Genomic DNA, 51,849 nt, shown 5'->3' with positions numbered 1-51,849 from the left:
TGAGACCCGATACAGCACGACCAGCCTCGGCTCGGTCAGTGCGGACAGATCCATGAAACCCTCAAGGGATCAACACCGCCTGAGCTATGCAATTACAGATCCTGACCCTAAGCTGCACGACGAGCAGCAGAAGGATTACCACGCGGAGGTCGAGAGAATCCGGAGGAAATACAAATCCCGACTCGGCAGGAGGGTCCCGGCTTAGGTTCGAAAAACCTGTGGCCGCTTCGTAAAATGGAGGGTATTGTGGCGTAAATTGTTGAAAATAAATGGATAATATGGTGGGTGATAACGGATTTGAACCGCTGACATCTTCGATGTGAACGAAGCGCTCTACCACTGAGCTAATCACCCGTGGAGGCGGGATTTAGCAGCAACTGTAGCGGGCCGCAAGACCGGAAAAATGGGACAGATTCGTGCTACCGGCCTGCAAAAGCCGGGCATGTTGCTGCCCGGCTTGCGATTTTTCAGGTCAATGCGCGATGGCACTGCCTCCGCCGATGTCCTTGTCACGTGCTGCGACCCTGGCTGCCTCGGCGGCTGCTTCCTCGGCCGCTTCGTCCCATTCGATGACATCCGGCGTTCTGACCAGCGCGTGGCCCAGCACCTCGCGCACATTACTGACCGGAATAATGGTCAGCCCGGTTTTCACGTTATCCGGAATCTCGGCCAGATCCTTTTCGTTATCTGCGGGGATCAGCACCGTCTTGATACCACCGCGCAGGGCTGCCAGCAGCTTTTCCTTCAATCCGCCAATCGCCAGCACATTGCCGCGCAGCGTGACCTCACCAGTCATGGCGACATCCTTGCGCACCGGAATACCGGTCATCACAGAGACGACCGAAGTCACCATGGCGACCCCCGCCGAAGGCCCGTCTTTGGGCGTCGCGCCTTCGGGGACGTGAACGTGAATGTCGCGCTTGTCGAATTCGGGCGGCTTGACCCCGATTTCAGGCGAGATCGAGCGGACAAAACTGGATGCTGCGTCGATCGATTCCTTCATCACGTCGCCCAGTTTGCCCGTCGTCTTCATCCGGCCTTTGCCGGGCAAACGAAGCGCTTCGATCTGAAGCAGATCGCCGCCCACCGAAGTCCAGGCCAGCCCGGTCACGACGCCGACCTGATCCTCTTTCTCGGCCAGACCATAGCGATGGCGGCGTACGCCAAGATATTCCTCGGCCTTCTCGGGCGTGATCTCGACCGATTTGACCTTGCCCTTAAGGATTTCAGTCACGGCCTTGCGCGCCAGCTTGGCGATTTCGCGTTCAAGCGAACGCACCCCGGCCTCCCGCGTGTAATAGCGGATGATATGGGTCAGCGCGTCGTCCGACACCGAAAATTCCCCCTTGCGCAACCCGTTCGCCTTGATCTGCTTCGGCAGCAGATGTTGGCGCGCGATTTCGCGTTTCTCATCCTCGGTATAGCCGGCAAGCGGAATGATCTCCATCCGGTCCAGCAGGGGCCCCGGCATGTTGTAGCTGTTAGCGGTGGTCAGGAACATGACGTTCGACAGATCGTATTCCACCTCAAGATAGTGGTCCACGAAGGTCGAATTCTGTTCCGGATCCAGCACCTCCAGCATGGCAGAGGCGGGGTCGCCACGGAAATCCTGGCCCATCTTGTCGATTTCATCCAGCAGGATCAGCGGATTGGTGGTCTTGGCTTTTTTCAGCGCCTGTATGATCTTGCCGGGCATCGAGCCGATATAGGTCCGCCGGTGTCCACGGATCTCGGATTCGTCGCGCACGCCGCCAAGGCTGATACGGATGAATTCGCGCCCCGTCGCTCTTGCGACCGAACGGCCCAGCGAGGTTTTACCCACACCCGGAGGACCGACAAGGCACAGTATCGGGCCCTTCAGCTTCTGGCTGCGGGCCTGCACGGCCAGATATTCCACGATGCGTTCCTTGACCTTTTCAAGGCCGTAGTGATCGGCATCCAGAACCGTTTCCGCGCGGTGCAGATCCTTCCGGGTGCGCGATTTCACGCCCCAAGGCAATGCCAGCAGCCAGTCCAGATAATTCCGGCTGACGGTTGCCTCGGCCGACATCGGCGACATGGATTTAAGCTTCTTCAGTTCGGCTTCGGCCTTTTCGCGGGCTTCCTTGCTGAATTTGGTACCGGCGATCTTTTCTTCAAGTTCGGCGATCTCGTTCTGACCATCCTCACCATCGCCCAGTTCCTTCTGAATGGCCTTCATCTGCTCATTCAGGTAATATTCACGCTGCGTCTTCTCCATCTGGGTTTTGACGCGCGACTTGATCTTTTTCTCGACCTGAAGAACCGACATCTCGCCCTGCATGGCGGCATAGATCTTCTCGAGGCGGGCGGCGATTTCCAGCGTATCCAGCAGATCCTGCTTGCGATCAAGATCAACCCCCAGATGCCCGGCCACCAGATCGGCAAGCTTGCCGGGATCCTGCGTCTCCGAGACAGCGGTCACTACTTCTTCGGGGATATTCTTGCGAATCTTGACATAACGCTCGAATTCGTCGGCCACGGTGCGGGTCAGGGCGGTTACCGACGCTTCGTCACCATGAGATTCAGCCATTGTCAGGGCGGCTGCCTCGAAATAGGAATCATTCGGAACGAATTCGGTGATTTGCACGCGCTCATGCCCTTCGACCAGCACTTTCACAGTGCCATCGGGCAGTTTGAGCAATTGAAGGACATTGGCCAGCACGCCTGTGCGGTAGATGCCATCTTCGGCCGGTTCGTCGACTGCGGCATCCTTTTGCGCCGATAACAGGATCGGGCTGTCATTTTCCATGACGGTTTCCAGGGCACGCACGGATTTCTCGCGGCCCACGAAAAGCGGCACGATCATATGCGGGAAAACGACGATATCCCGCAACGGCAACACCGGATAGGTCTGAGATACGAAATCATTCATGTTATACTTCCTTTCCTGCCCGAAGCCGCGGCCCCGTATTCGGCAACGCGCGGCCCCTGCGTCATGTCAACTTATGCGTCCGGTAACCGCCATTCAATACGAAGTGTGACACATGCCTAACTTAGCACGAATGGCACGAGGCCAGGCAGGCTTTCGTTTAACGATGTCCGGAACCTATCCAAGCACCCGCATCGCCTGCGTAAGCCCTTCCAGCGTCAACGGCATCATCCGGTTCTCGAATATCTGCCGGATCATGGTGATTGACTGGGTATAGCGCCAATGCGTTTCGGGAACCGGGTTCAACCAAACGTGATCCGGCCATGTCTCACAGACCCGGCGCAGCCATAATTCGCCCGGTTCCTCGTTCCAGTGCTCATTCGCGCCGCCTGGCACCGCGATTTCATAAGGAGACATCGAGGCATCGCCCACGAAAATGCATTTATAGTCGCGTCCGAAACGGTTCAATACGTCCCATGTCGGCGTCTTTTCGGTCCAGCGGCGGCGGTTGTCTTTCCAGACTCCTTCGTAAAGGCAGTTATGGAAGTAGAAATGTTCCAGATGCCTGAACTCGGATCGTGCGGCTGAAAACAACTCGTCCATCAGCCGGGCGTGATCGTCCATGCTGCCGCCCACATCCAGAAACAGCAGGACTTTCACTGCATTGCGCCGCTCGGGGCGGGTTTTCACATCAATATAACCATGATCCGCAGTGGCCCGGATGGTCGCAGGCAGATCAAGCTCTTCATGGGCGCCGTGCCGTGCCCATTGCCGCAGGCGTTTGAGCGCCACCTTGATATTGCGGGTGCCCAGTTCGACGCCATCGTCGAAATCCCGGAATTCGCGCTTGTCCCAGACCTTGACGGCGCGGCGATGGCGGCTTTCGTGCTGACCGATGCGGATACCTTCGGGATTGTAGCCATAAGCCCCGAAAGGCGAGGTTCCGGCCGTGCCGATCCATTTATTGCCGCCCTGATGACGGGCTTGCTGCTCGGCCAGCCTTTCGCGCAGTTTCTTCATCAGTTCCTCGAAACTGCCGCTGCCCGCGATTTGCGCCTTTTCCTCGTCGCTCAACAGTTTTTCTGCCAGTTTTTCCAGCCATTCCTTTGGAATGGACTGTTCATGCACCAGGGCTTCGACGGGAACATTCTCAAGTCCTGCGAAGGCCTCGCCGAAGGCACGGTCGAAACGGTCGATATGGCGCTCGTCCTTGACCAGGCAGGCGCGTGCGAAATGATAGAAGCCATCCACCGACCATCCGGTAACGCCGGCCTGCATTCCTCCCATCAGATCCAACCATTCCCGCAGGCTGACCGGAACTCCCTGACGGCGCAGATTGTCGAGGAAGGGAATGAACATCACGTCATCCGGTCAAGGAAGATCGTGGCGAACAGCCCAAGAACCGCAAAGGCCAGCGCGTAGCCGGCGGCATATTGGGCGCGGTCGCGCCGATTCCCGCCAAGTTTCGCGGCGCGGCGCCAGCCCAGAAAAGCGCCGATGACGATGGCGGCAATGACAATCATGATAGCCTCGGTTGATCTTTTATCTCAGCAGATAGACTTTGCGCCAATCATACGCAACTGCGGGCCGATTCGGGCAGGTAGCTGCGACGTCTTGCCGCCGGGAGGGTATCAAATGAGCCGCGTTGACGACATCCGCCAGACGATCCGTGAATTGCATCTGGGCGATGAGACGGAACTGATTGCTGATCTGGTGCAGGCTTTCGCCCCTGACGATCAGGCGCGGGGCAGGATCGCGGCAGAGGCCGCCGATCTGGTGCGCGCGATCCGTTCGGACAGCAAACCCGGCCTGATGGAGGTGTTTCTGGCAGAGTACGGGCTTTCCACCGACGAGGGTGTGGCCCTGATGTGTCTGGCGGAAGCCCTGCTGCGGGTGCCTGATGCCGAGACGATGGATGACCTGATCGAGGACAAAATCGCGCCTTCCGAATGGGGGCAGCATATGGGCAAATCCTCGTCGTCGCTGGTCAATGCCTCGACCTGGGCCTTGATGCTGACCGGCAAGGTATTGCGGGATGATCAGCAGCCGGGGATTGCAGGCCATTTGCGAAACGCCATCCGCCGGCTGGGTGAACCGGTAATCCGCACCGCCGTTCATCGCGCCATGCGCGAGATGGGGCAGCAATTCGTCCTGGGCGAGACGGTCAAGGATGCGATCCGGCGTGGACGTGACCGCGTGCGCGAGGGCTATAGCTACAGCTATGACATGCTGGGCGAAGCGGCGCGTACACAGGCGGATGCGGATTCCTATCTGGCAGCCTATGAAGGGGCGATCCGCGCCTTGGCTGGTGAGGCGCGGGCCAGCGATATCCGCGACAATCCCGGCATCTCGATCAAGCTTTCCGCGCTGCATCCGCGATACGAGGAACCGCAGCGCGACCGGGTCATGGCGGAACTCGTTCCCGTCGTTCTGCGTCTGTGCCGTCAGGCGAAGGATGCGAATATGGGCCTGAATATCGATGCGGAAGAGGCCGACCGGCTGGAGCTTTCTCTGGATGTGATTCAGGCTGTGCTTTCAGATCCCGCATTGACGGGCTGGGACGGATTCGGCGTGGTCGTGCAGGCTTACGGCAAACGCGCCGCGCCGTTTCTGGACTGGCTTGAGGCTTTGGCGGAAAGTCTTGACCGGCGCGTCATGGTGCGGCTGGTCAAGGGGGCCTATTGGGATACCGAGATCAAGCGTTATCAGGTCGAGGGGCTGGACGATTTTCCGGTCTGGACCCATAAATCCGCAACCGATGTGGCATGGATCTGCTGTGCCCGGAAACTGCTGGCCAGTCCGCGCATCTATCCGCAATTCGCCACCCATAACGCCCATTCCGTCGCCGCCATCCTGCATCTGGCGGGCGAGGACCGCGATTTCGAATTTCAGCGTCTGCACGGCATGGGCGAGGCGCTGCACGAGATCGTCAGGGCGAAACACCAGACCCGCTGCCGGATTTACGCGCCGGTCGGAGCGCATGAGGATCTGTTGGCCTATCTGGTGCGGCGATTGCTGGAGAATGGCGCGAATTCCAGTTTCGTGAACCGGATCGTGGACGAGGATATCGCGCCCGAAGACGTCGCGCCCGATCCATTTGCCGAATACGACGCCGTCGCGGGTAAGCCTGCTCCCGGCGTCACGCGCCCCGCCGAGTTGTTTGCCCCCGGGCGGGCGAACGCTCGGGGGTTCGATCTGCGCGATCCGGTTGAACAGGCGCGGGTCGAGGCGGCGCGTGCGCCCTGGCAGGGGCATCGCTGGCAGGGCGGGCCTTTGCTGGCCGCGACGGGTAAAAGCGAGCGTCATCGGGAAGAGATCGTCAACCCGGCTCAGGGCAACGACCGGGTGGGGGTCGTGGAATGGGCCGGGGGTAGCGATATCGCGGCTGCGCTGGATGCCGCGCAGATCTGGGACGCCTCACCGGACGAGCGGGCAGAGATTTTGCGGCGCGCCGCTGATCTGTACGAGGAAAATTTCGGCGAATTATTTGCCCTGATTGCCCGCGAGGCAGGGAAATCGCAATTCGATGCTGTGGCGGAGTTGCGCGAAGCCGTGGATTTCCTGCACTATTATGCCGGTTTTGTATCCGGGGACGCGCCGCGCGGTATCTTCACCTGCATCTCGCCCTGGAATTTTCCCTTGGCGATTTTCACCGGTCAGATCGCAGCGGCCCTGGCGGCAGGCAATGGTGTGCTGGCCAAACCCGCGGAAACCACCAGCCTGATCGCATGGCGGGCCGCGCAGCTTCTGCACGAGGCCGGAGTGCCCGTTCACGCGCTGCAGTTGCTGCCGGGCGAAGGGCGCAAGGTCGGTACCGCGCTTTGCAGCGATCCGCGCGTTTCGGGGGTCTGCTTTACCGGTTCCCTGCCGACGGCGCAGGCAATCAACCGGGCGATGGCGGCACATCTGTCGCCCGATGCGCCGCTGATCGCGGAAACCGGCGGGTTGAACGCGATGATCGTGGATTCGACCGCATTGCCGGAACAGGCCGTGCGCGACATCCTTGCCAGTGCGTTCCAATCGGCGGGGCAACGCTGCTCGGCGCTTCGGGTGCTGTATGTTCAGAAGGATGTCGAGGACAAGTTGCTGAAAATGCTGCACGGCGCGATGGATGAACTGCATATCGGCGATCCGTGGTATCTGGATAGCGATGTCGGCCCGGTGATCTCGACGGACGCGAAGAAGGGGATCGAGACACATATCGCCAAGGCGCGCAGCGATGGAAGAATCCTGCATCGACTCAAGACGCCGGGGCGCGGGCATTACGTTGCCCCGGTCACGATCCGGGTCGGCGGGATCGAGGATATCGAACGCGAAATCTTCGGCCCGGTCCTGCATGTCGCGAACTTCGAGGCGCGTGAACTGGATCAGGTGATCGAGGCGGTGAACAGATCAGGATACGGGCTGACCTTTGGTCTGCATACCCGGATCGACGATCGGGTGCAGCATATCGACAGCCTTGTGAGTGCCGGCAATCTCTATGTGAACCGAAATCAGATCGGCGCAATTGTCGGAAGTCAGCCCTTTGGCGGTGAAGGTCTTTCCGGCACCGGACCGAAGGCGGGCGGGCCACATTATGTTCCGCGTTTCCGTGCCGTGACTATAGAGCGCATGTCGGCGGATGAAGAAGCGGCCGCCGATCCGGCGCAGGTTCAGACGGCTTTGGATGCTGCCCATACCGATACGGCGACCGCACGGGAAACCACGCTGATGCCCGGACCGACGGGGGAATCGAACCGCCTGACAACGCATGCGCGTGGGACGGTGCTGTGTCTCGGCCCGGATTGCGCGGCGCAGGCGGCGGTTGCAAGGGCGCAGGGCTGTGCCGCAGTCGAGGTCAAAGGGACGCTGCCTGCCGAAGCATTGACCTTGCTGAACGGGATTGCCGTCGTAGCCTATGACGGTCCCGAGGACAAAGCGCGCGAGTATCGGATCGCACTGGCCGCACGCGACGGCGCGATCGTGCCGCTTGTGACATCGGCGGAACTGGCTGATTACGCGGTTCTCGAACGGCATCTTTGCATTGATACGACGGCCTCGGGCGGGAATGCTTCGCTGCTTGCTGCCGCGGGATAGGATCGGCACCGGGCTGACAGTGTTTGTATCCCGCGCCGGCCGGGGGCTCTGCCCGTCGCCGACTGGTCTCTTGAACCAGCGGCGCACCTGTTGGCGTCACCCGGGATATTTGAGTGAAGAAGAATCCGCGTGATGGGAAGGCCGGGCGCCTTTGATCGGGTTCCATATATAATAAGGCCCGCCTTGCAGAGGCAGGGCGGGCCTTTTGCCGGCTTGGCGGAACTTACTCTGCCGTCAGCAGTGGCGTTTTTGACTTGCCGATGCGTGGGGCGTCGGGGCCGGTGATATCGAAGGCGGGCTTGCCGTCCTTGATCTTGACGCGGACCACGCCGCCTTTCTGCAACCGGCCGAACAGAAGTTCTTCGGCCAGAGGCTTCTTGATATGCTCCTGGATGATCCGGGCAAGCGGACGTGCGCCCATCTTGTCGTCGTAACCCTTTTCGGCAAGCCAGTCGGCGGCCTGCGGGGTCAGTTCGATATGGACATTGCGGTCCATCAGCTGCGCTTCGAGTTGCAGCACGAATTTCTCGACCACATGCACCACCACCTTGCGTGACAGCGGGGCGAAGCTGATGACCGCGTCCAGCCGGTTGCGGAATTCTGGCGTGAAGGTGCGTTCGATTGCCTCGGTATCTTCACCCTCACGGCGGTCGCGGGCGAAGCCGATGGCGGCCTTGGCCAGATCCGTCGCGCCGGCATTCGAGGTCATGATCAGGATCACGTTGCGGAAATCCACCTGACGGCCGTTATGGTCGGTCAGCTTGCCGTGATCCATGACCTGCAACAGGATGTTGTAGACGTCGGGATGCGCCTTCTCGATTTCGTCCAGAAGCAGGACGCAGTGCGGATGCTGATCCACGCCGTCGGTCAGCAGCCCGCCCTGATCGAACCCGACATAACCCGGAGGCGCACCGATCAGGCGGCTGACGGCGTGTTTCTCCATATATTCCGACATGTCGAAGCGCAGCAGTTCCACGCCCAGAGTGGACGCGAGTTGCTTGGCCACCTCGGTCTTGCCCACACCGGTCGGCCCGGCGAACAGGTAGTTGCCGATGGGCTTTTCGGGTTCCCGCAACCCGGCCCGCGCCAGTTTGATCGCCGATGAGAGCGATACGATGGCCGCGTCCTGTCCGAACACCACGCGCTTGAGCGTCTTTTCCAGATCGCGCAGCACCTCGGCGTCATCTTTGCTGACGCTTTTGGGCGGGATGCGGGCGATCTTGGCCACCACGGCTTCGATCTCCTTGGGCGAGATGGTCTTGCGTCGCTTGCTTTCGGCCACCAGATGCTGTGCCGCTCCGGCCTCGTCGATCACGTCGATGGCGCTGTCCGGCAGTTTGCGGTCGTTGATATAGCGCGAGGCCAGTTCCACGGCGGTTTTGATGGCGTCATTGGTATAGCGCAGATCGTGATGCTTTTCGAAATGCGGCTTCAGTCCCATCAGGATCTTGATGGAATCCGGCACCGTGGGTTCGTTCACATCGATTTTCTGGAACCGGCGGCTCAGCGCCCGGTCCTTCTCGAAATGCTGACGGAATTCCTTGTAGGTGGTGGACCCCATGCAGCGCAGCTTGCCGCCCGCCAGGGCAGGTTTCAGCAGGTTCGAGGCGTCCATCGCACCGCCGGAAGTCGCGCCCGCGCCGATGACGGTATGAATCTCGTCGATGAACAGGATCGCATCGTCATGGTTTTCCAACTCCTTGACGATGGCCTTCAGACGTTCTTCGAAATCGCCCCGATAGCGGGTGCCGGCCAGCAGCGCCCCCATATCCAGCGAAAAGATGGTTGCGCCGGATAGTACCTCGGGCGTCTGGCCCTCGACGATCTTCTTGGCCAGACCCTCGGCGATGGCGGTCTTACCCACACCGGGATCGCCCACCAGCAGCGGATTGTTCTTGCGGCGACGGCACAGCACCTGAATGCAGCGCTCCACCTCGTGTTCGCGGCCGATCAGCGGATCCACATCGCCCTTTTCGGATTTGGCGTTCAGATTGACGCAATATTTCGAAAGGGCGGTTTCCTCTTTCGCCTCCTGCACGGGTTCGGCCTGTTTCGCCTCTTCCGGTTCTTCGGCGCCGATGACCTTGCGCGGTTCGCTGAAGGATGGATTCTTGGCCACACCATGCGCGATGAAATTCACCGCGTCGTAACGGGTCATGTCCATTTCCTGCAGGAAGAAGGCGGCATTCGATTCCCGCTCGGCGAAGATCGCGACCAGCACATTCGCCCCGGTCACCTCTTGCCGGCCCGAGCTTTGTACATGGATCGCTGCACGTTGAATCACCCGCTGGAAGGCGGCGGTCGGTACAGCTTCGGAGCCTTCGACATCGGTGATCAGCGTCGAAAGGTCGTCTTCGATAAAATCGATCAGAAGTTTACGCAATTCTTCCAGATCGACATTGCATGCCCGCATCACCTTGACGGCTTCGGGTTCGTCGGTCAGGGCCAGCAGCAAATGCTCCAGCGTGGCCAGTTCATGTCGATGTTCATTCGCCAGGGCAAGCGCCTGGTGAATGGCCTGTTCCAGGGAGGTCGAGAAACTTGGCACGGTCGTCTCCTGTCAGTCGGCTGGCGGTATGGGCGAGGTGCCCACCTGACCAGACTGTCATGGTAGTTTTAAGATTTGGTGGAATCGGCCCGGCTTCAAGCTGTTTTTTGAGTTTGCCCGGGTTTTTTGCCACGGTTGAGGCAAATGTGATATCACAATGGGCGGTTTTCAAGATGCGCCAGATCATGGACAGCGTGGATCGATGCCCTGATATGACATCAGAAATTGTCCTTCATGCTTCGCAACCGTGCGAATATTTCGGCTTCGGAGGCATTTTCCATACCCAGGGCGCGACATAATTCGTGAACGCGCAGGAACGGGTTCGTTGCGCGTTCTTCGGCCAGAGTGGCAGGAGAGCAGGGCAGGCGGCCTTCCGCCGTTCCGGCCATCCGCTTTTTCAGGGCGTCGTTATCCGGATCGACCGAAAGCGCGAAGGCGCCGTTGCTGGCGCAGTAATCATGCCCCGAGCAGATCAGGGTCTCTGGCGGCAGGGCGTTCAGGCGGCAGAGACTGTCCCACATCATTGCTGGATCGCCCTCGAACAGTCGCCCGCATCCCATTGCCATCAGGCTGTCTGCGGTGAAGGCAAAGCCCGATTCCGGGAAATGAAAGGCGACATGCCCCACGGTATGTCCCGATACGTCGATGACCTGAACCGTCTCACCCAGAATATCCAGCGTTTCCCCGGCCGCGGTTGCCGTGTCCAGAGGCGGCAGGCGGTGCGCATCGGCTTTGGCGCCGATCACGCGGGCGGCGGTTTGCCGGGTCAGGTCGGGCACGGCGTCGATATGATCTCCGTGATGATGGGTCAGCAGGATTGCGTCCAGCTTCCAGTCCCGGCGCTTCAGCTCTGTCAGGATCGGTGCGGCCTCGGGCGCGTCGATCAGCACGGTTCCGGCTTCGCCATGGAGAAGATAGGCGTAATTGTCCTTCAGGCAGCGGATGGTGACGAGTTCCAGCGGCATTGCAAAATCCTCTCCGTATGATCAGGTTGAACCTGACAAAACCACGCCCGGGACGCAATGCATCACGATATAGAGAATCTGCGGCGATTCTATTACCAGCAGGCGTTGGGCCGCGTGGTGCAGCGAATCCTGCGCGACCGGCTGACCGGACGCTGGCGGCCTGACGGTTGCACGGGAATGAATGTAGCCGGGTTCGGCTTTGCCGCGCCGATGCTGCGGCCTTATCTTGTCCGGGCGCGTCGGGTCACTGCACTGATGCCGGGGCTGCAGGGGGGCATGGCCTGGCCGGCGGGGCAGCCCAATCACAGCGTCCTGTGCGATGAAACCGCATGGCCGATCGAGACAGGCAGTATTGACCGGCTGGTATTGCTGCATGCGCTGGAGACAAGCGATCACCCTGCAGCGCTTCTGGACGAGGCGTGGCGGGCGCTGGGTCCCGGCGGCCGGATGATCGTGATGGTGCCGAACCGCGCGGGGCTGTGGGCCGCCTCGGATCGTACGCCTTTCGGATTGGGGCGCAGCTATACCGCCGGACAGCTTGAAGGGCAGATGCTCAAGGCGGGCTTCGTGCCTGAATGGCATGGATCGGCCGTCTATATCCCTCCATCGGCGCGGCGCTTCTGGCTGCGTAGCGCGCAGATGTGGGAGCGGACCGGAATAAAGATCAGCCGCGTCCTGATTGCCGGGGTCGTGTTGATGGAGGTCTCGAAACAGGTGCGCGGCCAGATCGGGCCGGGGGTGCGTGTGCAGGTACCCGGGCCGCTGGATATTCTTGACGGGGTCCGCTTGCCGGGACGAAATCGGCCGGTGGTGAAGGGTCGATTGATCGGCAGATCGCTCGACATGACGGAAAAGGACGAGTAGCGGGCCAGAGGCAATGATGGCCCGATGGTCTGCTGCCCAACTGGTGGGGGCGTTTTTTCTTGCGGGGGACCGGGTTCTGTATCGACAGAATCATAGGGAAGGCAATGTCAGGCCAGACGGTTCGGGATCCGGCTTTTTTCGCTTCTGAAACCCGAGATTCACACGCCCTGCGACAGCCTGTCGCAGGCAATGACGGCGGGCTATTGCCGGTCAAATTCCCAAACCCGCATTTTAATTCCTTCATTGGTCGCAACGGCTCTCATTTCCGTGTCCTAAGTGGTTGCCGGTCGGTAAACGACCTGCTAGAGACTGCGCAGAAAATCGGGCGGCCCTCCATAAGCTGCCGGAATGCGACCCGCACCCCGCGACAGACCGGACCTGGCTCCGGCCCGCCTGCGGGGTTGCGCAAAGGTAAAGGATGACCGTGGCCAACTCTGTTTCCATGTCCCAGAGCATTGCCGGGCGCTATGCGCAGGCCGTCTTCGACATAATCAAGGAAGAGGGGGGGCTGGACGATCTGGCCCGCCAGACCGACGATCTTCAGAACGCATTGGATGAAAGCAGCGAATTTCGCGACCTGATCGCTTCGCCGCTGTATTCCCGTGCCCAGCAAGGCGGCGTCATTTCGGAAATTGCCGGGAAAATGGGCCTTTCGGTCACGTTGACCAATACGCTGAAATTGATGTCGCAGAACCGTCGGCTTTTCGTTTTGCCCCAATTGATCAGCCGCCTGCGCGAACTGATCGCCGATGCGCGGGGCGAGGTGACGGCGGATGTCACAAGTGCCGTCGCCCTGACGGATGAGCAGCAAAAGCGCCTGACGCAAACGCTGGCCGAGAAATCGGGCAAGAAAGTCAAATTGAATACCCGCGTCGATGAAGGGCTCATCGGCGGTATGATTGTCAAGCTGGGCTCGCAGATGATCGATTCGTCGGTCCGCTCGAAGCTCGCCTCCCTGCAGAATGCTATGAAAGAGGTCGGATAATGGGAATCCAGGCAGCCGAGATTTCGGCGATCCTCAAGGATCAGATCAAGAATTTCGGACAAGACGCCGAGGTGGCCGAAGTTGGTCAGGTGCTGTCGGTCGGTGACGGTATCGCCCGCGTTTACGGGCTGGACAAGGTGCAGGCCGGCGAAATGGTCGAGTTCCCCGGCGGTATCCGGGGCATGGTGCTGAACCTAGAAACCGATAACGTGGGTATCGTTATCTTCGGTGACGACCGTTCGATCAAGGAAGGCGACACCGTCAAGCGGACCCGTTCGATCGTGGACGTGCCGGTCGGCAAGGCCTTGCTGGGCCGCGTCGTGGACGGTCTGGGCAATCCCATCGACGGCAAGGGCCCCATTGAGACGACCGAGCGCCGGGTGGCCGATGTCAAGGCGCCGGGCATCATGCCGCGCAAATCGGTGCATGAGCCGATGGCGACCGGCCTGAAATCCGTTGACGCCATGATCCCGATCGGCCGCGGCCAGCGCGAGCTGATCATCGGCGACCGGCAAACAGGCAAGACCGCTATTGCTCTGGACACCATCCTGAACCAGCAGAACTATAACGGCCGTGAAAGCGATGGCATGAAGACGCTGCATTGCGTTTATGTCGCCGTTGGCCAGAAACGTTCGACCGTTGCGCAGCTTGTGAAGAAGCTGGAAGAGACGGGCGCCATGGCCTACACGACCATCGTCGCCGCGACTGCCTCGGACCCCGCGCCGATGCAGTTCCTCGCGCCTTATTCCGGGACCGCTATCGGCGAGTATTTCCGTGACAACGGCATGGACGCGCTGATCATCTATGATGACTTGTCCAAACAGGCCGTTGCCTATCGTCAGATGTCGCTGCTGCTGCGCCGTCCGCCCGGACGCGAAGCCTATCCCGGTGACGTTTTCTACCTGCACTCCCGCTTGCTGGAGCGTTCGGCCAAGCTGAACGAAGCCAATGGCTCCGGTTCGCTGACCGCCCTGCCGATTATCGAAACGCAGGCAGGCGACGTGTCCGCCTATATTCCGACCAACGTGATCTCGATCACCGACGGTCAGATCTTCCTCGAAACGGATCTGTTCTTCCAGGGTATCCGCCCGGCTGTGAATACCGGTCTGTCGGTGTCCCGGGTTGGTTCCGCCGCTCAGACCAAGGCGATGAAATCCGTCGCTGGCCCGGTCAAGCTGGAACTGGCGCAGTATCGTGAGATGGCGGCATTCGCGCAGTTCGGTTCCGATCTTGATGCCGCGACGCAGCGCCTGCTGAACCGCGGTGCGCGTCTGACCGAGCTGATGAAGCAGCCGCAGTACCGGCCGCTGACCAACGCTGAAATCGTCATCGTCATCTATGCCGGGACCAAAGGCTATATCGACGATGTGCCGGTGCGCGAAGTCGTCACCTGGGAAGAGGGGCTGATCCAGTTCCTGCGGAACCAGAAGAAAGCCCTGCTGGACGATCTCACCACAAACGACCGCAAGGTTGCCGGTGATCTCGAAGATGCGATCAAGGCGGCGCTGGACGAATACAACAAGACCCGCGCCTGAGAGGGGGAATAGATGCCCAGCCTCAAGGATCTCAAGAACCGGATCGAAAGCGTCAAATCGACGCGGAAGATCACCAAGGCGATGCAGATGGTCGCGGCGGCGAAGCTTCGCCGCGCACAGGAAGCTGCCGAAGCCGCCCGTCCCTACGCCGAGCGTATGACAGCCGTCATGGCCGGCCTGACGGCAGCGGCCTCCGGGTCGGACAACGCGCCCCGGCTTTTATCGGGAACCGGCAGTGATCAGCGGCATCTGCTGGTCGTGATGACCTCGGAACGCGGGCTTGCCGGGGGCTTCAACAGCTCTATCGTCAAGCTGGCCCGCAACCGTGCAGAGAAGCTTCTGGCCGAGGGCAAGCAGGTCAGTATCCTGACTGTCGGCAAGAAGGGGCGCGAGCAGCTCAAGCGTGATTACGGCGATTCCTTCGTGCATCATGTCGATCTGTCCGAGGTCAAGCGGATCGGTTACGACAACGCCCGTGGCGTGGCTGATGAGGTTCTGGACCGGTTCGAGAATGGCGATTTCGATATCGCCACGATCTTCTACAACCGCTTCGAATCCGTGATCAGCCAGGTGCCGACCGCGCGTCAGGTCATCCCTGCGGAAATGCCCGAAGAAGCCGAGGCGCCTTCTGCGGTCTATGAATACGAACCGGACGAAGAGGCCATTCTGGCCGAATTGCTGCCGCGTTCCGTGGCGACGCAGATTTTTGCGGCGCTTCTGGAAAACGCTGCGTCCGAACAGGGCGCAAGGATGAGCGCTATGGATAACGCCACGCGCAATGCTGGTGACATGATCGACCGCCTGACCACTGAATATAACCGTTCGCGTCAGGCCGCGATCACCAAGGAACTCATCGAAATCATTTCGGGCGCCGAGGCGCTCTGACCGTAACGTAGAGGTGATAACATGGCAGATGCCAAAGGAAAGATTACCCAGGTTATCGGCGCCGTTGTGGACGTGCAGTTCGACGGAGAACTGCCGGCGATCCTGAACGCGCTGAATACCGAGAATAATGGCAAGAAACTGGTGCTGGAAGTTGCGCAGCATCTTGGTGAGAATACCGTTCGCGCCATCGCGATGGACTCGACCGAAGGTCTGGTTCGGGGCGAGCCGGTAACCGATACCGGCGCACCGATCTCGATCCCGGTGGGCGATGCGACCCTGGGCCGGATCATCAATGTGGTGGGTGAACCCGTTGACGAAGGCGGCCCGGTCGAGTCATCGGAAACCCGCGCCATCCACCAGCCCGCGCCGGATTTCGCCGCCCAGGCGACCAGCTCGGAAATTCTGGTTACGGGGATCAAGGTTATCGATCTGCTTGCGCCTTATTCCAAGGGCGGCAAGATCGGCCTGTTCGGCGGTGCCGGTGTCGGCAAGACCGTTCTGATCATGGAACTGATCAACAACATCGCCAAGGTGCACTCGGGTTATTCCGTGTTCGCCGGCGTGGGCGAGCGGACCCGTGAGGGGAACGACCTGTATCACGAGATGGTCGAATCCGGCGTTATCAAGCCGGACAATCTGCCCGAGTCGCAAGTGGCCCTTGTTTACGGCCAGATGAACGAGCCTCCGGGCGCGCGTATGCGGGTTGCTCTGACCGGTCTGACCCTGGCCGAACAATTCCGGGATCAATCGGGAACGGACGTTTTGTTCTTCGTCGACAACATCTTCCGCTTTACGCAGGCGGGCTCCGAGGTGTCGGCGCTTCTGGGTCGTATTCCTTCCGCCGTGGGCTATCAGCCGACCCTGGCTACGGATATGGGCCAGTTGCAAGAGCGGATCACATCAACCAAGGCGGGCTCGATCACGTCGGTGCAGGCCATCTACGTTCCGGCCGACGACCTGACCGACCCGGCGCCTGCGACCTCCTTCGCCCACCTTGATGCGACCACGGTTCTGTCGCGCGCAATCTCGGAACTCGGGATTTATCCGGCGGTGGACCCGCTGGATTCGACCTCGCGTATTCTCGATCCGGCGGTTGTCGGGGAAGAGCATTATCAGGTGGCCCGCGATGTTCAGGGTATCCTTCAGCGTTACAAATCGCTGCAGGACATTATCGCCATTCTGGGCATGGACGAATTGTCGGAAGAGGATAAGCTGACCGTGGCACGTGCCCGGAAAATCCAGCGCTTCCTGTCCCAGCCCTTCGACGTTGCGAAGGTCTTTACCGGTTCGGACGGGGTTCAGGTTCCGCTGGAGCAGACCATTGCTTCCTTCAAGGCCGTGGTGGCGGGCGAATACGACCACCTGCCGGAAGCCGCCTTCTACATGGTTGGCGATATCGAAGAGGCAAAGGCCAAGGCCGAGCGTCTTGCCGCCGAAGCCGCATAAGGGGGCATCATGGCCGATACCATGCAGTTCGACCTTGTCTCACCAGAGCGGAAATTGCTTTCGCTTCAGGTGCGCGAGGTACGCCTGCCGGGCTCTGAAGGTGATCTGACAGCGATGCCCGGCCACGCGCCGGTCATCGTCACCCTGCGGCCCGGTCTGGTGATTGCTGTCGGTGACGATGGCAATAACCATGAATTCGCCGTCACCGGCGGATTTGTGGAGATCAACGGCGAATCGGTCACTCTGCTGGCCGAGCGTGGACATCAGCGGGCCGAGATGACGCAGGAAATCTTTAACGAGATGATGCGCGAAGCCCATGTGAAACGCCAGGCAGTCGAAAAGCGGGCAAGCAGCCCCGGTGAAGAGATCGTTGCCGCCGCCGTTAAATTGCTGGCGGATATGGAAGCGCTTGGCACTCATATCGGATTGGATCCCAAACAGGCTTCCGCTCCTGAGTGATTCCTTGCTCATCCGGGCATTCTGAAGCTCCGGTTAATAACCGGGGCTTTTTTCTTGCCGCTATTAGCTTATACATGGCTGGAAAAAGAGTTCGGTGCATGCAGAAATTCGGATTTTCGGCCGTTGGTGTTCTACAGGGCTCCGTCCAGATGTTCTCGGCATTCGAGGATAACGGGATCATGTGGACCGGGCATGGCCCTCGCCGTGAGACGCGACGGATAGATTTCTCGGAACCGTTTCAAACGGTCCCGGTTATTCATGTTTCGATAAGCATGTGGGATATCGAAAGCAGCGCGAATCAGCGTGCGGATATCGCGACGCAGAACATTACAGCCGAGGGCTTCGATATCGTGTTCCGGACCTGGGGCGATACGCGGGTTGCGCGTATCCGCGCCGATTGGCTGGCGATCGGCGCGGTTCGGCATGATGATGATTTCGATCTATAGACCACCCTGTCCGGTCATATCAGGGTTTCACGTTTTCTCTTCCGGGAACGCTTTCTTGCATGCCTGCACATAGGCGTTCGCCGTGCCTTCCAATTCCGCCTTACGCTCTGCCAGCCCGTCGCGTTTGCGTTGTTCGGCCGCCGGGTCGATAGGAACGCGATAGCGCTCGATATCCACGTAATCGCGCCAGCATGGCCGGATGGTCGTCTGGACATTTCCTTTCCGGTCACGGTAGAGATCCCGGCAATGCGTCAGACGGTCACGTACCACCTGACGTTCTTCCCATGCATATCCACGTTCGAGATTGGCCTCGACCTCCTGCAACAGGTTGCTGACATTGCGGTATTCGCGGGTATGCTTGCTGATGCAGCGTTCCTGAGGCGTGCCACAGGCGGCAACAAGCAGCGGCAGGATGGCAAGGGTGGCGAGTGCAGTGTTACGGGGCATGGTCGGTCTCACTACTACGGGTTGGATATATGCTAACCGGCCTGATACAGGCTTGGCAATTCACGATAGGGGATGACATGGACGATCAACGCCGCCTTGCCGCAGACTGGTTTCGTGAATTACGCGACCGGATCACGCAGGCATTCGAGGCATTGGAAGATCGCGGACCCACGGACCGGCCCGCTGCGCGTTTTGCTGTGACGCCGACTGAACGCGCCGATAACGGCGGCGGCGGGCTGATGTCGGTCATGCGGAACGGCCGGGTATTCGAAAAGGTTGGCGTGAACTGGTCCGAGGTTCACGGAACCCTGTCATCCAAGGCCCGGGCGGCCATGGCCGCGCGGGGCGTTCCGGGACTGGAAAAGGATCCGCGTTTCTGGGCCAGCGGGATCAGCCTTGTCGCGCATATGCAGAACCCGCATGCGCCGGCGGTACACATGAATACCCGCATGTTCTGGACCCCGGAGGCCTGGTGGTTCGGAGGCGGCGCCGATCTTAATCCCTGCATCGAATACCCGGAAGACACCGGGCATTTTCATGATACCCTGCGTGCTGCCTGTACCCCGCATGGGGCGGATTATTATGAACGCTTCAAGTCATGGGCCGATGAGTATTTCTTTATCCCGCATCGAGGCCGCGCCCGTGGGGTCGGTGGTATTTTCTATGACGACCTGAACAGCGGTGACTGGCAGGCGGATTTCGCCTTTACCAAATCCGTGGGCGAGGCTTTTCTGCCCGCCTTCCTGCCTTTGGCCAAGGCCCGCATGACGCAGGATTGGACGGATGCGGATCGCGAGACCCAATTGATTCATCGTGGCCTTTATGCCGAATATAACCTTGTCTACGACAGGGGAACGAAATTCGGACTTGAAACCGGCCATGATCCCGATGCCGTCTTGATGAGCCTGCCGCCGCTGGTGAAATGGCCATAGGCTAGGCGCGCTCATCCTTGGGGCTGTCCATCACGACATGAGTGGTCATGGTGGCAATCCACGGGAAATTGCCCAGAACATCGGCGTGAAACTGTTTATAGGCGGCAAGATCCACAAGCTCGACCCGCAGCAGATATTCCACCGTGCCGGTGATATTGTGGCATTCGCGCACGGCGGGGGCGGCGATGCAAAGCCGTTCGAACGCCTTTTGCGCCTCGGTCGAGTGTCTGGACAGGCCGACCGTGACATAGGCAGTAAAACCCGCTCCCCGGGCCTGGGGGCTGATTACCGCCCGATAACCCATGATAATCCCTCGCCGCTCGAGTTCCTGCACCCGCCGGAGGCAGGCGGAAGGTGAAAGCCCGACCCGCGCCGCTAGTTCGGTATTGGGCAGGCGGCCGTCGCGGCGGAGTTCTTGCAATATTTTGTCATTGATACGATTAAATTGGGTCATTAATTGCAATAATAATGATAAAACGATGCTATTGGCAAGATGGTTGCGAGTAATAAGCGTTATTGTTGCGATATCTGATAGGATGGCGCAATGAATACCGATCTGTTTCTTGCTCTTGCCGGTTTTGCCTTTGTGACCTCGGTCACGCCGGGGCCGAATAACATGATGCTGATGGCCTCGGGCGCGAATTTCGGCGTCCGGCGGACGATTCCGCATATGCTGGGCGTTGCATGGGGTTTTGCCCTGATGATTGTGGTGATCGGACTGGGCGTGGATCGGCTGCTGGCCGCCAATCCGGCGATCGAAACTACGCTGAAATGGGCCAGTCTCGCCTATATGCTGTGGCTGGCATGGAAGGTTGCCAATGCGGCGCCGCCCCGGCAGTCGCCGGAGACCTCGCGGGCACGCCCGTTTACCTTTCTGGAAGCCGCCGCATTCCAATGGGTCAACCCGAAGGCGTGGGCCATGGCTTTGGGGGCGTTATCGGCCTATGCCGCGGGGGTTGGCGGCGCGCTGGTCGTGGGCGTGGTCTTTGCCGTCATCAACCTGTCCAGCGTTTCGATCTGGGCAATTTCGGGGCAGGGATTGCGCCGCCTGCTGACGACGCCCGTGCGGTTGCGCCTGTTCAATACAACCATGGCAATCCTGTTGGTGGTGTCCATGCTGCCCGTGCTGTTCGGCATGAGCTGAGCGGTCGGTATAAGAAATTATCCGCTGCTGAAGGACGACGGCAGGACTGTTTCTTCCAAACCTGACAAAACCGAATGTCTAACGTCGCAAGGCGTGCGCCGCGCCGTGCTGATCCCATTCCGCATTCGGGACGATCACCAGCTTGCCCAGAAAATCCGTGCCGCGCTCTACGAAAAGCCGCTCTGCTTCATGCAGTTCCGACAGTTTCATCGTGCCCGCAAGAACCGGGCGCAGCCGATCCGCGCGTATCCAGTCGATCAATTGCTGCGCCTCGGCTTGCGTTCCATGCGAGACGCCAAAAATCTGCACCTGATTGAGATAAATCTGTGTCCACAGGATTGGCGTGACATTTCCCGCAGACGCTCCGGCGATGGACAATCGCGGAGGCGTCCGGCGCGTTCCCAGATCGCGGCACATCGCATCGATCAGTCCCGGCGTGATATCGCCGCCGACCAAATCCATGACCGCGTCGATCTCATGCCCGCCCACCGCCTGCGCGATATCCCTGGCCCAATCGGTCACCGCCATGCGGTCGATTACCGTCTCGGCTCCCAAATCGCGCAAGACCTTGTCCTTGCCGGGACCCGAGATCGCATGCGGCACTGCCCCGATCACCCGGCAAAGCTGAATCAGCGCCGAGCCCACCCCGCCCGAGGCGCCGGTGATCAGCACATGCTCGCCCCTGCTTACGCTGGCCGAGGTCAGCATATGATATCCCGTCTGCCACGAGCACATGCCAAGGCTGGCGAGTTCGGCATCCGACAGGTTGTCATTCGGGACGTGATGAAACTGCGCAGAGGGGAAAACTCCGTATTCGGCAAAGCCGCCATCCGCGCCATGTCCGTAATAATCCGGCGTCAGGTTCAGATGTGGCTCCTTGCTGCGGTAGATGTTGAAGTCCAGCAGGCCGCGTTGTCCGATCCGGCGAGGGTCGACGCCATCTCCCACGGCAACCACACGCCCGACCACATCCGCTCCCTGAATGCGCGGAAAGCGCAGCGTGTCGCCCGCCATCTGGAAGCTGGTCGCCTCACCGGTGTCATGAGTGGCATAAAGGCCCTCGCGCACCTTGCGATCGGTATTGTTCTTGGCAGTGGCGGTGATGCGGACCAGAACCTCTCCGGCTTTCGGCTGGGGTACCGGATAATCGGTCCGCCATTCCAGCGCGTCGATCCCGCCGTGACGGGTCAGAACCATCGCTTGCATTTGTGAAGGAATCATCGCTAGGCTCCTTTGATATCCAGTGATGGTGAATATGCGGGAAACGCCCCTATGAAAGAACCCCGCGCGACACAACCCACAAACAGGATTGCGGGCAAAATCCAGCCTGTCTCGACCATGCGCGCCTGCATGATCCTGACGCTTGCTCTGCTGATCGTCATATCGATTCCGCTGATCTTTTTCTGGTATATGTCGCCGCTAGGGATGGGGTTTCATCAATGGCCCGAAGATCGTGAAAAAGCAAATCAAGCGCGGTCACTCTATCTGATATCGCTGAATGGCGGCATTCCTTTGCTGATCTTCGGGCAGCTGACAGCTACCGCACTGGCTTTCTATGGCAGGGTAAGGATGGCGTTGGCATTGTCTGCGATCAGTTTGACGGTCTTTCTGACACTGATCGGTTATGTCTTGTGGTTGATATAAGATTCATCGCGTCAATACCCGCGCCGCAGAACTCTTAGCCGGTCGTCGGCGCGGACCACGCCATCCTGTGTGATCGCGCAGAGGATGCCGCGCAATCTCAAATGCGGGTGGCCTTCTGCTCTGACCCAGCGCAAGGCATCCTCGCCATAGCGCTTCCGCCATTTGACGCAGGCGTCGTTGAAGACTGCCGAGACCTGCAAGACCGCGTCGCCTGCGCCGATTAGGCTGCCGGTGGGAAGATTGTCCAGACTGGTCTCGAGATCGGCGACGATGGAATCGCCGGGATGGGGAGAGACATCGCCCGGCTGCCAGACCAGATCGCAGACCCGCGCGGGCAGGATCGAGACCTGAATCGCCGGGTCGGGGCTGCCGTCGGGCAAACGCATCCAGGGGTGGCGCATCCATCTTTCGCCGGGGATACCCTGCTTGACGGTCAGTGTCAGTTCGCTGACGAAATCGCGTTGTCCGAAATCCGGCCTGTGGCACAGATAGCGGATCGGGCCGTGATTTGTCGGCGCGTTACGGATCTCTGGCAGGGCGGCCATCAGCGTGGCCATGGAGGGCTGGCGGTTCGTCATGATTGGTCAGATCAGATCCAACACGGTTTCCTTGGGGCGGCAAAGCTTTGCGCCTTTGGGCGAGAACACGACCGGACGTTCAATCAGCACAGGATGTTCGGCCATCGCCGCAATAAGCGCGTCATCGGAAAGCGACGGATCGTCCAGACCAAGATCGTGATAGGGCGTATTCTTTTGACGCAACAACTGGCGGGCGCCGATATGCAGCGATTGCAGTGCCTCTTGCAGTTCCGCAGGCGACGGCGGGTCGGACAGATAGTTGCGTATCTCGGGGTCCAGCTCGGCCTCGCGCAGCGCATTCAGCACGAAGCGCGATGTCGAGCATTTCGGATTATGCCAGATCACATATCTGTCCATTTATGTTCCCCTCGCTTTCGGGCGGACTCAGCGTCCTCTGATCCGCGGATCCATGGCGTCGCGCAACCCGTCACCGATATAATTGACGCAAAGCACCGTCAACGAGATGAACACACCCGGCAGGATCACCCGGCTGGGATACAGTACCATCTGATCCACCGCGTCATAAAGCAATCTTCCCCATGTCGGGAAGTCTGGGGGAAAGCCCAAGCCAAGGAAACTCAGCGCGCTTTCGGTGATGATCGCCGTGGCAATGCCCAGCGTCGCCGCGACCATGATCGGAGACATCACATTGGGAAGGATATGGCGCAGGATCATCCGGCGCGGCGGGGTGCCGATGGATTTGGCGGCAAGGATGAATTCGCGTTCCTTGAGGCCAAGCACATCGCCGCGCACGATCCGCGCCGCCTGCATCCAGCTTGTCGCACCGATGGCCGAGACGATCAGCAGGAAGATTCCCATTGCCGGACCGAATGACTGGGACAGCGGTTCGCGAAACAGCGTCACCATCAGCAGCAGAAGTGGCAGAAGCGGCAGGGCGAGGAACAATTCTGTCACCCGCATCAATGGCGCGTCGAGCCGGCGGAAATAACCCGAAAGAACGCCGATCGTACTGCCAAGGAAGATCGCGATCAGCATCGCGGTCAATCCGACCGAGATCGAGACCCGGCCACCTGCCATCAGCCGGGCCAGCATGTCGCGGCCAAGCTGGTCGGTGCCAAGAGGATGAACCGAGGTAAAGCCGGTATTTCGGGCGCGGATATCGACATATGTCGGATCGAGCGTCCAGATCAGCGGACCGGCCAATACGAAGAGCAGCACTCCGATGAACAGGATCAGGGCGACCATCGCTCCCCGGTGACTGCGAAACTGCCGCCAGACATCGCGCCATTGATTGCGGGTTTCGCCTCCTGCGATTTGCGGTTGGTCCGGGGGCAGGGCAGCCGTGGCGGCGGCCGCTCCGGCGGCTCCGTCGGTCAGTTCCTGGCGGTTCAGTTCCTGCTGGCGGTCTGTATCAGTCATAGCGAATCCTCGGGTCCAGCACGCCGTAGAGAATATCGGCAATCAGGGTGAATACGATGATCAGGATGGCGAAGATGAAGGTCAGCGTCAGCACCATCGGGATGTCATTGGCATGGATGGCCGAGATCAGAAGCTGACCAAGGCCGTTCACCTTGAAGACCTGCTCGGTGATGATCGCGCCTCCGAACACGGTGGGCAGGCCAAGCGCGATGACCGTTACTACCGGGATCAGGCTGTTGCGCAGCACGTGCTTCAGCACGACCTTGCGTTCGCCAAGGCCCTTGGCACGTGCCGTGCGCACATAATCCTGTCCCAGATTGTCCAGCATAGAGGCGCGCATGAACCTGCTGATCTGCGCGGCGTTATACAGCGCCAGCACCGTCACCGGCATGATCATCTGCCGGACCTGAACCCAGAAACTGCTCCAGTCCGTGACGACATGCGTAGTGTCATAGACCGAAGGGAACCATTGCAGCTTGACCCCGAAGATGATGATGAACACGACGCCCGTGAAGAAGGTCGGCATCGAAAAGCCGACCATCGAGACAAAGGTGCCCACCTGATCGAACCAGCTATATTGCTTATAGGCCGAGAGGATGCCGATAGGGATCGCGATCATCACGCCGACAATATAGGACATGCCTACGACGATCAGCGTCTGCGGCACGCGCTGCGCGATCACGTCGAAGACCGGACTGCGCGACTGGAAGCTGATGATCCGCTGCATCCCGTCGCTGAAATAGGTGCCCAGCAACTTGTCAGTCCAGTGCAGCGGTTCGACCCAGAAGAACTGCTTCAGCCACAGCATATAGCGAATATACCATGCCTGCCCCAGCCCGAGCGCCTCGCGCATCTTTTCTTTGACTTCGGGCGGCACGGTCAGCGGGACGTCCCCAAGGGGATCGCCGGGCGATGCCTCGAGCAGAAGGAAAATCACCAGCGAAATGAACAACAGGGTGGGGATCGCCAGCAGCAAACGGCGCATTGTGAAATTCAGCATCCGGAACCTCTTTGACGTGTCAGGAACAACATGGCCCGGCCCCAACGCGGCCGGGCGGGCTCGGAATCATTCCTCGACGCGGGTCCAGTCGGCCACGTTCCAGAATTCGCTGTCCCACGGGTTCATATGGACGCCGCCCAGACGGTTGGAACTGACCGAAACCCGGCCACGCGCGATCAGCGGCAGATGGGTCATCGAATCGCGGGTGATCATCAGGTTCATCTTCTTGGCGAGTTCGGCACGCGCCTCGATCCCCGATGTCTGGGCCATTTCCTTGATCAGCTTTTCGTATTCCTCGTCGCAATAACGAACGGTGTTTTCCCCCTGCCACTGGTTCTCGGGGCTGGGAATCGACGCGCAGGAGCGTTCCGAGAGGAAGCTGCCCGGATCGGTCCCATCATAGACATCGGTATACATCTCGACATCTGCATAGAACTTGACGATCGTATCGGGCGAGCCGGGATCCGAGCCGAAATAAACGCTTGCATCCACGGTCTTAAGCTCGGTTTCCACGCCGATTTCCGACCACCATTGCTTGATCAGGGCCTGAAAGTCCTGACGCACCGCGTTGACCGAGGTCTGGAACAGCAGTTTCAGCTTCACACCGTCCTTTTCGCGGATGCCATCCCCGCCAACGGTCCAGCCCGCCTCTTCCAGCAGAGCTTTGGCGCCTTCGATGTCCTGGGTCAGGCAATCGTCGTTATCCGAGGCGTAAATCTCGGGATTGGGGACCATGTTGCAGGTGGCCTTGCCGGTTTCGCCATAGCCGATCTCGTTCAGCAATTCCCGGTCGATCGCCATGGACAGGGCCTGACGCACCTTGAGATCCGACAGGATCGGATGCGGATGCTTCAGTGTCGCACGCTCACCCTCCGGCAGGCTTGGGGACGGATCGGACTGGTTCAGCAGGATATGCTCGACCGTTGCGCCGAAATCGACCTCCAGTTTGCCCTTGCCAGCCGCCAGCATTCCTTCCAGAACATCGGGGGCAAGCTGGATATTCCAGGCATAATCATATTCGCCCGTCTCCAGCACAGCCCGCGCTGCCGAGGTCGAATCGCCGCCGCCTTTCAGGGTGACGGTCGCGAAGGCCGGTTTGTCTGCTTCGCGATATTCCGGATTGGCTTCGAGCGTCACGACATCATTGGTCTTGAAACCGGTGGCCCGGAATGGACCGGTACCGATGGGGCCGAAATTCTCTTCGGTACATGTCGCGGCCTGGGCACCCGTGCAATTCTCGAATTGCGCTTTCTGGATGATCGGCGCCTGAGCACCGACAAAAGCCGCATAGGGATAGGGGCGCGGCGAGTCGAATGTGATCTTGACTGTCAGCGGATCGACAGCCTCGACCGAGGTCACGCCCTCGAATTTGGCGGCCTGCGCACAGCCGCCCTCGTCGTTCATGCAGTAATCAGCGGTGAATTTCACGTCCTCGGCTGTCAGATCGGTGCCGTCGGACCATTTCACGCCTTCTTTCAGCTTCCATGTGATCGTCGTCATATCGTCGGAAATGCCGCCATTCTCGAGCGTGGGAATATCCTGCGCCAGCGCGGGAACGATCTCGCCGTCAGGTGCGAAGATCGCCAGAGGCTCAAGGATCAGGGACGAGGCCAGCATTTCCTTGACGCCGGTCGAAAGATAGACATTCAGCGTCGACGGAGCCTGCCACAGCAGCAAGTTCAACTCTCCATCCGTGCCGCGTTCGGCATGCGCAGGGCTGGAGGCGAGCGCCAGAACGGCAGCCGCGCTGGTCAACAGACCTGTCTTTAGCGAATTGATGACCATGATTTTTCCTTTTCCGGTTGGACTTGTGCGATTCCTGACGCATTGCGCGGATCGCTTCTTATGGCCGGGTCATGCAGGCAGATCGCTGCATGATCCCTGTCAGGCCGTTATTCCTTGACGCGATACCAGTCCTGGACATTCCACAATTCGGTATCCCAGGCATTCAACTCGACTCCGCCCAGCGAATTGCTGACGGCCGAGGCCGTGCCGCGATAGACCAGTGGGATGATTGCATGGGAATCCTTGGTCAGCATCTCGTTCAGCTTCTGACCCAGCTTGCCGCGTTCGTCCTGATCGACGGTCTTGCCCAGTTCGGCCACCAGCTTGTCATATTCTTCGTCGCAGAGACGAACGATATTTTCGCCCTGCCACTGATTGTCGGGGCCCGGAGCCTTGTCGCAGGTAAATTTGGCCAGATAGGGTTCGGGATTGTTGCCTTCGAAGTTGTTGGCAAACATTTCGATATCGGCATAGAATTTCTGCAGCGTGTCGGGCGAGCCCGCATCACTGCCGAAGAAGACCGATGCATCGATGGTCTTCAGCTCGGTTTCCACGCCGATCTCGGTCCACCATTGCTTGATCAGCGACTGGAAATCCTGACGCACGGCATTGACCGAACTCTGATAGAGGATCGACAGGCGCATCCCGTCTTTTTCACGCACGCCGCCAGCGCCGGGAACCCAGCCCGCATCGTCAAGAAGCTTCTTGGCGCCTTCGATGTCCTGGGTCATGCAGTCGGTATTGGGCGATGCCCATGCCTCGGGCGCAGGAACAAGATTGCAGGTTGCCTTGCCCGTGGAACCATAACCGATTTCGTTCAGCAACTCACGGTCGATCGCCATCGACAGCGCCTGACGGACCGCCGGGTCAGACAGGAACGGGTGCGGATTGTCGAGCGTCGAACGCTCGCCTTCGGGCAGGCTCGAGGACGGATCGGTCAGATTGACCATCAGCCGCTCGACAAGGCTGCCGAAAGCCGCCTGAACCTTGCCCTTGCCCTGTGCTTCCATACCCTCGATCACGTCCGGCGAAAGCTGGGTGTTCCAGGCATAGTCGAATTCACCCGTCTCAAGGACCGCACGCGCGGCCGCTGCGGCATCGCCGCCGCCTTTCATGGTCAGCTTGGCAAAGGCGGGTTTTTCAGGGTCGCGATATTCGGGATTGGCCTCGAATTCGATGACGTCATTGGTCTTGAACGACACGACCCGGAACGGTCCGGTGCCGATCGGGTTGAAATTCTCCTCGGTACAGGTAGGCGCAGCGGCGCCGAGGCATTTCTCGAACTGGGCCTTCTGGATGATCGGTGACTGCCCGCCGACGAATGCCGCGAAAGGATCGGGGCGCGGTTCCGTGAAGTTCACCTTGACGGTCAGATCGTCGATTGCCTCGACGGATTCGACGCCCTCGTATTTCGCAAGCTGTGCGCAGCCGCCTTCCGGATGCATGCAATATTCGGCGGTGAAAACCAGATCAGCCGAGGTAACCGGCGTGCCGTCAGACCATTTCAGCCCCTCTTTCAGCTTCCACGTGATCGATGTCAGATCGTCGGAAATGCCGCCATTCTCAAGCGAAGGAATCTCTTGCGCGAGTTCCGGGAACAGGGTGCCGTCGGGTTGGAAGCCTGCCAGAGGCTCAAGCACCATGCTGGAGGCGATGATATCCTTGGTGCCGCTGGACAGGAACATGTTCATGGTGGATGGCGCCTGCCACATGATGATATTCGCTTCGCCATCGGAACCGCGTTCCGCCATGGCTGCGGGGGCAAGGACTATCGACGCGGCCGCCCCCATAAGCATGGTTTTCAGTTTCATGATTTTTCTCCCGTTGGAAGTGATTTACCGCGTTTTCTGCGCGCAAGCAGGAGATGTAAGATATTGTTTTTATATAGTTTATCAATTTCTTCCCCTGCTTTCCATCGGTCTTTGGCGCCGTTGGTTGTTCTTGCGGAATTCTGTCAGTTTCAAACAATCCTGAGGGTCATGGCAAGCCCTATCCTCAACAGCCTCACGAAGTTCGGCTTTGACATTCCACGGTCTCGCGTTAGCCTCGATTCGGATCGATTGGCCGGGGATAGCGGATGCTGGACGAAAAACCTCTTGTTTCCATTGAAAAACTGCGGGTCGAGTTCGAGACGAATGATGGCGTCGTCGTCGGCGTCAGGGATGTCAGTTTCAACATCAAGCCTGGCGAATGCGTCTGCGTCGTGGGGGAATCCGGTTCCGGGAAATCGGTCAGTTCGCTGTCGCTGATGAGACTGGTCGAGTTTGGCGGCGGGGCCATCACTAACGGCCGGCTGATGTTCGATACCGGCAAAGGCGAGGCGATCGATCTTGCAAAACAGGATACGCCGGTCATGCGGGATATCCGTGGCAATATGATCGGCATGATCTTCCAGGAACCGATGACCGCGCTGAACCCGGTTTTCACCGTCGGAGATCAGTTGACTGAAGGGCTGATCGAGCATCGGGGCCTGAAAAAATCCGATGCGCGCGCCCGTGCGATCGAGCTTTTGAAACAGGTGCGTATCCCCGAGCCGGAGCGCCGTCTTGATCAGTATCCACATGAATTATCCGGCGGCATGCGCCAGCGGGTCGTCATCGCCATCGCCATGGCCTGCGAGCCGCGCCTGCTGATCTGCGATGAGCCGACGACGGCGCTTGATGTGACCATTCAGGCCGAAATTCTTGCCCTGATCGACAGGCTGAAACGCGAAAAGCAGATCGCCGTGATGTTCATTACCCATGACATGGCGGTGGTCGCGCAAATGGCCGACCGTGTTGTGGTGATGTATCGCGGCGACAAGGTCGAGGAAGGCAGCGCCGAGCAGATCTTCGAAAATCCGCGCGAGGATTACACCAGGATGCTGTTGGCTGCCGTGCCGCGGCTGGGCGAGATGACCGGCAAGCCCGCGCCCGAGCGGCTGCGCCTGATGCATGACGGCAGCTTTGGCGAGCCAGAGCCGATTATCGTAAAGGATCCCCGGCCACTGCTGACGGTCAGCAATCTGACCACACGTTTTGCCGTCAAGGGTGGCATTCTTCGTCGCACGACGGCACTGGTTCATGCGGTTGAGGATGTTTCCTTCACCATCAATTCCGGGGAAACCATGTCTCTGGTCGGTGAATCGGGCTGCGGAAAATCCACCTGCGGCCGTTCCCTTCTTCGTCTGGTTGAACCGGAATCCGGCACCGTCAATCTGGATGGCACCGATATTCTGGCGCTGTCGCAATCGGGACTGCGCAAGGCGCGGCGCGATATGCAGATGATCTTCCAGGATCCCTTCGCCAGTCTTGACCCGCATATGAAGCTGTACGATCAGGTGGCCGAGCCGATGCAGAATTATGGTATCGGCAGCCGTTCGGAACGCGAAGACCGGATTGCCGCGCTGTTCGATCGGGTCGAACTGCCCCGAAGTTTCATGCGCCGCTACCCGCATGAAATGTCGGGCGGCCAGCGTCAGCGGATTGCCATCGCGCGCGCTCTTGCGTTGAATCCCAAGCTGATCGTGGCGGATGAGGCGGTGTCGGCGCTTGATGTCTCGGTTCAGGCGCAGGTGCTGAACCTGCTGATGGAATTGCAGCAGGATCTGGGTATCTCGATGCTGTTCATCAGCCACGACATGGCCGTGGTGGAACGGGTCAGCCATCATGTCGGCGTCATGTATCTGGGCCGGATCGTCGAGATGGGAACCCGGGCTCAGGTCTTCGAAAACCCGCAGCATAGCTATACCAAGCAGCTGATGCTGGCCGTCCCGGTTGCCGATCCGCGCCGGAAGAAGATCAGCGAGGATCTGACATTCAAGCCGATCCCGTCACCCATTTATCCCATCGGTCATGTTGCGCAACCATCGGTTTACGCGGAAGTCGCGCCCGGGCATCGTGTGCTGGTCGATCCGGTGACGCATTCATGAAGGGCGATCCGCCCATTTCTTCGGCGACACCGCCAGAATTCAGAGACGATCTGCCCAAGGCTGCCGATGCCATTGTGATCGGCGGTGGCATCGCCGGGGTTACGACGGCGCTTTATCTTGCCCGCGATGGCTTGTCGGTTGTCCTGTGCGAGAAAGGGTTGATCGCTGCCGAACAATCCTCGCGCAATTGGGGCTGGGTCAGGGCGCAGGGGCGCGACGAGGCCGAATTGCCGATCATGCTGGCTGCCCGGCAATTATGGCGTAGGCTTGCCCAGGAAATCGGCGGCGAGCTTGGGCTGACGACATGCGGGGTCAGCTATCTTGCCCCGGACGAAGCCACGCTTGCGAAATACGAGCAATGGCTGAAAATCGCGCTTCCGTATGGTCTGGACAGCCGGATCATGGGCAAATCGGAACTCTCCGGGAAACTGCCCAACGACATGGGATGGCAGGGTGCCCTGACCACGGCTTCGGATATGCGGGCCGAACCCGGCGTCGCGGTTCCGGCGATCGCGCGGCTGGCAGCACGTGAAGGGGTCGCTATCCGTGAACATTGCGCGGTCCGCGCCATCGAGACTGCGGCGGGGCAGGTGTCGGGCGTGATGACGGAAGACGGGCTGGTCAGGGCCGATCGTGTATTGCTGGCCGGCGGCGCGTGGTCGGGACTGTTCGCGGCCAATGCGGGGCTGTCCCTGCCGCAGCTTTCGGTGCGGGGAACCGTAGCGGCAACCGAAGCAATCCCCGAATTCTGGTCCGGTGCGGCGGCCAGCTCTGCTTTCGCCTTTCGCCGTCGCGCCGATGGCGGCTATACGCTTGCCCCCGGCACGGCGCATGACTTCTGGATCGGCCCATCCGCGTTTCGGCATCTGCGCCAGTATCTTCCGCAAATCCGCCGCGATCTCGGCCAGACCCGGTTACAGCTTTTCGCGCCCCGCGGTTATCCCGACGCCTGGACGACGCCGCGGCGGTGGGATGCGGATCGCAACACGCCTTTCGAGGCGATGCGCGTCCTGAACCCCGATCCCAATCCCGCCCGGTTAAGGCAGCTTCAGGACGATTTCGCCAAGGCATTTCCCCAAATCGGTCGTCCCCGGATACGGGCGGCCTGGGCAGGGATGATAGACACCATGCCCGATCAGGTTCCGGTGCTGGACGAGACGCCGGTCCGGGGCTTCTTCATCGCGACCGGCCTTTCCGGCCACGGTTTCGGTATCGGTCCCGGCGTGGGGCGTGTCATGGCCGATCTGATCCGCGGCGGGGAAACGCAATTCGACCTGTCCCGCTTCCGTTTCGGACGGTTTTCGGATGGTTCGGAGATTGTTCTTGGTCCCGATCTGTAGGCCGGATCCGATATTCCTGCCTCTTGCGCAAACTGCAATATGGTCGCATCCTGCTCGTAAAAGGAGAATATCATGCCAGTCAAAAACCGCTTTGCAGAACTTCTGCCCGAGATCACCGCGTGGCGACGCGATTTCCATGAGAACCCGGAATTGCTTTATGACGTTCACCGCACTGCCGGAAAGGTTGCCGAACTTTTGCGCGAATTCGGCTGTGATGAGGTGACCGAGGGAATTGGCCAGACAGGTGTTGTCGGCGTCATCAAGGGCAAGACCGACACGAAGGGCCGGGTGGTCGGGCTTCGTGCCGATATGGACGCCCTGCCGATCATCGAGCAGACCGGGCTGGAATACGCCTCGAAGACACCGGGCAAGATGCATGCCTGCGGCCATGACGGGCATACCGCCATGCTGCTGGGCGCGGCGAAATATCTGGCCGAGACCCGCAATTTCGACGGCACCGCCATTGTCATCTTTCAGCCCGCCGAAGAGGGCGGCGCAGGCGGCGAGGCGATGATCAAGGATGGTCTGGCCGAGCGCTGGGGGATCAATGAATTCTATGGGATGCATAATATGCCGGGCATTCCCACCGGCCAGTTCGCGATCAAACCCGGCGCGATGATGGCCGCTGCCGATCAATTCGAGATCACCGTGACCGGCAAGGGCGGTCATGCCGCCAAACCGCATGAATGTATCGACACGACGCTGACGGCCGCTCAGATCATCGTCGCGGTGCAATCCGTTGTGTCACGGAATATCGATCCGCTGAAAAACGCCGTGGTTTCGGTTTGCGTCGTTCAGACTGACTCGACTGCGCATAACGTGATCCCGCAAGTCGTCACGCTGAAAGGCACCGCCCGCAGCCTTGCTCCCGAAGTTCGCGATCAGCTGCAAGAGGGGATCACACGCGTGGCCACCAATATTGCGGCCGCCATGGGCGCAAGTGCCGAGGTGGATTACCAGCGCGGCTACCCGGTGACGATGAATGACGATGAGGCGACCGTCTGGGCCTCCGATGTCGCACGCGAGATTGCGGGCGAGGTGAATCTCGACATGCAGCCGATGATGGGCGGTGAGGATTTCAGCTATATGCTGAACGAGCGTCCGGGCGCCTATATCTTTGTCGGCAATGGCGACACTGCCATGGTTCACCATCCGGCCTATAACTTCAATGATGACGCAATTCCGGCCGGGTCAAGCTGGTATGCTGGCATGATTGAGGCGCGGATGCCTGCTGCCTGAGGAATGACAGGGGGCAGCCTGGCCTGACTGAAGCGTTTCGCGGCCCGTCCGGTTCCACTCCCTCTGCTTCTTCTTTGTCCAAATACCTTGGGGTTCGCCGGCGGGTCGCGCCACTGGTTCAAGAGACCTGCCGCCGACGGGCAGCGCCCCGCCCCGGTCGTTGCGACACGCAAATAACCGGCGTTTCCGATTCAACGCAATACGCGCGGGGCGTGACTCGGGATGAAGGTGCCGGGCACCATCCGCCGGGTCGATGGATGTCTCAGGCCGCAAGCGCCGCGTAAATACCACCCTTTGCCATCAGCTCGGCATGTGTTCCGGTTTCGGCGATACGGCCCTTATCCATGACGACGATACGGTCGGCGTTGCGGATCGTGCCCAGCCGGTGCGCGATGATCAGCGTCGTCCGCCCCACGGCAAGTGCATCGAGGGCGGATTGGATCTCGCGTTCGGTCTGGCTGTCCAGCGCGCTTGTCGCCTCGTCAAGGATCAGGATTGGCGGGTTTTTCAGAAAGGCACGGGCGATGGCGACACGTTGTTTCTGACCGCCCGAAAGCATGACGCCGCGTTCGCCGACAATCGTGTCCAGACCTTCGGGCAGGCCTTCGATCAACGAAGTCAGCTGCGCCTGACGGGCTGCGTCGCGGATTTCCTCTTCCGAGGCATTCAGGCGGCCATAGGCAATATTCTCGCGCAGCGTGCCGCCGAACAGGAAAACGTCCTGACTGACCAGTCCGATCTGGCGGCGCAATCCATGCAGGCGCATCTGCGGCAGGGCAAGCCCATCGACGGAAATGCTGCCCGAACTCGGTTCGTAAAAGCGTGGCAGCAATGCAAGCAGCGTCGTCTTGCCTGCCCCCGACGGTCCGACAAAGGCGATGGTTTCACCGGCGCGAATAGACAGATTGATTTCCCGCAGGATCGGGCGGCCCTCGTCATAGGCGAAGCCCACATGGTCGAAACGGATATCGCCTTTCAGGGCGGGGGCTTCGATGGCATCCGGGGCATCCGCGATCTCGGGGTCGGTGGCCAGCAGTTCCTGATAGCGGCGGAAGCCGGCGATGCCGCGCGGATAGGTCTCGATCACGGCGGCGATCTTTTCCAGCGGGCGATAGAAGACATTGACCAGCAGCAGGAAACCCACAAAACCGCCGGTGGTCAGGCTGCCCGCCAATACGAAGCCCGCCCCGACCACCATCACGACGACCTGCACCAGCCGCAGTCCCATATATTGCAGCGCCGAGGATGCCGCCATGACCCGATAGGCATCCAGCTTGGCCTGACGGTAACGGGTATTGTCGCCGGCAAAGAGATGGCTTTCATGCGCTTCGTTCCCGAAAGCCTGCACGACGCGCACGCCGCCCAGCGCCTCTTCCAGCCGGACATTGAAATCGCCCACGCGAGAGTAGATGGCTTTCCATGTCCGGGTCATCCGTCCGCCGTAAAAGATCACCAAAGCCAGCATTGCCGGCACGACAAACACCACGATCAAAGCGAGCGATGGGTGGATCCAGAACATCAGCACGAAGGCGCCGATAAAGGTCATCACCGCGATAAAGGCGTCTTCGGGTCCATGATGCGCGACCTCTCCGATTTCTTCCAGATCGCGGGTGACGCGGGCGACAAGCTTCCCCGTGCGGGCACGGTCATACCATTTCCACGACAGTCGGGTCAGGTGATCGAAGGCGCGGGCGCGCATTTCGGTCTCGATATTGATGCCTAGCTTGTGCCCCCAATAGATGACGATGGTCAGCAATCCGGCGTTGATCGCGTAAAGCAGCAGCAGACCGGCTGCTGCGATCACCGTCAGCGTCCAGTTTCCCTGCGGCAGCAGCACGTCGATAAAGCCCGTGATCGCCAGTGGGAAGACCAGTTCCAGGAGACCCGAAACGATTGCACAGCCGAAATCCAACCAGAACAGCCCAAGGAAAGGCCGGTAATATGAGAAGAATTCGCGCAGCATCTGGACCTCGTTTCAGGCGGGGATGGCGACCTTCTGGCCGTCGGGCCGGGTCAGCACCTGCATAGGCAAGCCGTAGATGGCCTGCAATGCCTCCTCGCGCATCAATTCATCCGGGCTGCCCTGCATGGCCAGCTTACCGCCCTTTAGCGCGACGATGTGATCGCAGAAACGGGCGGCCATATTGACCTCATGCAGCACAATCACGGCACTGCGGTTCTGTGCGTGGCACATGCGTCGGACAAGGGTCAGCACCTCGACCTGATGCGCGATGTCCAGTGCCGAGATCGGCTCATCCAGAAGCAGCGTTCCGGCCTGTTGTGCGACCATCATCGCCAGCCATGCCCGCTGCCGCTCGCCGCCCGACATCGTGTCGACCAGTTGATCGGCAAAGGCGCTCATGCCGCATTCCGTCATCGCTTGTTCGACCGCCTCGTGATCCTGCGGGCCGAAGCGGCCCATCGCGCCATGCCACGGATAGCGGCCAAGCGAGACCAGTTCGCGCGTATTCATCCCCTCGGCCGGGGGCGTATGCTGGGGCAGGAATGCCAGGCGACGGGCATAATCGCGGGCGGACCAGTCCTGTAACGCGCGGCCTTCGAATTCGGTCCGGCCAAGGGCGGGAATTTGCCGGGCAAGCACTTTGAGCAATGTCGATTTGCCCGAGCCGTTATGCCCGATCAACGCAATGACCTGTCCGGCCGGCAGAGTCAGCGAGATATCGTCCAGCAGGCGGCGGCCCGGAACATCGACGACCAGATTTTCGATCTGAAACAGTGTATCGGTCATGATTTCGACCTCATCATCAGCCAGATCAGCCATGGTGCCCCGATCAGCGAGGCGAAAAGACCAAGCGGCAATTCATAGGGAAAGCCCGCCATGCGTGCGCCGAAATCGGCGGCGAGCATCAAAAGCGCACCGATCAGAGCTGCGCCGGTAACATGATCTCCGGCGCGGGCCAAACCGATGCGGCGCGCCATATGCGGGGCCATCAGGCCCACGAAACTTAACGGTCCGACCAGCATGGTTGCCGCCCCCGTGGCAAGTCCCGCCAGCAGGATCAGCGACAGCCGGGCAAGCGCCAGCGGCAGACCCAGCCCTGCGGCGACACCGGTTCCCAGTGGCAGAACCGCTAGCCAGCGGCGCATGGCAAGAGTAGCGGCCCATACCACAACTGCCACCGCGGCAAGCGAAAGCGCAGCTGGCATGCCGATTCCCGCGGATGAGCCGCTCAGCCAGCCGAGAATTTGCCATGATTGCGGGCTGCCTGTCGCCATGATGGCTGACAGGACCGATGCCGCAAGGGCCGAAACGGAAATCCCCGCCAGCAAAACCCGTTCGGCGGGCATATCGCGATGGCTGACGAAGATGGTTACCAACGCCAATGCCAGCGCTGCGCCGGTCATCGCCCCTGCACCAAGGGCAAGGCTGGTCGGCGCGGCAAAAGCGAAAACCGCTGCGGAATAGCCAAGTGTCGCGCCGCCCGAAACGCCCAGCACTTCAGGCGAGGCCAAGGGGTTCGAGGTCAGCCGCTGAAGCATCGCACCGGCCAGCGCCAGCGCCGCCCCGGCAGAGGCCGCCGCGATCAGGCGGGGCAGGCGCATGGGCAAAAAGGCGTTCAGGCTTTCCCAATCCAGCACCGTCCAGCCATCCGGCACACGCCCGATCCAGATCAGCATGAAGGCGACCACGGTAAGCAGCACAGTCAGGCCAGACAGGATCCGTTGCGGATGTGCAAGACGCGGGGCCGGACCCTCGGCGCGCTCGGTTCCCGGTGGGGTGGAGCCGCGCAGCCGTGGCAGAAGCCATAGCAGCAGCGGCCCGCCGAACAGCCCGGTCAGTGCGCCAGTGGGGAACATCTCTCCGGTTGCGCCTGCGATCGTCAGCACCAGACCGTCGCAGACAGACAGGATCAAGGCTCCGACCACCGGCGACCATATCAGCAGTGGTTTGATGCCGCGCGCTCCGGCGGTCCGGACAAGGGCAGGAGCGGCCAGCCCGACAAACGCGATCAGGCCGAGTTCGGCCGAGACCGTGGCGGCAAGCCACACCGCCAACCCCGCCGCCATCAATCGGACAAGCGCGACATTCATCCCCAGTCCCGCCGCGCCTTCCGCCCCCAGCGACAGCACATGCAAAGGGCGGGACAGCAGGGCGGCAAACAGCCCTCCGCCCGTCACGACAAGGGCAAGCGAGCGCACGCCCGACCAATCCTGCTGCACCAACGCGCCTCCGTTCCAGATCACCAGTGAAAGCAGGTAATGCCCCTGCGCGAGGGTGACGGCTGTGGCAATCGCGCTGGCGGTCATGCCGACCAGCATCCCGGCGATTACCATCGTGACCGGCGCGAAACTGCGCCGTGCCCCGATCATCAGCACCAGCCCGGCAGCCAGTCCGGCACCGGCCATGGCGACGGGCCAGCGACCGACCGCCAGCAAATCCGGAGCAAGGATCGTCGCCAGCACAAGGGCAAGCTGCGCCCCCGACGAAATGCCAAGTGTCGTCGGATCGGCGACCGGGTTGCGCAGCACCGCTTGAAGGATCGCACCCGACAAACCAAGCCCCGCCCCTGCCAGAAGCGCGATCACGCCGCGCGGCATCAACCCGAAAGCCAGCAGGATTTGCTGTAAATCCATCTGATCGGGCATGAAGGGCAGGGCGGGCCATTCCGGCCATGGCAGTAACCGAAGCGCCGCGAATCCCCAAAGACCAATGGCAAGTATTGCCGCAAGCGGCAGCCATATGCGCAGATGACGGCTCATATGCCGGTCGGCCCGTCATGAAGCGCCTGCTCCAACAACCGGACGAAGCGCAGTGCCGAAAGGGTGCCTCCGAATGCATTGATATCAGGTAGGTGGTAAACCCGCCCCTCGCGAACCGGCGGCAATGCCTGCCACAAGATGCTGCGCGACAATCCTCGGCGCGCCTCGGGCGGGATCTCTCCGACGATGACCAATCTTGCGTCGGGCATATCAGCCAGTCGTTCGATGGGCACCGGGGCAAGGAAACTGAATCTGGTTCCTTCGCTCCAGGCGTTGCTTAACCCGATCCGGGTCAGCGTATCCCCGAACATGCTGTCGAAGCCGAAAGCGCGCAGATGCCGCGCATCTCCGATATTGACCAGACAGACAGGGCGGTCGGCGAAACGCGCCACGGCAGCGGCATGACGATCAAGGGCAGCCTGAGTGTCGTGCAAGGCAAGTTCGCCCGCACCGGGATCTTCCACTGCCCGGGACATTGCCTGCAATGCATTCAGAGCCTTGCCCAGCGGAGGCTCATTCGGCGTGTAGAAAGGCAGCGTCAGGACTGGTGCGATGGTTTTCAGCCGCTCTTCGTAAAATGTGTAATAGGGTGAATTCAGGATCAGGTCGGGGCGGGTCAATTGCAGCAGCTCGAAATTCGGTGAGCCCCGCAGACCCAGATCGGTGACCTGGTCCGGGATCTTGGGCTGTACGGCATCCACGCGGTAACGGACCAGTTCGCAGGCGGCGACTGGCATGTGACCGATCGCGACGGCTGTTTCCAGCATCGCCCAATCGATCGCGGCCAGCCGGGGTTTCGACGTGGCCGCCCGCAAAGGCAAACCCGCCGCCAGCACGAGGCCGGCGGCGGTCAGAAAGCTGCGGCGAGTGGGCCGGGCAGGCACCGCTCTGCCTGTTACCACTTGTAACTCACCCTGGCGTTGACCGCGCGACCTTCGCCGTAGAAACAACTGAATGCGGTGCAGCTTGCCAGATAGGCCTTGTCGGTCACATTGGTGATGTTGACCGATGCCTCGATATTGTTCCGCGTATAGCTGGCCCCGAGATCGACGAGCGTGACGGCATTCATCTTGTACTGATTGGCGTCGTCCCCGTAGCGCGAGCCGATGTGACGGATGCCGCCACCGGCACGGAAGCCATTGCCGAAATCACGGTCGAGCCACAGACTCGCCATGTGCTTGGGCGCGTTGCCGAGTTCATGGCCATCGAAATCGCCGCCGATTATCTCGGTTTCGTTATAGGCATAGCCGCCACGAATTGACCAGCTTTCGGTAAGTTCGGCGGTGGCTTCAATCTCTAGACCCTGGGACTTTACCTTTCCGACCTGATAGGTGTCGATTCTTGTATCTTCGACACCGTCGCCATCCAGGTCCTGTCCTAAGGAAATGGTTTTGTTGCTGATGGCGTTTCTCTGTTCCAGATCATAAAGCGATACAGTGAAAAAACCGTCGAAGGCGGTGGGCTCATATTTTACACCGACTTCCCATTGTTCGGTTTCCGTCGGTTTGAAGGCTTTGCCATCACTGTCAGCGCCGGTATTTTGCCCGATCTGCGGCAAGAACGACGTCGAATAGCTGACATAAGGCGCAATTCCGTTATCAAAGACATGGGAAAGGCCGATACGCCCGGTTGTGGCGGAATCTTTGCGGTATGCACTGCTTTCGCCTTCATAGTTAGTGTAACTGGTCCCGGTCTGCTTCGACCAGTCATGCCGCAACGCTGCCGATCCGCGCCAATTGCCAACGCTGATTTCGTCCTGCGCATAGATGCCGACCTGTGTTTGTACCAAATCCTTGATGCCGGTATACCACGGCGTCAGATCATCTGGCATTGAATGAATAGGGTTGCGGATGTCCAGATCAGGGAATCTGATGAAATCGGTGCTGGCGTAGCCGTCCCATTGACGGACTTCCAGACCAAATAGCAGCCGGTGTTCCGCCGCGCCCGAGGTGACGGTTCCGCTTAGTCTGGTGTCCAGATTGAGGGTCGTGGCATCCTCGACCTGCGAGATCGCGTTTCTGGGAATGAGATAAGGGGTGCCGGGATCCCCACTTTGCTGGGTCTGCACGCCCTCATATTCCCAGTCCACATCCTGATAGCGGAAGCCCTGCGTCAACTGCCAGCCATTGTCGAATTCGTGCCGGAGTTCCAGCCCGATATTCGTCATGCGGCGATCGCTATCGTCGAAGCCAGTTTCGCCCGCGTAGAAATCGCGCAGATCCTCGGGATCGCCCAATTGCGTGGCGGAATAAGACAGGCCCGGAGGCGTTTTCGGACCGTCTTTCTGATATGAGGCCAGGAAATCGATCAGCGTGGCGTCATCGACCTGCCAGCGCAGCGCCGCCGCCAGATAGCCGCGCTTGTCGGTGACTTCGTCGATCTGCGTCGCACCGTCTTTGCCGATCCCGGTCAGGCGCCACGCAAAACTGTCCGATGGTGCGCGGTTCACGTCGAAAAAGACCTGAGCGTTGTCATTGCTGCCGAAGCCCAGCCCGACTTCGTTGAAATCATCGAACTGCGCGCGCTTCTGCACCTGATTGATGACACCGGCAGGGGAATTCGCACCAAACAGCGCTGATGAAGGTCCGCGCAGAACCTCGATCTGTTCCAGCCCATAGGTTTCGATAGTCGGAGCGCCGAAAGAACGAACCATCCTCAGGCCATTGAGATACTGCGCTTCATCGGCGCCCAGCCCGCGGATGATCGGCCCGTCGAAACGCGGATCCAGACCATAGGGCTGCCCGGAGATGCCGGCGCTGTAATTCAGGGCCTGCCCCAGAGTCGTGGCGCCCTGATCCTTGATCTGCTTCGAGGTGACGACCGTGACAGATTGTTGTGTTTCCAGCATCGGCGTATCGGTCTTGGTTCCCATCTGGTTGACCCTGGCGACATAACCGGTAGCCGTTCCCGAAGCGCTGTTATCCGCATAGATGGTGATCGCATCCAAAACGACGACGCCCTGTTCCGACTGGGCCATGGCGGCAGAGGCAAGGGCGATGCCACTGGCACCGGCAAAGAGTAACATGAGCGAACGGGACATGATCGAAACCTGTTTTGATCGAAATATGATTGAGATGTAGAATTCGACTAAAAGAGTAGGGCATGTCAAACCAGCCGTCGATTATTTCCGAGTCTTCCGGACGGGAAAGACGATCTGTTGCGAGATTAACACAGCATGAAGCGATCGTCCGTATCCTGTAGCGGGACAATGGTCTGTGACCCTCGCACTGCAATCACGCCTTGGTTACCGGGCAGAACCTGCCTCGACATCGCGATTTTTACGCTTATCTGAGACGCGACCGGCAACGGAAAGACAATTACATAATGACCGCTGAATTCGAGGGATCGATGGGTCCCGTATTGTATTTCCGAGGCTTCTCCCGGGGCAGGATGCGTCTGGCCGCTCTGGTCATCCGGCCGATATCCGAGGGTGCTCCGGCAATCCTGAAAGCAGCCGGGGTAAAGGTGAAACCCGTCTTGCTGTGTGAACTGGCCGGTTTCGCCGCCTGGCGCTTTGATTTTTCAATCGGGTCCGAAGATGGCGGCTATGATTACGACGACCGGTTCCATGCCGTCGAGGTGGATGTCACCAGCGATATGCGTATCGCTTTCGTCTCATGCAACGGTGAAGAGGAAGGCGATCTTGGCCGCACGCCGTCCGAGCGGAATGCGATGTGGCGGCGGCTGGGGGATTTGCACGAAGAATCTGCATTCAGCCTGATGCTGCAGGGTGGTGATCAAATCTATGCCGATGAGGTGACCAGGGGCCATAAGCTGACCGATGACTGGCCCGATCACGCTCCCCGTCATGCGTCGCCGGCGGAACTTGAAGACTTGCGGCAATTCCTGCGTAAAGGTTTTGCCCGGCGCTATCTGAGCGTGATGTCCGCACCGGAATTTCTGCGGCTGGCATCATCGGTCCCTGTCCTGTCGGTCTGGGACGATCACGATATCTGCGACGGATGGGGCTCGCTGAAGGAGAACCGGATGAATTCCGGCGTCGGGCAGACGCTGTTCCGTGCCGCCCGTGAGATGTATCTGCTATTTCAGCACGCCGCGACCGAGGCAGACATTCCAGAACTCTTCATGGATCCCAAGGGGCGCAGTCTGGGCTGGTGCCATCATTTACCGGATTTGACCGTTATCGCGCCCGATCTGCGCTCGGAGCGGACGCGCCACCGGATCATGGGGCCGGAGGGATGGCACGGATTGCGGCAGGTTTCACCGCAAGGCGGGCAGGTGCTGATGGTGTCCAGTGTACCTCTTTTGGGTCCGCGTCTGTCACTGGTCGAAGCGGTGATGATGGCGATCCCGCGCATGCAGCATTACGAGGACGATCTGCGCGATCAGTGGCAAAGCCGGGCGCATCGCGAGGAATGGCGCGATATGCTGCGCGAGGTTCTGCGACTGCGCAGAAACAGCCCTGTGACGGCGATTTCAGGCGAGATACATCTGGCCACCAGAGCCGAGATGGGAGTGGGGGAAAACCGCATCCATCAGCTTGTCGCCTCGGGCATCTCACATCGTGCGCCCTCCAAGGGATATGCGCGCGGATTGGGCTGGCTGGCCGGGCTTGGTGAAGCGCCGCTGCCCGAACATCCGATCCGCATCCTGCCGTTACCGGGGCAAAGGCAGCGTTACATGGCCGAACGAAATTTCCTGGTGTTGGAGCGGCAGAATACCCGCTGGCACGCGATCTGGCATCTCGAGGAATCCGGCGCGACGCCACCCTTGCCACTCACGACGGATGCATGACGCTTTGGGTGGCTGGCTGTTTGCCGTTCCGTTATCAACCGGGCCTGATATCCCTCGGGCAGAGTTAGGTGCATTGCGCTGGATGCCCGGGGGCGGGAACCCGCCCTGCCTGTCCTGAATGTGTTCAGATCGGAGCTTTTGCCATTTCCACCGCAATCTCACTCGCCAGGCGGGCATTGTTCAAGACAAGCGCGATATTCGATTTAAGGGACTTGCCGTCGGTCAATTCAAAAATCCGTTGAAGCAGGAACGGGGTCACTGCCTTGGCAGCGATGCGGTGCGCAGCAGCCTCGGCAAGCGCCTTTTCGATCACGGGCATGATCTCGTCCCGGGGGATTTCATCAGCTTCGGGGATCGGATTGGCAACAAGCTGTCCGCCGGCAAGTCCCAATCTGCTGCGCATATTCGCGCCCGCGGCGATTTCTCTTGCGCTGTCCATCCGCAACGGGGCGGTGATGCCGGAACTACGCGACCAGAAGGCGGGCAACTCGTCCTGTCCATAGGCGATGACCGGAACACCCAGCGTCTCCAGAACCTCCCAGGTCTTGGGCAGATCAAGAATCGCCTTGGCACCCGCCGCGACGACTGTCACCGGCGTCTGGCCAAGTTCCTGCAAATCCGCCGAAATGTCGAAACTAAGCTCTGCGCCGCGATGGACACCGCCAATTCCGCCGGTGGCAAAAACCCGGATACCGGCAAGATGCGCACAGATCATCGTCGCAGCGACGGTTGTCGCGCCGGTGCGGCCCGATGTCAGGCAAATGGCCAGATCAGCACGCGATACTTTCATGGCCTGATCCGAAGGCGTCTGCGCCAGGGTTTCCAGCGACGAGGCGGTCAACCCGATATGGATCCTGCCCGTCATCACAGCGATCGTGGCGGGAATGGCGCCCGCGCCGCGAATGACATTCTCGACATCGCGGGCCATTTGCAGGTTCTGCGGATAGGGCATTCCATGGGTGATGATCGTCGATTCCAATGCGACGACTGGCCGGCCTTCATTCAATGCGGCAAAAACTTCAGGAGCGAATTCAAGCGGTAGGTCGGTCACGACGGATCCTTTCCGGAAACATGGGCGGCCGCTGCTTGAACGGCTTGCCGCAAAGCCGCCTTTCGCGGCATTTTACGAAGTTCTGCTGCCAGATGTGCCGCAAGAAAGCAATCACCCGCGCCGGTGACGCGTGCGATGGTCACGGATGGAGGAGCCTCGATCAAGGTTTCTTCCCCGCGTGCCGCATCCGCAGCAGGACGGCGGCCGTCCGTCACCACGACCCGGGCCGCACCAAGGGCAATGACTGCTTCGGCCGCACTTGCTGCATCGGCGCTTTTTCGCTCCGCGATTATCTCTGCCTCGATCCGGTTCAGATAGAAACAGCCACGCCCTGTCGCGATCAGCGGGCGCAGCCTGTCGGCCTTGCCCGGGCTGGCCGGAACGATCCGCAGATCCGCATTCATAAGGGCAGGGCCACGGATGATACTTGCCAACAGGGTTTCGGTCAGGTTGCCGTCCAGAACGACCGGCCCGCTCCAGCCGGCAAGATCGGCCGCGAGAGGGGCAAGAATTGCGTCGCCGGCTTTTTCAAGCCCATGCACATCGGCAATCGCGGCGATCAGCCCCTGACTGTCCTCGATTGCCATGTAACAATCGGTGGGAAGGCCCGTCTCCCGGGTCAGCCATGCGGTCAGCACGCCCATCCGTTCGGCCTCGGCAATCAGGGCCTCGCCCTCGGGATCGCGACCGACCGCGGACAGCACCGCGGGCGCCATCCCCCAACGGGCTATGGCAATAGCGACATTCAGTGCCACGCCGCCGGGCAGGTGCCGAATTCGCCCAGGCACATCCGCGCCTGGGATCATGCGCTGCGGCGCGCGACCAATCACATCCCATAACATCGCACCGATACACAGGATATCAGGGCGGGAACTCACCTTGCAGCCCATTGATACGGCTTCTTCTTCATCCAAATATCCCGGGGGTCGGGGTGGTACCTCCGTCTGACAGCAGTCAAATTCAAATCGTGCTCCTTCGTCACCTGTCGTCCACACCCCATTCCCGCATCTCGCTTTCAAGAAACCGTTCGAACCGGTCCAGATCCACCGGATCGAACTGTCCGAACCCCTGTATCCAGACCGTCGCGGCCCGCATCCCCTCGGGATCGAGCATGCACCAGTTGATCCGGCCTCGCCGTTCCTGCCGGATAAGCCCCGCAGCGGCAAGCACCGAGAGATGTTTCGAAATCGCGGCAAGGCTCATCGCGAAAGGCGCAGCCACATCGGTGACCGCCATATCATCCTCGAGCAACATGGCCAGAACCTGCCTGCGCGTGGGATCGGCCAGCGCGGCAAAGATCAGGTCCAGCCGTTCGGAGGAGGCAGAGGGCATAGCGTGGTCCTTTGGCTGCGGATCGGGCCTGATGCTCAACCCGCAGGTTGAATAATGTCTGGGTGCGATTGCGATTGCAAGCCGAACACGAGAATTTTCTGATCATAAAAATTATTTAAAAACAAATGTATACATGGATTCCTGGGTTGCTTGACTCGGGCGCTGTTCCACCATAGACACCCCTCGAAAGATAACGGGGGCGTGAGAGATGGCCGAAGGGCCCCGGAATGGTGCGGACAAGGGCAAAGATGCCGAGCGACTGCGCGATCTGGAGGAACGGCTGTCCCAATTGGCCCCAACGCCCGAGGGTGAGCGCCCGAAGGCAAGCTATGATCAGGCGCATATTGCCTGGCGTATGGTGATCGAACTCGTGGTTGGCATGGGGCTTGGCTTCGGGATTGGTTTCGGTCTGGATTATCTGTTCGGCACGACGCCGTTCCTGATGATCCTGTTTATTTTTCTCGGCTTCGCGGCCGGCATCAAAACCATGATGCGCACCGCGTCCGAACTTGGCAGCAAAACCGGCACTGCGCCGGAGAAGAAGAGGGATTGATCGTGGCAAGCGAAGCGCAAGGTGAAGAAGCCGGGCTGTCCTTTCATCCGATGGATCAGTTTCTGGTCAAGCCGCTTTTCGGCGAAGGCGATGTGCATTGGTACACGCCCACCAATGTAACGCTTTGGCTGTTCATCGTTGCTGTGGCCATCGCCGCCTTGCTGGTGGCCGGCACCCGTGGACGCGCCATCGTGCCGAACCGGGTACAGTCTGTGGCCGAACTCGCATATGGCATGACCTACAAGATGGTCGAGGATGTCACCGGCAAGGACGGGCTGAAATATTTCCCTTATATCATGACGCTGTTCATGTTCATTTTGTTCTCGAACATGCTGGGCCTGTTGCCCAAGGCGTTTACCGTCACTTCGCATATCGCTGTGACCGGTGTGCTGGCTCTGGCTGTGTTCATCAGCGTGACGGTGATCGGCTTCGCCAAGAATGGTGCGCAATTCCTTGGCCTGTTCTGGGTCAGTTCGGCGCCTCTGGTGCTGCGGCCCATTCTCGCGGTGATCGAGGTCATCAGCTATTTCGTCCGCCCGGTCAGCCACTCGATTCGTCTTGCCGGGAACATGATGGCCGGTCACGCGGTGATGAAAGTGTTCGCGGGCTTTGCCGCAATCGCTGTCATCTCGCCGATTTCCATTCTGGCTGTCACCGCCATCTATGGCCTTGAGGTGCTGGTCGCCACTATCCAGGCCTATGTCTTTACCATCCTGACCTGCGTCTATCTGAAGGACGCGCTGCATCCGCAGCACTAAGGACGGGCTTTCACCTGAATTTAACACTTCCAACCGCAAGGAGTATACGTCATGGAAGGGAATATCGCAGAACTCGGTCAGTATATCGGTGCCGGTCTGGCAGCCATCGGGTCGGGCACTGCCGCCGTTGGTGTGGGCAATGTGGCCGGCAACTTCCTGTCGGGCGCTCTGCGCAATCCGTCGGCTGCAGCCGGTCAGACCGCGACCCTGTTCATCGGCATCGCCTTTGCAGAAGCTTTGGGGATCTTCGCGTTCCTCGTTGCGCTTCTGCTGATGTTCGCAGTCTGATCTCTTGCCATCCTTGCGGCGGGGAGGGTGTTCGCACCCTCTCCATCGTGACCAAGATAGGCCAAGGGGTAGGAAATGATCAGCCTGTTGCAAGAGGCCGCAACCACCGCGGCCGAACATACGGAAGAAGCTGCCGAAGCTGCTGCCCACGGTTCTGAAAGCGCCAGCGGGCTGCCGCAGCTTGATTTCAGCACCTTCCCGAACCAGATTTTCTGGCTCATCGTCACATTGGCGGTGCTGTATTGGGTGTTGTCCAGAATCGCTTTGCCCCGGATTGCCGCCGTTCTCTCGGACCGTCAGGGCGCTATTACCGGCGATCTGATGGCTGCGGAAGAATTCAAGCAGAAGGCCAAAGAGGCCGAAGCCGCCTATGACAAGGCACTTGCCGATGCCCGTGCCGAGGCGCAAAAGATCGTCGAGGCGAACCGGGCGGAAATCCAGAAGGAACTGGATGCGGCTGTTGCGCACGCAGATGCCGAAATCGGTGCCCGCGCGGCTGAATCCGAAAAGCGCATTCGCGAAATCCGCGATTCCGCGGCCAATGATGCGCGCGAGGTCGCTCGTGACGTCACTGCGGAACTGGTGTCGAGCTTTGGTGGTTCTGTCGATCAAAGCGCCATTGACAGCGCGGTCGAGACTCGTCTGAAGGGAGCCTTGCAATGAAACATGTCAGTGCAATCGTCATTTCCCTACTGGCTGCCTCGCCGGCGGTTGCGGCAAGCGGGCCGTTCTTCTCGCTGCGCAATACCGATTTCATCGTTCTGATCGCCTTTCTGGTGTTCATCGGGATTCTTGTCTATTTTAAGATACCCTCGATCATCGGCGGCATGCTGGACAAACGTGCGGATGGCATCCGCAACGATCTGGACGAAGCACGCCGCCTGCGCGAAGAAGCGCAGGAGATTTATGCAAGCTACGAGCGTCGTCAGCGCGAAGTGAAGGTGCAGGCGGATGAGATCATCGCCAATGCCCGTCGCGAAGCCGAAGCACAGGCCGCCAAAGCCAAGGACGACCTGAAGATCTCGATTGAACGCCGCCTGAAGGCCGCTGAAGATCAGATTGCCAGTGCTGAAAGCGATGCGGTCCGTGCGGTTCGTGATCGTGCTGTGCAGGCATCTGTTGCCGCTGCTGCGGAATTGCTTGCGGCGCAAGTCAAATCAGGACAGCGCTCTGCCGGTATCGACGACGCCATCGAAGACGTGGCGCGCCGGTTGAACTAAGTATAACAACCAGCGACAGTGATCGAACCCCCGGCATTCGTGTCGGGGGTTTTTTGTCTGGGCAACGCGGCAGATTGCATGATTTTCCAAGTCCGCTCGCCGGCTGATTATGCACGATTCCTGACAGCAGGGGGCCTCATGGCCCCTTTGCGCCGGATTATCACGGCGACAGGATCAGTACGCCGGAATGTTTTGCCTTATGTTCTGGTTCGACATGAATGGTTATCTGTGCTTTGGGTAATCTTGCGTTGAGCGATTGTTCGATCTTGTCACAAATCCGATGGGCTTCATCCACTGTTGTCTGGCCGTCCACGACCAGATGAAAATCGATGAAGGTGACCTGGCCGGCATGGCGGGTTCGCAGGTCATGCGCTTCGATTGCTCCGGATGCGCGGTCCGAAATGATGCGCTGGATATCTTCAAGCGTATCATCGGGCACCGCCTCATCCATCAGACTGCTAAGCGATGCAGCTGTCAGTTTCCAACCCGTCCAAAGGATATTCAGCCCGACCAGCCCGGCCAAGAGCGGATCCAGCAGGGTCCATCCGGTTGCAACCGCAAGTATCACGCCTGACAGCACTGCGGCAGAGGTTACGACATCTGTCCAGAGATGTTTTCCATCCGCGATCAGCGCGGGCGAACCAAGCTGCGTTCCCCGGTTGACCAGAATATGCGCCCAATATGCGTTCACCAGGGCCGCCGCGGCATTGATCGCGATCCCCATCACTGGCGCGTCCAGAACTGGCGGATCTAGAAAGCCAAGCCACGCTTCCCGCATGATCAGCAGCGCCGCGACAATGATCATGACGCCTTCCAGCACGGCAGAGAAGAATTCGGCCTTGTGGTGACCGTAAGGGTGGCCCGCATCGGCCGGCCGCGCGGCAACGCGAATCGCGATCAGCGCGGCAATGGCCGTGGCTACGTTAACGGTGCTTTCAAGCGCATCCGAAAGCAGGGCGACAGAGCCCGTCAGCCACCATGCCAGCAGTTTCATGCACAGGACAACAATGCCCACCGCAATGCTGCCCATTGCGATCTGAAGAGTTTTCCCCATGAGGACCAGCCTTTTCGCTTGGTATCGTTTCCGGGACGAGGCAGTCATTGGCAGAACCGCCGGAATTGCTCAACCTCGAATCTGCCCTCTGCCGGTTGAGCGAATAGCTGAAAGAGGTTGCCAAAGACCGAATATCCACCGGAGAGGCATGAATTCGGGATGCCGCCTGTGCAGGTAATTCACAAAGGCTAGGAGTCTGCCTATCGCCCCGTTTCGCCCCCGTGGCCGGCCTTGAGTTGAAGACATGGCGCTTGAAACGGCGCCATCAATCCTTGCTGTCATCTCCGAAATGGGCATCGTCATGATATTCGTCCTCGCCTTCGTTCACATATTTGGAACTTAGCGAGATCGAGTGATTGTCGTGGATCGGATCCATGATCACATCCGCCGGAATTTCACCGCGCAGCCATTCGCGCAATTCTTCGCGCACATCCCCGATCTCCTGACCGGTCACTTCCGCCAGATAAGAGATAAAGGCGCGCTGATCACCGTCAATCTCATCCAGATCGGCGGTGTCGACCTCGGGCCATTTGTCGGTAATGGCTTCAAAAAAGGCCGGCCAGTTATCCTGAACGTGATGCCACTTCATCAATAGCCCCCTCCCAGGAAGCTTTGTCCCCAATGGGCGACACCGGTGATGTCTTCGCCGACACCCGCAACGGTATTGCAACCAGCCAATATCCCACAGGCCAGAACGGCCATCATTACTGCTCTCATTTTTTTGCCTCCTGCCACCAGACGCCCGGCATGAATCCCGGCCAGTCGCCGTAAAGCGGTTTTTTATCAGGATACAACAGAGTTGACCGGTGAGCCAGACGGGAGATTGGCGGATAGCTGACCGGAATCACATAGCGCCCCGCCGTGAGAATCCGGTCGAGCGCCCGCACCGCCGCGTTGAACTGTTCGGGGTCGTCGGTGTTCAGCATCTCGTTGATCATCGCTTCGGCGGGGGGACTGTTCATGCCCATCCAGTTCCGGCTTCCCGGCTCGGTCACGCCTTGATGTCCCCAGTAAAGCCACTGTTCGTTGCCCGGCGACAGCGACAGCGCGCGTTCATACCATGCCATTTCGAATTGATAGCTGTTGGTGCGCTGAATGAACTGAGCCGTGTCCAGCAATGTCAGGCTGGCCCTGATGCCAAGATTGCGTAGCGCTTCCACATAGATATCGGTAATCTGCTGCGTTTCCGCAGCCGTGCGCATTGCGGAACCGGACTGGTTCAACAGGATAGTGAACGAAAAGGGGCGGCCCTCGGCATTCTTCAGAACGCCATCCTGCACGGTCCACCCCGCCTCTGCCAGTAGCTTCAGGGCGCGGCGCAACCCGGCGCGGTCCAGGGGACCATCGCTGCCCTCGGGCAGGCTGTACCCTTCCAGAGCACCCGGAGGAAGCTGATCGGCGAAAGGCTCAAGCAATTCCCGAACACGCCCTTCGGCGGGACCGGGTTTCATGGCCAGCGTGGAATTGGCGAAATACGAGGTGATGCGAGGTTCCGCGCCGCCATTCAGCGTGTTGTTGATGAAGGTGAAATTGAACGCCTCGATAAGCGCCTGCCGCACGCGCCAATCGGCAAATAACGGGTTACGGGTATTCATCACCAATCCCATGATTCCCGATGGGCGCTTATGCTCAATCTCGGATTTGACGACCTCGCCCTTGACCGCGCGAGGGAAATCGAACTCGTTTTCCCATCTCAATGGAGAGAGTTCGCGCCAGACATCGATGTCGCCCGATTTAAAGGCCTCGAACATGGCATTTGAATCGCTGAAATAATCGAAGCTGATGACGTCGAAATTATGCATTCCACGGTTCAGCGGCAAATCCTTCCCCCAGTAATCGGGGTTTCGACGAAAAGTGATCCGGCGTCCGGGATCGACCTGATCGACGACATAGGGTGCAGAGCCGATCGGGATCTCAAGCCCCGGCTGGCTGAAATCCTTATCTTCCCATTGTGATTTCTTGAGCACCGGGCGCAGACCCATCAAAAGCGCAAGCTCGCGATCCGGTTCATTGAAGGTAAGGCGGATGCTGCGCTCGCCGGTCTGCTCCATCTTTTCAATCTTGGACCACGCGCCCAGATAGCGAGGATGCCCCACAGTCCCCAAGGTCTCATAGGACCACATCACATCTTCCACGGTGACGGGCGAACCGTCCGAAAATCGTGCCTCTGGGCGCAGGGTGAATTCGACCCAACTGCGCTTGGGATCGGTTTCGACCGATTCGGCCAGCAATCCGTATAGGGTAAATGGTTCATCGATCGAGCGTTCCATCAGCGTTTCCGCGACCAGGCCGGGCTGGAACAGGATCGGCCAGACAGGGTTGCCCTTTAAAACCCAGGGCTTTAGCGAATCGAAATTCCCGGGTTCCGCCATCCGAATCGTTCCCCCTTTCGGAGCGTTCGGATTCGCATAGGGAAGATGAGAAAAATCTTTGGGCAGGGCGGGCTCGCCATACATGGCAATGCCATGAGCCGGCTCGGCAAGGCTTGCCAGCGGCATTGATGCAACACCCGGAAAAACCAAAGAAACAGCCAGAATGACCTGTCTGATCGCGCAATTGTTAAGGAATTTGCAGATTCGCATTGCCGCTCGCCTTGTCATTCTTGCTTTGGTCGCGAT

At 59.9% G+C, this 51,849-nt stretch carries 46 protein-coding genes and 1 tRNA gene; 20 read left to right on the top strand and 27 right to left on the bottom strand.

From position 1 onward, the window contains the following. Positions 1-279 precede the first annotated feature (279 nt). The 4 genes from Q0601_RS16555 to Q0601_RS16540 form a co-directional block, all read right to left on the bottom strand. Positions 280-354: transfer RNA gene (locus Q0601_RS16555), tRNA-Val, on the bottom strand. 118 nt (positions 355-472) lie between these two features. Further along, entirely contained in the window at positions 473-2,893 is a 2,421-nt protein-coding gene (gene lon, locus Q0601_RS16550; RefSeq protein ID WP_305290978.1) for an endopeptidase La, read from the bottom strand. A gap of 174 nt (positions 2,894-3,067) precedes the next feature. After that, on the bottom strand, positions 3,068-4,249 hold the full coding sequence (locus Q0601_RS16545; RefSeq protein ID WP_305290977.1) for a vWA domain-containing protein: 1,182 nt from the start codon (positions 4,247-4,249) through the stop codon (positions 3,068-3,070). Then, positions 4,249-4,413 (bottom strand): hypothetical protein, encoded by a 165-nt coding sequence (locus tag Q0601_RS16540; protein ID WP_305290976.1) that lies wholly within the window; start codon positions 4,411-4,413, stop codon positions 4,249-4,251. Before Q0601_RS16540 ends, Q0601_RS16545 begins: the two co-directional genes overlap by 1 nt. Before the next feature lie 112 nt (positions 4,414-4,525). On the opposite strand from Q0601_RS16540, the gene putA reads away from it, so the two are divergent. Then, the gene (putA, locus tag Q0601_RS16535) at positions 4,526-7,966 is read left to right on the top strand and encodes a bifunctional proline dehydrogenase/L-glutamate gamma-semialdehyde dehydrogenase PutA (protein ID WP_305290975.1); all 3,441 of its coding nucleotides are present in this window, start codon (positions 4,526-4,528) and stop codon (positions 7,964-7,966) included. Between the two features lie 223 nt (positions 7,967-8,189). On the opposite strand, the gene clpA is transcribed toward putA, so the two are convergent. Further along, a complete protein-coding gene (gene clpA, locus Q0601_RS16530; RefSeq protein ID WP_305290974.1) occupies positions 8,190-10,514 on the bottom strand; it encodes an ATP-dependent Clp protease ATP-binding subunit ClpA in 2,325 nt (774 codons plus the stop codon). A 218-nt stretch (positions 10,515-10,732) separates the two neighbouring features. Beyond that, positions 10,733-11,479 carry a hydroxyacylglutathione hydrolase gene (gene gloB, locus Q0601_RS16525; RefSeq protein ID WP_305290973.1) on the bottom strand — a complete coding sequence of 249 codons (747 nt, stop codon included), beginning with the start codon at positions 11,477-11,479 and terminating at the stop codon, positions 10,733-10,735. Between the two features lie 57 nt (positions 11,480-11,536). Between gloB and Q0601_RS16520 the strand changes: the two genes are divergently transcribed. From Q0601_RS16520 to Q0601_RS16490, 7 genes are all read left to right on the top strand, one after another. Further along, the gene (locus tag Q0601_RS16520) at positions 11,537-12,343 is read left to right on the top strand and encodes a methyltransferase domain-containing protein (protein ID WP_305290971.1); all 807 of its coding nucleotides are present in this window, start codon (positions 11,537-11,539) and stop codon (positions 12,341-12,343) included. A 418-nt stretch (positions 12,344-12,761) separates the two neighbouring features. Then, positions 12,762-13,328: a F0F1 ATP synthase subunit delta gene (locus Q0601_RS16515; protein WP_305290970.1), complete on the top strand. Its 567-nt coding sequence runs from the start codon at positions 12,762-12,764 to the stop codon at positions 13,326-13,328. Continuing rightward, positions 13,328-14,863: a F0F1 ATP synthase subunit alpha gene (gene atpA, locus Q0601_RS16510; RefSeq protein WP_305290969.1), complete on the top strand. Its 1,536-nt coding sequence runs from the start codon at positions 13,328-13,330 to the stop codon at positions 14,861-14,863. The genes Q0601_RS16515 and atpA overlap by 1 nt, the downstream gene beginning before the upstream one ends. Positions 14,864-14,875: 12 nt before the next feature. Beyond that, positions 14,876-15,748, top strand: coding sequence for a F0F1 ATP synthase subunit gamma (locus Q0601_RS16505; RefSeq protein WP_305290968.1), 873 nt, complete (start codon positions 14,876-14,878; stop codon positions 15,746-15,748). Between the two features lie 21 nt (positions 15,749-15,769). Beyond that, positions 15,770-17,194 carry a F0F1 ATP synthase subunit beta gene (gene atpD, locus Q0601_RS16500; protein ID WP_305290967.1) on the top strand — a complete coding sequence of 475 codons (1,425 nt, stop codon included), beginning with the start codon at positions 15,770-15,772 and terminating at the stop codon, positions 17,192-17,194. 9 nt (positions 17,195-17,203) lie between these two features. Continuing rightward, the gene (locus tag Q0601_RS16495) at positions 17,204-17,653 is read left to right on the top strand and encodes a F0F1 ATP synthase subunit epsilon (protein WP_305290966.1); all 450 of its coding nucleotides are present in this window, start codon (positions 17,204-17,206) and stop codon (positions 17,651-17,653) included. A 98-nt stretch (positions 17,654-17,751) separates the two neighbouring features. Next, positions 17,752-18,099, top strand: a complete 348-nt coding sequence (locus tag Q0601_RS16490; RefSeq protein ID WP_305290965.1) for an H-type lectin domain-containing protein — start codon at positions 17,752-17,754, stop codon at positions 18,097-18,099. A 27-nt stretch (positions 18,100-18,126) separates the two neighbouring features. On the opposite strand, the gene Q0601_RS16485 is transcribed toward Q0601_RS16490, so the two are convergent. Further along, positions 18,127-18,546, bottom strand: coding sequence for a hypothetical protein (locus tag Q0601_RS16485; RefSeq protein ID WP_305290964.1), 420 nt, complete (start codon positions 18,544-18,546; stop codon positions 18,127-18,129). Positions 18,547-18,611: 65 nt separating this feature from the next. On the opposite strand from Q0601_RS16485, the gene hemF reads away from it, so the two are divergent. Next, on the top strand, positions 18,612-19,478 hold the full coding sequence (gene hemF / locus Q0601_RS16480) for an oxygen-dependent coproporphyrinogen oxidase (protein ID WP_305290983.1): 867 nt from the start codon (positions 18,612-18,614) through the stop codon (positions 19,476-19,478). 1 nt (position 19,479) lies between these two features. On the opposite strand, the gene Q0601_RS16475 is transcribed toward hemF, so the two are convergent. Beyond that, entirely contained in the window at positions 19,480-19,932 is a 453-nt protein-coding gene (locus Q0601_RS16475) for an Lrp/AsnC family transcriptional regulator (protein WP_305290963.1), read from the bottom strand. A gap of 90 nt (positions 19,933-20,022) precedes the next feature. On the opposite strand from Q0601_RS16475, the gene Q0601_RS16470 reads away from it, so the two are divergent. Beyond that, positions 20,023-20,622, top strand: coding sequence for a LysE family translocator (locus Q0601_RS16470; RefSeq protein WP_305290962.1), 600 nt, complete (start codon positions 20,023-20,025; stop codon positions 20,620-20,622). 78 nt (positions 20,623-20,700) lie between these two features. On the opposite strand, the gene Q0601_RS16465 is transcribed toward Q0601_RS16470, so the two are convergent. Further along, on the bottom strand, positions 20,701-21,843 hold the full coding sequence (locus Q0601_RS16465) for an alcohol dehydrogenase catalytic domain-containing protein (RefSeq protein WP_305290960.1): 1,143 nt from the start codon (positions 21,841-21,843) through the stop codon (positions 20,701-20,703). Positions 21,844-21,894: 51 nt separating this feature from the next. On the opposite strand from Q0601_RS16465, the gene Q0601_RS16460 reads away from it, so the two are divergent. Continuing rightward, positions 21,895-22,266, top strand: coding sequence for a hypothetical protein (locus Q0601_RS16460; RefSeq protein ID WP_305290959.1), 372 nt, complete (start codon positions 21,895-21,897; stop codon positions 22,264-22,266). An 11-nt stretch (positions 22,267-22,277) separates the two neighbouring features. Here the strand turns inward: Q0601_RS16460 and Q0601_RS16455 are convergent, their stop codons facing one another. The 6 genes from Q0601_RS16455 to Q0601_RS16430 form a co-directional block, all read right to left on the bottom strand. Then, the gene (locus tag Q0601_RS16455; protein ID WP_305290958.1) at positions 22,278-22,844 is read right to left on the bottom strand and encodes an MOSC domain-containing protein; all 567 of its coding nucleotides are present in this window, start codon (positions 22,842-22,844) and stop codon (positions 22,278-22,280) included. A 6-nt stretch (positions 22,845-22,850) separates the two neighbouring features. Further along, on the bottom strand, positions 22,851-23,201 hold the full coding sequence (gene arsC / locus Q0601_RS16450) for an arsenate reductase (glutaredoxin) (RefSeq protein WP_305290956.1): 351 nt from the start codon (positions 23,199-23,201) through the stop codon (positions 22,851-22,853). Positions 23,202-23,228: 27 nt separating this feature from the next. Then, the gene (locus tag Q0601_RS16445) at positions 23,229-24,224 is read right to left on the bottom strand and encodes an ABC transporter permease (RefSeq protein WP_305290955.1); all 996 of its coding nucleotides are present in this window, start codon (positions 24,222-24,224) and stop codon (positions 23,229-23,231) included. Beyond that, entirely contained in the window at positions 24,217-25,224 is a 1,008-nt protein-coding gene (locus Q0601_RS16440; protein ID WP_305290954.1) for an ABC transporter permease, read from the bottom strand. Before Q0601_RS16440 ends, Q0601_RS16445 begins: the two co-directional genes overlap by 8 nt. A 66-nt stretch (positions 25,225-25,290) precedes the next feature. Beyond that, entirely contained in the window at positions 25,291-27,009 is a 1,719-nt protein-coding gene (locus tag Q0601_RS16435) for a peptide ABC transporter substrate-binding protein (protein WP_305290953.1), read from the bottom strand. A 107-nt stretch (positions 27,010-27,116) separates the two neighbouring features. Then, the gene (locus tag Q0601_RS16430) at positions 27,117-28,820 is read right to left on the bottom strand and encodes a peptide ABC transporter substrate-binding protein (RefSeq protein ID WP_305290952.1); all 1,704 of its coding nucleotides are present in this window, start codon (positions 28,818-28,820) and stop codon (positions 27,117-27,119) included. A gap of 266 nt (positions 28,821-29,086) precedes the next feature. Between Q0601_RS16430 and Q0601_RS16425 the strand changes: the two genes are divergently transcribed. The 3 genes from Q0601_RS16425 (at position 29,087) to Q0601_RS16415 (ending at position 33,498) form a co-directional block, all read left to right on the top strand. Next, entirely contained in the window at positions 29,087-30,919 is a 1,833-nt protein-coding gene (locus tag Q0601_RS16425) for an ABC transporter ATP-binding protein (RefSeq protein ID WP_305290951.1), read from the top strand. Continuing rightward, positions 30,916-32,259 carry an NAD(P)/FAD-dependent oxidoreductase gene (locus tag Q0601_RS16420; protein ID WP_305290950.1) on the top strand — a complete coding sequence of 448 codons (1,344 nt, stop codon included), beginning with the start codon at positions 30,916-30,918 and terminating at the stop codon, positions 32,257-32,259. The genes Q0601_RS16425 and Q0601_RS16420 overlap by 4 nt, the downstream gene beginning before the upstream one ends. A gap of 72 nt (positions 32,260-32,331) precedes the next feature. After that, positions 32,332-33,498: a M20 aminoacylase family protein gene (locus Q0601_RS16415; RefSeq protein ID WP_305290949.1), complete on the top strand. Its 1,167-nt coding sequence runs from the start codon at positions 32,332-32,334 to the stop codon at positions 33,496-33,498. Between the two features lie 262 nt (positions 33,499-33,760). On the opposite strand, the gene Q0601_RS16410 is transcribed toward Q0601_RS16415, so the two are convergent. The 5 genes from Q0601_RS16410 to Q0601_RS16390 are packed head-to-tail and all read right to left on the bottom strand — an operon-like array spanning position 33,761 to position 41,260. Continuing rightward, a complete protein-coding gene (locus Q0601_RS16410) occupies positions 33,761-35,461 on the bottom strand; it encodes an ABC transporter ATP-binding protein (RefSeq protein WP_305290948.1) in 1,701 nt (566 codons plus the stop codon). A 12-nt stretch (positions 35,462-35,473) separates the two neighbouring features. Then, entirely contained in the window at positions 35,474-36,247 is a 774-nt protein-coding gene (locus tag Q0601_RS16405) for an ABC transporter ATP-binding protein (RefSeq protein ID WP_305290947.1), read from the bottom strand. Then, complete coding sequence (fhuB, locus tag Q0601_RS16400) at positions 36,244-38,220, bottom strand: Fe(3+)-hydroxamate ABC transporter permease FhuB (protein ID WP_305290945.1); 1,977 nt, start codon at positions 38,218-38,220, stop codon at positions 36,244-36,246. The genes Q0601_RS16405 and fhuB overlap by 4 nt, the downstream gene beginning before the upstream one ends. Then, on the bottom strand, positions 38,217-39,122 hold the full coding sequence (locus Q0601_RS16395; protein ID WP_305290944.1) for an ABC transporter substrate-binding protein: 906 nt from the start codon (positions 39,120-39,122) through the stop codon (positions 38,217-38,219). The genes fhuB and Q0601_RS16395 overlap by 4 nt, the downstream gene beginning before the upstream one ends. Next, positions 39,116-41,260, bottom strand: a complete 2,145-nt coding sequence (locus tag Q0601_RS16390) for a TonB-dependent siderophore receptor (protein ID WP_305290943.1) — start codon at positions 41,258-41,260, stop codon at positions 39,116-39,118. The genes Q0601_RS16395 and Q0601_RS16390 overlap by 7 nt, the downstream gene beginning before the upstream one ends. A 284-nt stretch (positions 41,261-41,544) precedes the next feature. Between Q0601_RS16390 and Q0601_RS16385 the strand changes: the two genes are divergently transcribed. After that, positions 41,545-42,975 (top strand): alkaline phosphatase D family protein, encoded by a 1,431-nt coding sequence (locus tag Q0601_RS16385; RefSeq protein WP_305290941.1) that lies wholly within the window; start codon positions 41,545-41,547, stop codon positions 42,973-42,975. 124 nt (positions 42,976-43,099) lie between these two features. Here Q0601_RS16385 and Q0601_RS16380 read toward each other — a convergent pair whose 3' ends face one another. The 3 genes from Q0601_RS16380 to Q0601_RS16370 form a co-directional block, all read right to left on the bottom strand. After that, complete coding sequence (locus tag Q0601_RS16380; protein ID WP_305290940.1) at positions 43,100-44,026, bottom strand: pseudouridine-5'-phosphate glycosidase; 927 nt, start codon at positions 44,024-44,026, stop codon at positions 43,100-43,102. Then, on the bottom strand, positions 44,023-44,904 hold the full coding sequence (locus Q0601_RS16375) for a PfkB family carbohydrate kinase (RefSeq protein WP_305290939.1): 882 nt from the start codon (positions 44,902-44,904) through the stop codon (positions 44,023-44,025). The genes Q0601_RS16380 and Q0601_RS16375 overlap by 4 nt, the downstream gene beginning before the upstream one ends. Before the next feature lie 100 nt (positions 44,905-45,004). Continuing rightward, a complete protein-coding gene (locus tag Q0601_RS16370) occupies positions 45,005-45,358 on the bottom strand; it encodes an ArsR/SmtB family transcription factor (protein ID WP_305290938.1) in 354 nt (117 codons plus the stop codon). Positions 45,359-45,566: 208 nt separating this feature from the next. Between Q0601_RS16370 and Q0601_RS16365 the strand changes: the two genes are divergently transcribed. The 5 genes from Q0601_RS16365 to Q0601_RS16345 all read left to right on the top strand — a co-directional run bounded on the left by Q0601_RS16365 (position 45,567) and on the right by Q0601_RS16345 (position 48,177). Further along, positions 45,567-45,911 (top strand): AtpZ/AtpI family protein, encoded by a 345-nt coding sequence (locus Q0601_RS16365; RefSeq protein ID WP_119747362.1) that lies wholly within the window; start codon positions 45,567-45,569, stop codon positions 45,909-45,911. A gap of 2 nt (positions 45,912-45,913) precedes the next feature. After that, positions 45,914-46,669 carry a F0F1 ATP synthase subunit A gene (locus Q0601_RS16360; RefSeq protein ID WP_305290982.1) on the top strand — a complete coding sequence of 252 codons (756 nt, stop codon included), beginning with the start codon at positions 45,914-45,916 and terminating at the stop codon, positions 46,667-46,669. A 51-nt stretch (positions 46,670-46,720) separates the two neighbouring features. Then, positions 46,721-46,957, top strand: coding sequence for a F0F1 ATP synthase subunit C (locus Q0601_RS16355; RefSeq protein ID WP_119747360.1), 237 nt, complete (start codon positions 46,721-46,723; stop codon positions 46,955-46,957). A gap of 75 nt (positions 46,958-47,032) precedes the next feature. Beyond that, entirely contained in the window at positions 47,033-47,620 is a 588-nt protein-coding gene (locus tag Q0601_RS16350; RefSeq protein ID WP_305290936.1) for a F0F1 ATP synthase subunit B', read from the top strand. Beyond that, positions 47,617-48,177, top strand: coding sequence for a F0F1 ATP synthase subunit B (locus tag Q0601_RS16345; RefSeq protein ID WP_305290935.1), 561 nt, complete (start codon positions 47,617-47,619; stop codon positions 48,175-48,177). The genes Q0601_RS16350 and Q0601_RS16345 overlap by 4 nt, the downstream gene beginning before the upstream one ends. Before the next feature lie 160 nt (positions 48,178-48,337). On the opposite strand, the gene Q0601_RS16340 is transcribed toward Q0601_RS16345, so the two are convergent. The 4 genes from Q0601_RS16340 to Q0601_RS16325 form a co-directional block, all read right to left on the bottom strand. Further along, positions 48,338-49,231, bottom strand: a complete 894-nt coding sequence (locus Q0601_RS16340) for a cation diffusion facilitator family transporter (RefSeq protein WP_305290934.1) — start codon at positions 49,229-49,231, stop codon at positions 48,338-48,340. 265 nt (positions 49,232-49,496) lie between these two features. Beyond that, positions 49,497-49,820 (bottom strand): hypothetical protein, encoded by a 324-nt coding sequence (locus Q0601_RS16335; RefSeq protein ID WP_305290933.1) that lies wholly within the window; start codon positions 49,818-49,820, stop codon positions 49,497-49,499. Next, positions 49,820-49,948: a hypothetical protein gene (locus Q0601_RS16330; protein ID WP_269902621.1), complete on the bottom strand. Its 129-nt coding sequence runs from the start codon at positions 49,946-49,948 to the stop codon at positions 49,820-49,822. The genes Q0601_RS16335 and Q0601_RS16330 overlap by 1 nt, the downstream gene beginning before the upstream one ends. Continuing rightward, positions 49,945-51,729 carry an extracellular solute-binding protein gene (locus Q0601_RS16325; RefSeq protein ID WP_305290932.1) on the bottom strand — a complete coding sequence of 595 codons (1,785 nt, stop codon included), beginning with the start codon at positions 51,727-51,729 and terminating at the stop codon, positions 49,945-49,947. Before Q0601_RS16325 ends, Q0601_RS16330 begins: the two co-directional genes overlap by 4 nt. Positions 51,730-51,849: the final 120 nt, after the last annotated feature.

The sequence above is a fragment of the Paracoccus wurundjeri genome, assembly GCF_030678915.1.
GTDB lineage: Bacteria > Pseudomonadota > Alphaproteobacteria > Rhodobacterales > Rhodobacteraceae > Paracoccus > Paracoccus onubensis_A.
The sequence above is the reverse complement of the archived record's forward strand: the minus strand, read 5'-3'. Positions and strand labels throughout refer to the sequence as shown.

Coding starts and splice junctions, on each gene's coding strand:
- lon (WP_305290978.1), bottom strand. CDS start 2,893: ATGAATGATTTCGTATCTCAGACCTATCCGGTGTTGCCGTTGCGGGAT.
- Q0601_RS16545 (WP_305290977.1), bottom strand. CDS start 4,249: ATGTTCATTCCCTTCCTCGACAATCTGCGCCGTCAGGGAGTTCCGGTC.
- Q0601_RS16540 (WP_305290976.1), bottom strand. CDS start 4,413: ATGATTGTCATTGCCGCCATCGTCATCGGCGCTTTTCTGGGCTGGCGC.
- putA (WP_305290975.1), top strand. CDS start 4,526: ATGAGCCGCGTTGACGACATCCGCCAGACGATCCGTGAATTGCATCTG.
- gloB (WP_305290973.1), bottom strand. CDS start 11,479: ATGCCGCTGGAACTCGTCACCATCCGCTGCCTGAAGGACAATTACGCC.
- Q0601_RS16520 (WP_305290971.1), top strand. CDS start 11,537: ATGCATCACGATATAGAGAATCTGCGGCGATTCTATTACCAGCAGGCG.
- Q0601_RS16515 (WP_305290970.1), top strand. CDS start 12,762: ATGACCGTGGCCAACTCTGTTTCCATGTCCCAGAGCATTGCCGGGCGC.
- atpA (WP_305290969.1), top strand. CDS start 13,328: ATGGGAATCCAGGCAGCCGAGATTTCGGCGATCCTCAAGGATCAGATC.
- Q0601_RS16505 (WP_305290968.1), top strand. CDS start 14,876: ATGCCCAGCCTCAAGGATCTCAAGAACCGGATCGAAAGCGTCAAATCG.
- atpD (WP_305290967.1), top strand. CDS start 15,770: ATGGCAGATGCCAAAGGAAAGATTACCCAGGTTATCGGCGCCGTTGTG.
- Q0601_RS16495 (WP_305290966.1), top strand. CDS start 17,204: ATGGCCGATACCATGCAGTTCGACCTTGTCTCACCAGAGCGGAAATTG.
- Q0601_RS16490 (WP_305290965.1), top strand. CDS start 17,752: ATGCAGAAATTCGGATTTTCGGCCGTTGGTGTTCTACAGGGCTCCGTC.
- Q0601_RS16485 (WP_305290964.1), bottom strand. CDS start 18,546: ATGCCCCGTAACACTGCACTCGCCACCCTTGCCATCCTGCCGCTGCTT.
- Q0601_RS16475 (WP_305290963.1), bottom strand. CDS start 19,932: ATGACCCAATTTAATCGTATCAATGACAAAATATTGCAAGAACTCCGC.
- Q0601_RS16470 (WP_305290962.1), top strand. CDS start 20,023: ATGAATACCGATCTGTTTCTTGCTCTTGCCGGTTTTGCCTTTGTGACC.
- Q0601_RS16465 (WP_305290960.1), bottom strand. CDS start 21,843: ATGATTCCTTCACAAATGCAAGCGATGGTTCTGACCCGTCACGGCGGG.
- Q0601_RS16460 (WP_305290959.1), top strand. CDS start 21,895: ATGAAAGAACCCCGCGCGACACAACCCACAAACAGGATTGCGGGCAAA.
- Q0601_RS16455 (WP_305290958.1), bottom strand. CDS start 22,844: ATGACGAACCGCCAGCCCTCCATGGCCACGCTGATGGCCGCCCTGCCA.
- arsC (WP_305290956.1), bottom strand. CDS start 23,201: ATGGACAGATATGTGATCTGGCATAATCCGAAATGCTCGACATCGCGC.
- Q0601_RS16445 (WP_305290955.1), bottom strand. CDS start 24,224: ATGACTGATACAGACCGCCAGCAGGAACTGAACCGCCAGGAACTGACC.
- Q0601_RS16440 (WP_305290954.1), bottom strand. CDS start 25,224: ATGCTGAATTTCACAATGCGCCGTTTGCTGCTGGCGATCCCCACCCTG.
- Q0601_RS16435 (WP_305290953.1), bottom strand. CDS start 27,009: ATGGTCATCAATTCGCTAAAGACAGGTCTGTTGACCAGCGCGGCTGCC.
- Q0601_RS16430 (WP_305290952.1), bottom strand. CDS start 28,820: ATGAAACTGAAAACCATGCTTATGGGGGCGGCCGCGTCGATAGTCCTT.
- Q0601_RS16425 (WP_305290951.1), top strand. CDS start 29,087: ATGCTGGACGAAAAACCTCTTGTTTCCATTGAAAAACTGCGGGTCGAG.
- Q0601_RS16420 (WP_305290950.1), top strand. CDS start 30,916: ATGAAGGGCGATCCGCCCATTTCTTCGGCGACACCGCCAGAATTCAGA.
- Q0601_RS16415 (WP_305290949.1), top strand. CDS start 32,332: ATGCCAGTCAAAAACCGCTTTGCAGAACTTCTGCCCGAGATCACCGCG.
- Q0601_RS16410 (WP_305290948.1), bottom strand. CDS start 35,461: ATGCTGCGCGAATTCTTCTCATATTACCGGCCTTTCCTTGGGCTGTTC.
- Q0601_RS16405 (WP_305290947.1), bottom strand. CDS start 36,247: ATGACCGATACACTGTTTCAGATCGAAAATCTGGTCGTCGATGTTCCG.
- fhuB (WP_305290945.1), bottom strand. CDS start 38,220: ATGAGCCGTCATCTGCGCATATGGCTGCCGCTTGCGGCAATACTTGCC.
- Q0601_RS16390 (WP_305290943.1), bottom strand. CDS start 41,260: ATGTCCCGTTCGCTCATGTTACTCTTTGCCGGTGCCAGTGGCATCGCC.
- Q0601_RS16385 (WP_305290941.1), top strand. CDS start 41,545: ATGACCGCTGAATTCGAGGGATCGATGGGTCCCGTATTGTATTTCCGA.
- Q0601_RS16370 (WP_305290938.1), bottom strand. CDS start 45,358: ATGCCCTCTGCCTCCTCCGAACGGCTGGACCTGATCTTTGCCGCGCTG.
- Q0601_RS16365 (WP_119747362.1), top strand. CDS start 45,567: ATGGCCGAAGGGCCCCGGAATGGTGCGGACAAGGGCAAAGATGCCGAG.
- Q0601_RS16355 (WP_119747360.1), top strand. CDS start 46,721: ATGGAAGGGAATATCGCAGAACTCGGTCAGTATATCGGTGCCGGTCTG.
- Q0601_RS16350 (WP_305290936.1), top strand. CDS start 47,033: ATGATCAGCCTGTTGCAAGAGGCCGCAACCACCGCGGCCGAACATACG.
- Q0601_RS16345 (WP_305290935.1), top strand. CDS start 47,617: ATGAAACATGTCAGTGCAATCGTCATTTCCCTACTGGCTGCCTCGCCG.
- Q0601_RS16340 (WP_305290934.1), bottom strand. CDS start 49,231: ATGGGGAAAACTCTTCAGATCGCAATGGGCAGCATTGCGGTGGGCATT.
- Q0601_RS16335 (WP_305290933.1), bottom strand. CDS start 49,820: ATGAAGTGGCATCACGTTCAGGATAACTGGCCGGCCTTTTTTGAAGCC.
- Q0601_RS16330 (WP_269902621.1), bottom strand. CDS start 49,948: ATGAGAGCAGTAATGATGGCCGTTCTGGCCTGTGGGATATTGGCTGGT.
- Q0601_RS16325 (WP_305290932.1), bottom strand. CDS start 51,729: ATGCCGCTGGCAAGCCTTGCCGAGCCGGCTCATGGCATTGCCATGTAT.